Source organism: Limnohabitans planktonicus II-D5, from assembly GCF_001270065.2.
Classification (GTDB): Bacteria; Pseudomonadota; Gammaproteobacteria; order Burkholderiales; family Burkholderiaceae_C; genus Limnohabitans_A; species Limnohabitans_A planktonicus.
The window spans coordinates 1-57,671 of the sequence record NZ_LFYT02000023.1 but is presented as its reverse complement, the minus strand read 5'-3'; the positions used below and the strand labels follow the sequence as shown (position 1 = coordinate 57,671).

Below are 57,671 nucleotides of genomic sequence, written 5' to 3'. Positions count from 1 at the left end.
TTGGGCAACCGAGTGTTGACCCAGTTGCTTGAGCCCTTGACAGCTGCGAATGTTCAAGTCCAAACCCTGTGGCAAGAAATCCAAGCTGTAGCCCAAGGTCCATTGGAGTTTTCTTTGCCTCCGCTGCAAATGGCCCATGAGGTATTGGATCAATATATCCAGCAACAAGCCGGACTTGAAGCCGAGCGTCAACTCAGTGATCAACTTGGCAAAAAATTGGCTGATCTGAACTTAGACAAGCAGCAAGAGGGCGAGGAGCTGCTGGCACAGCTGCATCAAATGCAGATTAAGCTTGAGAACCTTGCACTGGCCAATGTCTCGGGGGAAAAAGAAGTCGAACAGTTGCGCCAGTTCGAAGCCGCTTATGAATCTCGTTTTGTAACCGAAAGCCAAGCCCAGCAAGTTGAAGAAATGGCAAAGGCCCATGCATTTGCTCAATGCGATGCTTTGAACCATGAAAAAGCTCAACTCAGGCAACAACTGATCGATGCACAAGACGAAGGCGACTTGTTGTTGGTTCAGTTGCATGAAGTGCAAGAAGAGCTGGAACATTATTTCCTCAAATATCAGGTCCAGCGTGAACAAGTCAAAACCGTGGTCGACTTTTGGCTGCAACACCCGCCTGCCGAAGTTTGGGTGGACATGCGCCGCACCCCAGACGGCAATGGTTGGTACGAGGCCGAAGCAGACGGACGCTGGAGCGGCCCGGACACCAAATCCACGCTGGAATTTCCTCCACTGGGTGCAGGTCAATATTTGGTTGAACTTGAGATTGCTGACGCCATGGCCCCCGAACTGGTGGCCAGCCTGCAGCTGAGTGCGCAGCTCGATGACGGCCAAGTTTTGCCGATGGATCTGGTGCACGAGTTTGGCCCTGCCGATCAGCTCTACCCCATGTTAAGCACCGGTATTTTGCAGTTGCCTGCCACACAAGACGGTTGGCACTTGCGAATGGCATTGCCCAGCGTCATCTGCCCTGCAGAACACGGCGGAACCGACACCCGTCATCTGGGTGTGCGCCTGCAAGGTGTGCGGCTGAGTCTGCAGCAGGTCGACCAGTCCGAGAACCAGGCTGAGATACAGGCATGAACCCGCAAGCTGCCTCATCTATCAACCTTGCCCAATGGGTTCCTATGGCGCAGCGTTGGCTGGGCCTGGGTCATGCGCTGGTGGTGGGCCACAGCCAGCAAGCACTCAGTCTGCTGAACGGTGTCCCGCAATCGCTCACCTTATTCAAGGCCGGTTCCCCTGCGGCCAGCCCGGACGCTCATGCACCAGCCGCATACGCTGCGGCGCACACCCGGCCCTGGCTGATTTCCGAGCCCACAGGCCCGGTCACCTTCCATCAAGCCAGCCTGCCCTCTGAAAGTGGGCTGCTACCCGCCATTGCGCTCACCGCCTGCTGGCCGGGCATCAACCCCTTGGGCCAGCATCAGGCCAGCGCCCTGAGCTTGGACGATGCCTGCGCTCAGGCCAGCGCAGAGCATGCATGGGCAAGCCCCACCTCAATGTTTGTGGATTGGCTGCCTGCCTGCCAACGCCTTGCTGCAGACTCACGGCTTTGCTCTCTGCGGTGTGGAGCCCGAGCGCAACCCGCATTTGGGCACCGTCCTTTTTGTGCGTGGCTACCCAGCTGCCCACAGCGCTATCCGGCAACAGCACGAAGAACTGAGCTGTGCCCATGCCGAGCTGCAAGCCCGGCTGAGCGCCCAGCAACATGCCAGAGAGGTGGAAGCCGACGCCAAGGCCGAAGCACAAAGACTGCGAAACGAGCTGGCGCAGACCTTTGCCAAGCTGAAAGACCGGCTCAGCGCCTCTTGCCACACGCAAAAGCGCTTGCCTTCGCGCTCCAGTCACCACTGCACCGTGGGGTCTGCGCTCCTTTGGGCGGAGATGGCCTCCACGGGTGTGGTGCGAGGGTTCCACTTGATGATGAAAGCCATCGCGTGCTTGCGTTCATTGGCTTACGCGGTGATGGTTTGCATCAGCTTGAGCGAACAAAAGCCCGAATCGGCGCGCACCAACAAAAGGGTGTCCAACAAGCTCGCTGTCATGGTCAGGACGCACTCGAGGTTGTACTCGCTCTCGTTTGCCGAGTGCTGGATTCCAGGGCGCAAAACCAGCTCCAGACAATAGTCCTCGGTGCCCAGAGCTATTCATCAGCACTTTGAAACGGCGATTGACACCGGCAGCCCAGACGTGGATCGGCTAGTCAGGCAGGCGCGTGTTCCGTACCAGCTGCAACAGTTGACGGATAAAAACCAGCCACTGTCCTAAAAAAATGGTCATGACTATTAATCACCCACTACCGCAAAAAATATCAGATGCCAGTGCATATGAGGCGGCTGGCAGCTTATTTTCACGAGCCAATAGTGCATTCCGCAACGGTAAGTACAGCGCGGCAGCTGCCTTGTATGAAGAAGCGCTCGATCAGTCAACAGGTGTAATGCATCGACAAATCTTCTTCAATTTGCAGCTCGCGCGGAAAAAGCAGGGTTCTGCTGTTAAGTTGAATGCCCTCAAGCTTAAAAAACCTGAAAATGTTGAAGATTTTTATTTTGAGTTGATTCAAGAGGGGAATTTTTTCGATCAAGACTGGTATTTGGCTCAACACAAAGACACGCATCAGATCACAGGTAATCCTCTGGCCCATTACTTGGAGCATGGGGTAGAGCTTTCTCTCAACCCTTCCCCGGACTTTGACACCGCCTACTACCTCAGCAAGTACAAAGACGTAGCCACTTCGGGTAAGCATCCATTTTTGCATTACGTTTGCCAAGGCCATAGGGAAGGTAGACCAGCCAAGCCATTTGACGCACACTCAATCCTCGATGCATACGAAGTGGAAGAGGCTTGTTATGTGCCCCGCCTGGCCGCAGATGCCCCGCCAGTTGCAAAAGCAGCACGGGTCATTGCGTTTTATTTGCCGCAATTCCACCCGATTCCTGAAAACGATGGCTGGTGGGGCAAAGGCTTTACCGAATGGACGAATGTCAAACCTGCCAAGCCGCAGTTTGACGGGCACTATCAGCCCCATGTACCTGACAACTTGCTAGGCTATTACGACCTGAGCGATACCGGCGTCATGCGCAAGCAAATCGAACTGGCCAAACAGTACGGCATCGAAGGCTTTTGCTTTTATACCTATTGGTTTACAGGCCATCGCCTGCTCGAAACGCCGGTTGACAACTACCTGGCCGATCCCTCGCTGGACTTGCCCTTTTGTATCTGCTGGGCCAACGAAAACTGGTCACGCCGTTGGGATGGCCTGGAAAAGGACATTCTCATAGAGCAGCACTACTCATCTGATGACGATGTCAACTTTATCGCGCACATGAGCAAATACTTGCGCGATCCTCGTTACATCCGTATTAACGGCAGGCCGCTGCTGGTCGTCTACAGGCCCAATCTGTTTCCGTCGATGAAGGACACTGCCGTGCGCTGGCGGGATTGGTGCCGGAATAATAACTTGGGTGAAATTTATATCGCTTATGTTCAGTCTTTCGAAAATCGCGACCCTGCCGATTATGGGCTGGATGCTGCCATTGAGTTCCCCCCCAACAACACCTCACCACCTAACATCACACATAGCATCACCCCTGCCAACGACGATTTTGCCGCGAAAGTTTACGACTGGCGTGCGCTTGTCGAAAACAGCAAGGGATACAAGCGTCAGGGATACAAGTTGTTCCGCGGTGTTAACCCCTCATGGGACAACACAGCTAGGCGAAAAAACAAGGGCTCTATCCTGCTGCACAGCTCACCCTGCGGATATCAGGAATGGCTTTACAACGCTATTGCAGACACACAGCAGCGATTTACTGAACCTGATGAGCGTCTGGTATTCATTAATGCGTGGAATGAATGGGCGGAAGGTGCACATTTAGAGCCAGACCAACGTTACGGTTACGCCCATCTTGAGGCGACGCGGATGGCGCAAGTCAGACAACTTACATCAGCACCGATTACCACGAGTGGGCTGGCAATTGTGATACACGCTTTTTATATAGAAATATTTTCCGAAATTATTGAAAAATTACATGAGATCAAGAACTTGTCTTTCAAGTTGTTTGTTACAACCCCCCACGCTCAAAGTGCCGAAGTTGAGATGATCTTGCAGTCAAGCAGCTTTCCCTATTTGCTTTTGACAGTCAACAACCGTGGACGCGATGTGCTGCCGTTCCTGAAAATCGCTGGTAAGGTTGAACAAGAAGGCTACGCTTACATTTTGAAGATTCATACGAAAAAATCTCGTCATAGAGAGGACGGTGACATTTGGCGTCATGATCTCTATAATAAACTTCTTGATGAGAATTCAATCCGCATGGCGCTGAAAAGATTTGATAGCGAAGCAAATCTTGGCGTGCTAGGCCCGTCAGGCCACATCGTACCTATGAACGTTTACTGGGGGTCGAATGCGCCAACTGTGGTATCAATTGGGTATCGGCTGGGGCAAGTTCCTGCAAAAATCAAACGCTTGGACTTTGTAGCTGGTACTATGTTTTTTGCACGAATGCAGGCGTTAAGGCCATTGTTCAACCTTGCGATCAATGAAGAGGATTTTGAGGCGGAGGCAGGTCAGATCGATGGCACATTGGCGCATGCACTGGAACGAATTATCTCTATCAGTTGCTCTTCCCAAGGATTCGAACTAGTTAATTCGGGAATTAATGATAAGAAAAGTAATAATACAAACTATGCGTTCGTCCAATAAGATAATCCGCTTTTTATTTTTATGGTCCAGTTCCTCAAATTGATCATGCTGTGACTGTTTTCAGGGGGCCATCTTGAGTCTGATTGTGGTTTTGGGCATGCACCGCAGTGGAACTTCTGCGTTGACGGGCGTATTTAACAGGCTGGGCTTTGCGGCAGGCAAAAAGTTAATGCCTGCTGACGCGTTCAATCCCAGTGGTTACTTTGAAGACGAGCTCATCAACGCACGTCTTGAATTGTTATTGAATCAGCTCGAGAGAAGCTGGAACGACCCAAGACTGCTCCCCAACGATTGGCATGACAGCGTGGTTGCCCAAGCTGCAGAGAAAGATCTGCAGGACTTGCTCCATGAGGAGTTTGATCCCTTGCAACCCATAGTCTTCAAGGACCCGCGGGCTTGCAGGTTGCTGCCTTTACTACAAGATGTGTGGCAGTCCACGGATTGTGTTCCTCGTTATGTTTTTGCATTGCGCTCGCCCCATGCCGTAGTCCGGTCACTTTCTCAGCGCGATTGGATTTCTGGGCAGCGAGCTGCTTTGCTGTATCTAGCATACATGCTCGAAGCGGAGCAGCATACACGTGGGCTGCCGCGTGCCTTTGTGCACTACGATGCTCTGCTCTCGGATTGGCGCAGTGTGATTCGCCATATCTGGCAGGAGCTTGAGCTGGAAATGCCAGAACTGAATGGCAACATGACGAGCTGTGGGGATTCGATTGATCGTTTCTTGTCGTCAGCGCTGAATCATCACACTGAAGCAAATGACCAGTCAACAGGGCTGGCCATGAACCTGGCACAAGAGGTGTATGCCTTGCTCAGTGGACCCATGGATGACCTATCGCTTGCGGCACTGGACGAGGTGCGTGGTCGCTGGAAGATGTACTTGCAAGACTTGGAGCCATTAATTGTCTATAGCCGTAATGCTCAGCTTATTCAGGCAATCGGGCAGGAGGGTAGGTCGGAGCTTTTTTACGCCAGTACGGGGCAGTCTTTTGAAGAAGACCGCAAACTTTATTCGCTTTGGTCATTTGGTGATATGACACAGCAGCGCTTTGTTTTTCCGGAATTGCAGGGCCCCATAGGTAGTTTGCGTTGGGACATCATCGACAGGCCAGCTCATTGCATGGTGCAAAAGGTTTGGATAGAGGATGACAAAAGACAGGTACGATGGATCTGCCCTTCTGGCGAAGATCTGTTTGCACAAAAGTCGTCAGATATGCACCACTTAAGCAGCGGGGCATCAGCCAGTTTTGAAGTCCTATCCAGTGGCTTTGATCCACATGTGACTTTGAATATTCCTGCGGCTTTACTCCACAAAATAGATAGAGGATGGTCTTTCTGCACTTCTATGAAAGTCGAACTGCCTATGCTGGCCTTGGCACAATTGGGTCAGGGGTGTTCGGCATTGCGGCAGCAGTTGCAAAGCGCAAAGTCAGACTTGACCATTGCAGCCAGCGAAAGGGATTCATTACGCAGATCTGCTGCAACAGATTCGGCCCGCATGCAAGAGCTAGAGGCAGCAGTGGCAAGGCTGCACACGGCGTTCAAGCGGGCAGAGGCGCAACTGGATCTGTACAAGGGTCTACGGCTGGCTGATGGCTTGAATGCAGCCGACCCGGGTGCCTGATGCCTGTTCTCAACTTGTCCTACGGATGACTTATTCGTCGCCTCGAATCCTTGTCTTTGCCAGGTATGGAGTTGGCTGAAGTTGTACACGTCTAGTAGCGAGTAGTCTGACGGTCATTGGCTGCCTCATGGGGCATGATCAAAAAAGGAATACGTCAATTTGACGTTCACACCGTCGTTCAAGAGCAAAGAAACAATAACAGCTCAGGGCAGTGCATCTGAGATTCTGGGAAAAGGCCTTCGCCATGTATCGCAATTCCAGCCAGTCAATGCCTCAAGATTCAGCAGTTCGGATTCAAAAATATCGATCAACAAACAATGATCTTCATCGCTCAACGGTGCCACGTACGGCAAAGCATGCATCTTGGGAATGGATTTTTGGAGAGAGACCGTGATACCTAAAAACCGATGAATTTCGGCGAGTAAACCCTCGGGATCGTGAGCGAGCCTTTCAAACCGAAACACCAGAATTTGATCACGAGGGAAAAGCGAATAAAGACGATGCAATTGCTGTGAGTAATGTCCGCGCGCTGTGTAAGAAAAACGCATTTCCTGAAGAGGCAGTGCATCTCGTGTGCGATCTTTCTCTGCAAAAATTGCCTGTCGAAAAGTCAGATTTTCTTTACCGCGACTGCGCTCCATGTTCCAGTGTGAAAAAGCTCGATCGATGGGGTTGCGCAAAGACACCAGCCATTTCATGCCAGGGTTGTAGGCTTTGATGCGATGTGCAGCTTGTGCGTGAAAAATGTAAGCAGGCGTGGCCTCACCGCATTGTTGTCTTGCCGTGGCCTTTGAAAAGTGGGCATCGTAGAAAGAATAATCTGGCAAGTCGCTGGCGAAAGCTGCGTCATTGTCAAAGAAATGAATTTCCTTAGGTGTGGAAAGATACAGGTCGGGGTGATGTGACAAGGCGCTGTGCAACGTCGTTGTGCCTGCTTTCTGTGCTCCTGCTATGAGGAAATCAACGATCGGTTTGAGTTGTTTTGAAATCATGAAGCTGTATAAATTTATGGTTAATTACCCAATTCCTGTTGGATTAACAGTTCTCCTGTTGCCCACCGTTTGGCTGCGGGCATGATCAGTTTCGTCATCCCGCTGCACAATCACTTGTCAGCCACACAGGCGATGTTGGCTTCTTTACGTGAATTCATGCCCACAGGCATCGATCACGAAATTATTTTTGTCGATGATACTTCCACCGACGGCACTCGAGAATGGCTTGAATCCTTGAAGGATCCATGCATCAGATTTTTGATCAATGATGTTAACCGAGGCTACGCCGCCAGCAATAACGTGGGTGTCAATATGGCCAGGGGCGATGTGCTGGCTTTGCTAAATAATGATGTGTTGCTCACGCCACGCTGGTTGGAGCCCATGCTGGCGGCCTTGCATTCGACCGCACTCAAGGCTGGTCTGGTGGGTAATGTGCAGTACCGTGTGGAAGATGGGGAAGTCGACCATGCGGGTGTCGAGCTCTCTCCATTGGGTCAACTGCAGCATGTAAAGACTATTGATCATGAACCGATTATCAAACCCTTTGCGGTGACAGGTGCATGCATGCTGCTGCGCAAAGCTGACTTTATCAGGGCTGGCGGTTTTGATGAAAGTTATGTCAACGGATGTGAAGACATCGACTTGTGCTTCAAGTTCCAAGCATTGAACAGGAGGGTTTTTCTGGCAAGCAAAAGCCGAATTCACCACCATGTCAGTCTCAGCCGCAAGACCAACACTTTGCAGGACTTCCAAAACAGCCGTCTGCTATTTTCTCGCTGGCGCACCAGGATAAAAAATGAATTGAGTCGGAATTGGCACGATTTGTTGGCAGCAGGGCCGTCTACGTATTCCAATATTTGGCCTGAACCAATAGCACAGGAGTTTTTGTCAACACCTTGGGCACTCTCCTTGTACATGGCAGAAACCCTGCTCAGGCGAGAAGAGGAATATTGGGCGCGCCATCTTGACGTTGACATTAAGTGCAGCTCTTTAGATTTTCCGTAGTAACAGTTTAACTTTAGACATTAAAGCTATAACTGCTTGCTAATTTGGCTAAGAGTTTTTCAGAATTTCATTGCCTGAGAAGAATTTGCTTAACAATTGGGCAACTTTTGGGCGTAAAAATCGTTTAAAAATTCGACCAACTTTTATAAATACAAAAATATCGATTCTGGAACCCCTCTTTTGACAAATCCCGACAGACTCCTAGGTGCTCGACTTACACAGGTACTTCATTTGGTAAAATAATCAATGAAATCTAAAAAAATACTATTTTATCGTGATTATCAAGGATTTACAGGCGGGCATCTTAAGGTCTTTAACTACTTTGAGCATGTTAAGCATTCAAATAATTTTAATTCAAAAATATATTTTTCAAAAAACTCAAATTATATTTTAAATAATTCTACTTCAATAAATTCAGAAGATTTAGAGTTGAATTGGGAGCCTGAATTAGCAGATGTGTTATTTGTTGCTGGTCTGGATTGGTCTGTTGTTCCATTTGATATTGATAAACCTGTAATTAATCTAATTCAGCATGTTAGGCATGCTGATCCGAACGATTTTCGGTATAATTTTTTAAGGCGTCCCGCAATTCGAATTTGCGTTAGTCAGGCTGTAGCTGATGCAATTATTTCGACTGGTATAGTCAATGGCAAAACTTTTGTTATTAAAAATGGAGTTGATCCATTAGATTTTCCAGAAAAAAATGTTTACAAAGATAACCAAGTTCTCATTGCGGGGTATAAAAAACCAGAGTTGGCAGCTCAAATAGCTCAAGAATTAAATAAATTGGGAATAAAAAATCACCTATTAATTAAAATGCATGAGCGATTTGATTATCTTTCGCTTGTGGCGCGTTCTGCCATCACAATATTTCTTCCATGCGAATCTGAAGGTTTTTATCTTCCTGCGCTTGAAGGAATGGGGCTAGGAACATTAGTTATTTGTCCTGATTGTATTGGGAATAATGAATTTTGCTTCCATATGCAAAACTGCATAGTTCCAATATATTCTTTAGAAGGAATTATTTCCTCATGTTGTGAGGCGATGGAAATGCTTTCAACAAATTATAGTGAGAAAATCAGGACAAATGGAGAGCTGCAGTTTAAAGCGCATTCATTGAAAGAAGAGAGAGCTCGTTTCATTGAAATTTTGAATTCTATTGATATTGGGTAAGAAAAAAATATGAATATAATATTAACTGGAATTGCCAGGTCTGGAACAACACTCACATGTTCAATTTTAAATCAACTACCTCAATGTGTAGCTTTGCATGAACCCATGAATCCTGGCGAATTAGTTAAAGAGGATTTTCCAGTGCAGTATATAAATAAAATAAATAATTTTTTTGAAAAACAGCGTCAAAGTCTTCTTCGAGACGGGACTGCCATCAGCAAAGCACGCAATGGTAAAGTACCTGATAATCCCTTCGGTAGTTCCTTATCCTTTAATGAATTGAGGTCTTCGATTGTAAAAAATGAGTTAGTTAGTTTTGAAAAAAAATTGAATTCAAATTTTAGACTTGTAATTAAGCATCCCAATTTCTTTACTGCCACATTAAAAACACTTCTAATCTATTATTCATGTTTTGCAATCGTACGTAACCCATTGTCAGTGTTGCTATCATGGCATACCATTCAAGCACCAGTGAATAATGGATATTTACCTTTTGCTGAGGCTTTTGATTCAGATTTAAAAACCAAACTCACTGAGGAGAAAAATCGTATTACTCGACAATTAATAATATTGAGATGGTATTTTTCAATTTATCGGGAATTATTGCCTAGACATCATGTTGTAACTTATGAAGATATTATCTCAAGTGGTGGACGTGCCATTGCTGTGATTGACCCAGATGCTGCATTCCTTTGTCAATCATTTGAAAGTCGTAATTTAAACCACCTTTATGATCCAAGTCTTGTCAATTATTTGGCAGATCTGTTGATAAGAGATCCCTCGATTTACAATGGGTTTTATCGAGTAGAGGAAATTGAAGATTTGCGCCAAAAATTTGTGATGAAGAAGCGAGGTACATAATTTGAATAACAGACACTCTTTGGTTGGTCCTTCCGATTTGTGGGAGGAAAAGAGAAATTTTCAAATTAAATTTTTGATTAATGCAGGACTTAAATCACACCATAGATTGCTTGATTTTGGCTGTGGGACACTGAGGGGGGGTCTGCCTTTGATCGAATATCTTGATTCGGGAAATTATTTTGGCCTTGATGTTCGGACTGAGACTTTGCGAGAGGCATCCTCTGAACTGATAGAGTCTGGTCTTGATTGGAAGAAACCAACAATCATTCATTGTCATGATCTTTCATCGCTATATTTTCCAAAACGTTTCGATTATATTTGGGCATTTTCTGTCTTGATACACCTTTCTGACAGTGTGTTGGATCAAGTGCTGGAATTTTTAAGTAAAAACATTGCTGTTGATGGTAAGTTTTATGCAAATGTAAATTATGGTGATAATCTAGATGGAGTGTGGCGCAATTTTCCATTCGTTTTTCGTTCGCCGATTTTCTATCAACAAATTTTTTTACGTCATCAGCTGAATGTAAAAGACTTGGGCGCATTGCATGAACATGGGCATGTAGCAAGACCTCGTCCTGAATCTGAGTTGAATTCACAACGCATGCTTGTAGGTAAACTTAATGATGGTCTGAATAACTCATCATCTGTTGTAGATGGCCTGACTGTTTGAAGCAGTTATTTTTAAAATAAAACCGCAGCCACAACGCCGTAATTGACATGATTTCCTGGGCTTTTCTGTCATTTCAGAACCTTAGCCTCGTTTTCAGGCGCACTCAGCCCTGCATTTGCATCAATTTACCGCGCATCATCCACAGGTTTGACAAAGCAAACAAGGTCGTCAGCTGTGACGTGTTTTTCTTCAAGCTTCGGTAGCGAACTTTCGCAAGTGTTTGAGTCTTTAATTGAGAGCGGCTCACTGCACCAACAAACCATGAATCAACTCGAATCCGAATCCATAGAAATCATCCGCGAGGTCGTGGCCACCGCCCGCAACCCGGTGATGATGTACTCCATCGGCAAAGACAGCACGGTCATGCTGCACTTGGCCCGCAAGGCTTTTTATCCGGCTCCGCCGCCGTTTCCGCTGCTGCATGTGGACACACGATGGAAGTTCAAGGACATGTATGCCCACCGCTCCCGCATGGTGGCCGAAAGCGGCATGCGCCTGATCATCCACACCAATCCAGATGGCCTCGCGGCCGGGGTTGGGCCATTCACCCATGGCAGCAGCTACCATACCGATGTGATGAAGACCCAGGGGCTCAAGCAGGCGCTGGATGCACATGGGTTTGATGTGGTGTTTGGCGGTGCTCGACGCGACGAAGAAAAGTCCCGAGCCAAAGAGCGGGTGTTCAGCTTTCGCGCCCCGGGTCACCGCTGGGACCCAAAAGCACAGCGGCCCGAGTTGTGGAACCTCTACAACACGCGCATTGCGCCTGACGAGAGCATTCGCGTGTTCCCCATCAGCAACTGGACCGAGCTGGACATTTGGCATTACATCCACGCAGAAAACATCCCTATCGTGCCGCTGTACCTGGCAGCTGATCGGCCTGTGGTGGAGCGCGGGGGCCAGTTGATCATGGTGGACGATGACCGATTTCCGTTTGCCCCCGGCGAGCAGGCACAAATGCGGCGGGTGCGCTTTCGCACCCTGGGCTGCTGGCCATTGACGGCAGCCATCGAGAGCGACGCCTCCACCCTGGAGGCGGTGATTGCCGAAACCTTCAACGCTCGCAGTTCAGAGCGGCAAGGTCGCCTGATTGATTCAGATGTGCCCGGTTCGATGGAAAAGAAAAAGCAGGAAGGGTATTTCTGATGGCTGATTTGCATGCAAAAAACATTGCCGATTTTTTGGCAAGCCAAAGCAACAAATCCACCCTGAGGTTCATCACGTGCGGCAGTGTGGACGATGGCAAGAGCACACTCATCGGGCGCTTGCTGTTTGAAAGCAAGGCCATTTTTGACGACCAGTTGGTCTGCTTGGAGACGGAGTCACGACAGTACGGTACGCAAGGTGAAAAAATAGATCTGGCGCTGCTGCTGGATGGTCTGCAGTCGGAGAGGGAGCAGGGCATCACCATTGATGTGGCGTACCGATTTTTTGCCACCGACAAGCGTCGCTTCATCGTGGCGGACACACCCGGGCATGAGCAGTACACCCGCAACATGGCCACAGGTGCATCAACTGCCGATGTGGCGGTGATTCTGATCGATGCGCGTAAGGGTGTGCTCACGCAAACACGCAGGCACAGCCGCATTGTTGCCATGATGGGCATTCGGCATGTGGTGCTGGCCGTCAACAAAATGGACTTGGTGGGTTTCAGTCAGGACACATTTACTACCATCGTGGCCGACTATCAGGCCTTTGCGCGTGACTTGGGCTTTGAGTCTGTACGGGCCATGCCGTTGTCGGGTCTTGGGGGGGAGAACGTGCTTCAACTCAGCCCGCAGATGCCTTGGTATGCAGGCCCAAGTCTGATGGCTTATCTGGACACGGTGGATGTGTCGCGCTCGTCGCAGCGGCAGGCGTTTCGCATGCCTGTGCAGTGGGTCAACCGTCCGAATTTGGACTTCAGGGGCTTTTGTGGCACTTTGGCCGAGGGCCGCATTCAAGCTGGGGATGCCATACGGGTATTGCCTTCGGGTGTTCAGACCCGCGTCAAGCAGGTGTGGTGTGGTTTTGATGAGGCAACGCAAGCCGAAGCGGGTGATGCGGTCACGCTGACGCTGGTGGACGAGGTCGACGCAAGCCGTGGCGATCTGCTGGTGGCGGTTGACCAACCCGTCGAGGTGGCCGAGCAGTTTGAAGCGCGCCTGTTGTGGATGCATGAACATGCGATGACACTTGGCCGGCAATATTGGCTGAAACTGGCCAGCAAAGAGGTGACCGCCACAGTGACCGACATCAAGTATCGGGTTGACGTGAACACGGGTGCCCAATTGGCGGCCAAGTCTCTGGGGCTCAATGAAATCGCTTGCGTGAACTTGTCGACCAGTGCGCCCCTGGTGTTCGAACCCTATGGGATCAACCGCGTCTTGGGCAGCTTCATCCTGATTGACAAACTCAGCTTTGAGACCGTTGGGGCGGGCATCTTGGACTTTGCCTTGCGCAGAGCCAGCAACATCCACTGGCAGGCATTGGAGGTCAACAAGCAAGCCCGAGCAGCACAAAAGATGCAGCGCCCGCAGTGCATCTGGATGACGGGTCTGTCGGGTTCAGGTAAGTCGACGATTGCCAACTTGCTTGAAAAACGCTTGCACGCACAGGGTATGCACACCTATTTGCTGGATGGAGACAACGTACGACACGGCCTGAACAGGGACTTGGGCTTTACTGAGGCAGACCGTGTGGAAAACATCCGACGTGTGGCCGAGGTGGCGCGTTTGATGGTGGATGCGGGCCTGGTGGTGCTGGTGAGCTTTATTTCTCCGTTCAAGTCAGAACGCGCTATGGCCCGCAGTTTGTTTGAGCCTGAAGAATTCACCGAGGTTTTTGTAGACACGCCGCTGGCGGAGTGCGAAATGCGCGACGTGAAAGGCCTGTATGCCAAGGCCCGCCGGGGCGAGCTGAAAAACTTCACGGGTATCGACAGCCCCTATGAAGCACCCGACACCCCCGAAGTGCACTTGCTCACCCAGGATCGCACGGCAGAAGCTTGTGTGGATGAGTTGATGCGGGGGATTAAGGTCGCCGTGGAACGATAGTTTTTTGTAGGAGCCCACCCCTGTGGGCGAATTACGCTTACGTCTATGGCGTGCCATCTCCAACCGTTGAGCTCTTGCTGTAACAAAAAATGATCATGAAGCTCAAAAATATCTCACAGTGGCTCGTTGCATTGTTGCTGGGGCCCATTTTTTCGGTGAAGGCCGCCCAACCGGGCGATGCCAGACTTTTTGATGCTGTAACGGTCTATGGCGGCCAAGGTGTGGACCACAATCTGCGTCAGATTCCTGAAGCGATCCTCAGCAACAACTTAGACGGGGACAAAAGCTATTTTGTAGGGGTCGGGCTGGCCAAGACTGGCCCGAAGCTGGGGGGCAGTGTTGACAGGCTCCAGGGCACGTCCATGGCCGAGCTCATTCAGGGCTTCGAGTTGCTGATGCTCAAGCACCATGGGCTGCAGAACAACGCCGAGCTAGGGGCCGCCTATCTGCTCAGGACACCCGATCTTCAGATGGGGCCTTTGGGCGTGAACTTGGCGGCGGGCACAGGTCTGTCCTACGCGTTAGGAAATCCGACTTATGAAGACGGCCCCAGGGACGATTTGGAGCGACGTTACCGGTTGCAGCTTTTGCTTTTGTTCGAGTTGGAGTGGAAGTTGCGCAACGTGGATAGGCTGACCCTGGCAACCCGGATTCATCACCGAAGTGGTGTCTTTGGCCTGATTGCGCCGCCTCATGTGGGCTCCAATTTTTTGACCGTCGGCTTGAGGTATCGATTTTGAGTCTGGCGCTTGCCTCTTTGGCTGGGTCACAAACCGTCTGATGAAAATATTTGCAGTAGTTTGTCTGCGCTTTGAACTGGGCCTGGAAATTCTCGGTGAGTCGCCTTTGTTTGCAACTGCCGGGGTCTGATGCTGCCTTGAGAAAAAATATGTTTTTATTTGAACGAACAGTCACTACAGATGATGTCATCTGGTGTTATCGACACCTGCTCGGGCGAGAGCCGGAGAGCTCGAAGGTTATCCAAGAAACTGTGCGGCTGCGAAGTTTTCGGGCGGTCGTCAAGCAGATTGTTTTCTCGGCTGAGTTCCAGGAGCTGGTGGCGAGCGAGCCGAGCTTGACACAAGACGACGTGGATTGGTGTTATCGCAATCTGTTGCTGCGTTCGCCCGAGGGCGCGTCGGTCGTTGCCGACAAGATGCGTCACCAAAATTTTCGGAATCTTGTGGCGGATATCGCTGCTTCAGAAGAATTTCTTACCGGCCGTAAACTATCCGATGAATTGGATAAGTTGGCTTTTCAGCTTGTCAATGGTCGAGGTCCGGAAGCGGGTGAGTTTTTAGGGGGCTACTCGGCTATCCGTATTCTCAGGGTCTTGCGCAAGCGACTGGACAATGGGGCCCTGATGACGGATCAGCCGAACTTGCATGCCGAGATTGGCTCTACCAAGTTAGAGTTGGCCGAGACACAGCATAAGCTCCTGATCTTTCAGACCTGCGATCACGAGCGGTATGTCCCTATCCTTCAGGCGACTTCGCAGACAGTACTTGAGTATGTTCGCCGCTGGCATTGCGATTACGAGACCTTCATCGGAATCAAAAAAGGCGCGCACCCTTGGCATGCGAGCTTTAACCGCATACACAAGTTTGGTGAACTGATGCGTTCAGGTTTTCGCGGTTGGGTTGTCTATCTGGATGCCGATGCCTATTTCGCCTCTTTTGATTTTGATTTGGCAGGATGGCTTGATCGAAAGCGAAATTTCGCGTTGATTGCAGCTCGCGCAGATGTAAAGTCGGGGCATTACTGGAACATCAATAATGGTGTGTTCTTTTTGAACCTTGGCCATCCTGTCGGTCGGGAAATCATCAGTCAGTGGGCCGACTATTACCACGCCTTATACGACGAACAAGACTATGTAAATGCACCGCGATGGGATATGGTCGTCAATGATCAGACATCACTGCACTCGATACTTAAAAATCCGATATACGAACCGTATGTGTTGACTGAAGGCATCCATGAGATCATCAACTCGGGGGGGGCAAAGGTCATTCGGCAGATACTGAGAGAGGATCACACCAGCAATGATGACCTTAATTTTGATCGACGTGTTGAGAGAATCCGCGCTTCGGTTCAAGAAGTTTTGAGTGTTGTTGGTAATCCGTATGACGAGAGCATTCGACAGAAAACTTTATGAAAGCATTTTGGGCTCAGTGGCTTGCCCGCTCGGGGCGCAGCAGCTTGGATGTTGAAAGATTAGGCGGCGCGCTCACTGCCGGTCGGTCTTCGTTTGGGCTGCAGTCACTCGTTGAACCGCAGGCATGCATTGCTGGGGGCTCGCGTATCGTGTTTGTCGGCAATTGCCAAGTCAGCATGTTGGCGTCTTTGTGCAATGCCATGCAAAAAGAGGTTGAAGCCATCTGTTGGGAGCTGACACCGAAGTTTTTTGCGTTGCTTGAGAAGTCCCGCTTTGACGATGCTAACTGGGCGGGCGTGCGGCGCATTTGGGCTCATCCCAATGAGCGCTGGACGGCCTGGTTGCAAAAGCAACCTGAGCACTTTCAGGCCAGGGTGCGTCCGCTGCCGACCATCGACACTCTGGGCTTTCACCCTGACTGTGCCTATGTTCATGTGCAGGGCAAGGCGGTGGACAGCCCGATTGGGGCGTACCACTCGGCACTGGTGCTTTGGGGGTTCTTGCAGGGGCTGTCGAAGAAGGCCACGCGCGAGCTGTTCAATGCGCAGGTGTTCAGGCATTTGGGCTATTTTGAGCTACAGGCCGTGGGTATCGACCACCTTGTTCATAAAGGCCGCCAGTGCGGCATGCCCATGCACCGATGGCTGGCGCAATGGCAGGAGTCAGGGGTTTGGATGCACACCATCAACCATCCCAAGCCCCATGTGTTGGCGGATGTGGCCTTGCATTGCCTGCATCAGCTGGGTCTGCAGGGTGCACCCGAGGCGCGGGATGTGGTGTTGGACGAGCTGGCCTTGTCGCCATGCTGGCCGGTGTACCCCGCCGTGGCTCAGGCGCTGGGCTTGCGTACAGAGGGAGGTTATGGGTTCAAAGGACGGCATTCCTTGCGCCTGCATGCTAAACCTGCGCATTTCGTAGGGCTTGATGTTTTCATCGACGCCTCCTACGCGCTGTATGCCCGGTATGCCCCTGGCGATTTGCGCTGCGATCGCCTGGATGCACAAGCTTTTGCGCAATTGCCAGCCTTGCTGGCTCGGGTTCCCGAGCCTGTCAGCCGTTCCGCACCGGCCAGAGGCAACCCCTACAACGGTTTGCCCGATCACCAGTTTTGGCGGCGCTCGGTCGGGCAGGTGGCCGCCTGCGATCTGGACCCGGTGTTGGGTGCACCTTTCAGAATTTCGCCCGCGGACAAAGTAGCCACGGCCGGCAGTTGTTTTGCGCAACACATCGCTCGCACCTTGGTAGCGCATGGCTTTCATTACCTGGTGACCGAGCGGGCGGATGATTTGCCGCCCGAAACGCAGCAGGCTCGCCAGTTTGGGGTGTTTTCAGCACGCTTTGGCAATGTGTACACGGCCCGTCAACTCAGGCAGTTGCTTGAAATGGCTTTGGGCGAAGCGCCCAGTCCCCCAGGCTTGGTGTGGCCGCGTGAAGATGGGCGCTGGGTGGATGGTTTGCGCCCCTACATCGAGCCCGATGGTTTTGACGACGAGGCCCAGGCGCTGGCTTCGCGCCAGCAGATGTTGGCTTGCACCAGCGACATGTTTCAGGGCTGTGATGTGTTGGTGTTCACGCTGGGACTGACCGAGGCCTGGCACCGGACGGCCGATGGCGTGGTGTTGCCGTTGGCTCCTGGCGTTGCGTCATGGTTTGCTCCGATGGATGAGTTTGCATTTGTCAATTTCAGCCATGAGCAGGTGCTGGCCGACATGCGTGCGTTTTTGTGGCTGCTCAAGTCAGTCAACCCCAAGGTGCGGGTGGTGCTGACCGTGTCGCCCGTGCCGCTGGTGGCAACTTACGAGCAGCGCAGTGTGATGGCTTCTACCGCCTATAGCAAGGCCGTGTTGCGCACGGTGGCGCAAGAGCTTGTGAATGAGTTTGCGTGTGTGGCTTACTTTGCTTCTTACGAGGTGATCACCGCGGCCCCCAACGCGGGCAAGTACTTTGCGGCCGATTGGCGCAATGTGACCCCTGAGGGGGTGGCCCATGTGATGGGCTTGTTCATGAAGCACTTTGCCAGCGGTGGTGGCGACAGTCACCATACGCAGGATGTGCAAGCCTTTGGACTGCACCAAACCGATCTGGACATGGCGACGCGGTCTGTGGGTGCAGTGATCTGCGATGAACAGAGATTAGATGCCGATCTGGCTTGAGGCCTGTGTTTGCCCAAGGTAGGGCTTAGCAGGGCCTTGGCGATTTGAAATAGGAAGGATGCAGGGATATGAATCAAATAAATCAACCCATGGATGTATTGCAGGCCATGGAGCCCGGTATGTTGGCACTCGATGATGAGGCTTTTGTGCGGCAGGCGTACTTGCGCCTGCTGGGGAGAGGGGCTGATGTCGAGGGCCTGAACGGTTATGTGCAGCAGTTGCACCAAGGTGTAAGCCGTTTTGAGGCTTACCAGGCGTTGGCTTCCAGCGATGAAGCTCGGCGTTACGAATCGCGCAGACAGCAGATACGGCGCAGTGTGGTCGTGTCAATGCCCTCGCTGCGCAGCCGCACCGAACTGATGCCTTCGCCAACTTGGTGGCCTGCTCCTACGGTTGTGTCTTGGGATGGCCCGGCACCGCAAGTCACGAACGTCAATGACTTGCTTGGTTTGGATGGTGTGGACTTTATCAAGGCGGCTTATGTGAGCTTGTTGGGCAGGGCGGTGGATGCAGAGGGCGGGGCCAATTATTTGAAACGTCTACGCGATGGCTGGTCGCGCATGAGCATTGTGAAGGGTCTGTTTACGTCGGATGAGGGCAAGGCCCATGGCAATGCATTGCCCGGTTTGGCCAAGGCGCTGCAGCGTTACAACAAGGCCCAACGCCGTTCGTGGGGTGGCTGGTACCACCGCAGTGTGTTGGGGGTGGAGTCAGACTTGCCGATGGAGCGTCATTTGCGTGCAACGCATTTGGCTCTGCGCCAAGTTTAAGAGAGCGTCAGATGAATCTCTCTCAATCCAATTGCCTGCGAACGCTGAATGTAAATGACCCCATGAGATTCTTGCGCCGCTATGTGGGGTGGCTGTTGTTGCCTTTGGCCGGCTGCGGCACATACCCCGATTCATTGCCTTCAGCAGGCCCGAGTTTGGAGCTCATTCAAAAGAATGCCCAAGAGTCCCAAATTCCAGGGATTCAGCTGCTCGAGGTGACCGCGCCACTGGCGCGGAGTTTGGCCAGTGACGCACGCCTTGCCCCATCGTTTGCACAGCATTGGGGCCAAGCCAAGCAGCCTAGCTTTGTGTTGGGCCCAGGTGATGTGCTGGAAGTGTCGATTTGGGAGGCCCCACCGGCCAGCTTGTTTGGCGCTTCGGCCATGGACCTGCGCAGCGGTGCGGCAACGGCCAGGGTAAGTGTGTTGCCCGGGCAGATGGTGGCAGCCGATGGCACCATCGACGTGCCTTTTGCAGGCACCATCAATGCGGCAGGTCAGTCAACAAGCGATGTGCAAAACGCCATTGCCCAGCGCCTGAAGGGCAAGGCCAATCAGCCCCAGGTGGTGGTGCGCATGCTGCAAAACGCCACCAGCAATGTGACGGTGGTAGGCGAGGTCAGCAACAGTGTGCGCATGCCACTAACGGCCAAAGGCGAGAGGTTGCTTGATGCATTGGCCGCTGCAGGTGGCGTGCGCCAGCCGGTAGGCAAAATGAGTTTGCAGATCACCCGGGGAGAGCAGGTGCGCAGCTTGCCACTGGAGCGGGTGATTGCCAGCCCGGCAGAGAACGTGTTTTTGCAGCCGGGCGATGTGGTGACGGCGTTTCACCAGCCTTTTAATTTAACGGTGTTAGGGGCTACTGGCGTCAACCGCGAGTTGGATTTTGAGGTGCAGGGCATTTCCTTGGCGCAGGCCTTGGGCCGGGCCGGGGGGCTGCAAGACCAGCGGGCCGATGCACGAGGGATTTTTATTTTCAGGTTTGAGGACCCTGCGCTCTTGCCCGATGTGAAGCCCGATACGCCCCGCACGGCACAAGGCAAGGTGCCTGTGGTGTTTCGGCTTGATTTGAAGGATCCCGCGAGTTTTTTTGCTGCGCAAGACTTTCCCATGCGCCACAAAGATGTGGTGTACGTGTCCAATGCGCCAGCGGCCGAGTTGCAGAAGTTCCTGAACATTGTGGGTTCGGTGGCCGGGCCGGTGTTGACCTTGCGGGCGGTGGTCAATCCTTGATGGGCCGAGCGAGTGCTGATTGACATCAGTCGCCTACTGGGCCGCGCCGGGCAAGGTCGTCTGCCCACAGGGGTGGACCGGGTGATTCTGGCTTATGTGGCGCGTTGGGGCAGCCAGGCGCAGGCGGTGCTGCAAAAGGGCACTTGGCGGCGGCTGGTGCCGCAGGCCGAGTCACAGGCTTTATTCGCTTTGGTGCAGAACCCACCCGCTGATTTTTCGTGGCAACTCGGGAGCTTGATTGCGCGTGCCTGTGTGCCGCCTTGGCCTTCGCAAGATGCAACAGGCAAGGTGGCTTTTTATTTGGGTCATTCAGATTGGGATCGCCCAGGTTTGGCGTCATGGCTGCACAGAACGCATCAGAAGCCCGTGTTTTTTGTGCATGACTTAATCCCAATTACGCACCCTGAGTATTGCCGCCCGGGCGAGACGGCGGCTCATGTGCAGCGTATGAGCTTAGCGCTGCAATGCGGAGCAGGGGTGTTGGCCAACTCGCAAGCCACGCTGGACAGCTTGATGGCCTTTTCACGGCATCAGGGTTTGCCCATGCCGCCTGCCACTGTGGCGCTGTTGGCCCCAGCCGCTTTGCCTGGCGCTGAGGCCACGACACGGCCTTTGGAACGGCCTTATTTTGTGGTGCTGGGCACGATTGAGCCCCGCAAAAACCATGTATTGCTGTTGACGCTGTGGCGCGAGTTGGTGACCCGTTGGGGGCCAAATGCCCCCCATCTGGTGGTGATTGGTCAGCGCGGTTGGGAGTGCGAAAACGTGGTCGATCTGCTGGAGCGCTGTGAGGCCTTGCGCGGGTTTGTGCACGAGGTGCCTGATTGCCCGGATGCTGAGTTGTCGCGCTATGTGCGACACGCGCAGGCGCTGCTGTTTCCATCGTTCACCGAAGGCTATGGCTTGCCTTTGTCCGAAGCTTTGCAAGTTGGCACGCCGGTGCTGGCCAGCGCGTTGCCAGTGTTTCGTGAAATTGCAGGCGATGTGCCCGAGTACCTGAGCCCCCTAGACGGCTTGGGTTGGCTGCAGGCCATTGAGGCTTATGCATTGGCCAACAGCCCACGCAGACAAGCACAGTTGCAGCGCATGTCTAGCCTGCAGTTGCCCACATGGGATCAGCACTTTGAGCAGGTGCAACGTTTGTTGGACATTTTGGTCATGGATTCGGACGGATGATGTTGGGCATCCCCCTGTAGGAGCGACGCCCTCGTCGCGAAAAGCCTAGCAGACCACCACCCATCGCCCCGAGGGCGGGGCTCTTTCAAATAAGTTTTTCAATTGCTTGATTCACGCGATATCGACTTGGCCCATGGCCCGGTGATGCCACATGGCACGATTTTCGCCCATGGTTTTTCATGGCGCAAACGGGCTTTGTTGCGGCAATTCACGCAGCGTCCGGACATTGTCTTTGTGCGCCATGCTGCACAGGTGCCTGAGGGGGCGACCTTGTTGCTGTGGGGGGCAGCAGCTGGGCCAGCAGGGCTGGGGGCCGGTGTGAAGGTGGTGCGCCTGGAAGATGGCTTTTTGCGTTCGGTGGGTTTGGGGGCTGATTTGACCCGCCCGTTGTCGTGGGTGATTGATCCTTTGGGCATTTACTTTGATGCACGCCAGCCCAGCGCTTTGGAGGACATGCTGCAAAGCGTGGTTTTCAGTCCGGCCTTGCTGGAGCGGGCAGCGCATTTCAGGCGGCAGGTGGTGGCCTCTGGGCTGAGCAAGTACAACCTGTCCGCTGCACCTTGGTCAAGACCGGATACCCCCAAACCCTTGGTGTTGGTGCTGGGGCAGGTCGAGACCGATGCGTCGATTGCCACGGGCACGCTGGGTATCAAAACCAATATGGCGTTGTTGCAGGCGGTGCGCCAGGCTCGGCCCGATGCCTGGGTGGTGTACAAGCCGCATCCGGATGTGGTTGCCGGCCTGCGCCAAGCGGGGGCACAAGAGGCGCAGGCCATGCTGTGGTGCAACGAAGTGGTGTTGCAGGCGTCGATGTCACAGATGCTGGATGCACTGAACCCGCAAGACGAGGTGCATGTGATGACGTCTTTGACAGGTTTTGAAGCTTTGCTGCGTGGCATCCAGGTGGTGTGCTACGGCCAGCCTTTTTATGCGGGTTGGGGCCTGACGCTTGACCGGCAGCCTCATCCGCGCCGCACCCGTCGGCTTTCGCTCGATGAGTTGGTGGCTGCGGCATTGTTGTTGTACCCGGTGTATGTGAGCCGGGTGTCTGGTCAACGCTGTTTGCCCGAGCAGGCTTTGCAAGAGCTGCTGGCTTGGCGTGGGCAAAGCCCGGGTGGCGTGGTGTGGTGGCGTCGTTGGCTGCGGCCTTTGCTGGCGCGGGCATGAGCTTGGTGATGGGCGTGAAATGGTGAGCACGGTGTGTTTGGTGAGCTTGGGGAGTGCGGGTGATGTGCACCCGATGCTGGCGCTGGGCCAGGCCCTTGGCGAGCGCGGCTACCGCGCTGTCGTGATGACGAATCCTGTCTTTGAGGGCATGGTGCGTGGTGCGGGTTTGGAGTTTGACGCCATTGGCCGCGCGGATGAACACGCCAGCACCGTGGCACACCCCAAGCTGTGGCATCCGGTGGATGGTTTGGGGGTGATGTGGCGCTATTTGCTGCGCCCGGCGCTGGAGCCGACCTTTGACCGGCTGTCTTTGTGGTCTGCCCAAGGGCCTTGTGTGGTGCTGGCCAACCCGCTTGCCATGGGCGCACGGGTGGCCCAAGAAAAGCTGGGCTTGCCGTTGATGAGTGTGTACACCGCTCCCACCTTGCTGCGCTCTGTGCATCCGCCATTGACTCTCGCGCAGTGGTCGGTGCCGCGCTGGATGCCGCACTGGGCCTTACAGGGCGCTTGGCATGCCTTGGACCGATGGAAGTTGCAACCCTTGGTCAAGCCAGCCTTGGAGCGTTTGCGTCAAGCGCAAGGCTTGGCACCCATCAAGGGGTCTGTGTTCGGGCAATGGATGCATTCACCTCAGGTGGGGGTGGCTTTGTTTCCAAAGTGGTTTGCAGCTGCTCCCCCTGATTGGCCGAGGCAGGTGGTGCAGGCCGACTTTGTGCGATACAACGATGGCTACGCACCGCTGCCAGAGAGTTTGCAATTGTTTTTGGCACAGGGTGAGGCGCCTGTCGTTTTCATGCCCGGCACGGCCCGACACCACACCGATGAATTTTTTGCAGAAGCCATGCAAGCTTGTGCGGCCATGGGGTGGCGTGGTGTTTTTCTGGGCCATTTGAGCCAGGCACTGCAGGCGCGTGTGGCTGCGCTTCCAGCCCAGATTTGGGCGGGCGCTTATGTGCCCTTTGCCGATGTGTTGCCGCATGCACGCGCTTTGGTGCACCACGGCGGCATTGGCACCAGTGCGCAGGCCTTGCATGCAGGGGTGCCGCAGTTGGTGGTGCCCTGTGCCTATGACCAATTTGACAATGCTTTGCGTTTGCAAAGCTTGGGTGTGGCCCAGGTCTTGCAAAACCCTGTGCCAGGGATGCTTCAATGGCATTTGCAGTCTTTGCTTGCAGACCCCGGTGTGGTGGATGCGTGTTGGCGCTGGGCCGGGCAGGGAGGTGCCAAGGAGGCGTGCCGTCAGGTCTGTGATGCGGTGGGGCTGTTGGCATGAACACGGTTCAGGTCAAGCGTCGGCATGTGTTTTTTGTGAGTGGTTTTGACCCCAAGGGCGCTGCGCATTACCACCGCCTGTACCGCACGCAGGCGGCGTTGCAAGGCACCGTGACCAACACGGTTTATGAGGTCAGTGATCGTAAGTATGTCGACAACGGCAATGCGGTGTGGACGGTTTGCTCGGGTGACACCGAAACGGTTTACGAGTATGTGCGTTGGGACGACATTGTCCGGGCGCATTGGCCACGGGGTGCTTGGCAGGTACTGATGCGATCCGTGCGTGTTTATGGCCTGTTGCTGGCCATGCCCAAGCTGTTGCGCAAGGTGGGGAGCGTGGCTGGCAGGACCTTGGTGTCGCTGTTTTATCCGGCTGTTTATTGGCTGGGCGTTGCGCTGATGGCCATGGCTGCAGCCGCTTGTTTGGCTTGGTTGGTGGGTCTTTGGATGCCCTCTTTTTCGGGCAGCGCCTGGCTGGCCGCCGGGCTGGCGGTGAGCGCTGTGTTGGCTGCAGGTTGGCAGTTGGAAAAAAGCTTGCACACCTCGTGGCTGTTGCGCATTTTTGGGTTTGCGGATCTGCACGCAAGGGGCCAAGTGCCTGAGCTGTCGCAGCGTTGGGATCGTTTGGCCGAGGGCATCGAACAAGCTCTGCTGAGGCCCGACACAGATGAAGTGCTGCTGGTGGGTTTCAGTGTAGGCAGCATGGGGGCGTTGTCTGCTGCGGCGCGTACAGCGAAGCGCTGCGCCGATGTGCCAAAGGCTTTGTCCAAGTTGTCAGTGCTGACGTTGGGGCATTGCATTCCACTGTTTGCACTCATGCCCAAAGCTCATGTGCTTCGCGACGAGCTGGGGTGTGTTGGGGCCAACCCGCACTTGTTTTGGGTGGATTGCTCTTCGCCGTCTGACTGGGGCAGTTTTGCTTTGGTCGATCCGGTGGCCTTGTGTGTCAAGGGTCAAGCCGTCAACCCCCGCGCCATGACATCGCCCCGTTTTCACACCTTGTTTGATGCTGCCACTTATGCCGTTTTGAAGAAAGACAAGCGCCGCATGCATTTGCAGTATTTGATGGCTGGGCAGTTGCCCGGCAACTATGATTTTTTTTCTTGGACAGCCGGTGCACTGAGCTTGCGCCAGCGCGGTTTGTACCTGGTGGTTTCATGACTCATTTTTGCCCTGTGTACCCCAAACCGCGCAAAACGCGCACGGGCATTTGGAAGTTTTTTTTCAGCGCCAGGCGCTCGTGGCTGGACAGCCTTTATGAGCGCAGTTACCACATGCAGATGGGTGAGGTGCATTTGCCGGGCGTGGATTTGTACATGGTCAATGACCCGGCGGTGGTCAAGCGGGTGTTGCAAGAAGAGTCGGCCGATTTTCCCAAGAGCGCCTTGCTGGGTGACGCTTTGCGCCCTTTGCTGGGCGACAGCGTGTTCACCACCAATGGCGCAACATGGCAACGCCAACGGGACATGATGGGGCCGGCTTTTGCCCAAGCGCGTTTGCAGGTGGCTTTTCCGGTCATGAAGGAAGCCACCGATGCCATGCTCGCGCGATTGGACGGTTTGCCAGATGGGGCCGAGCACGACATCGAGGTGGAGATGACCTTTGTCACCGCCGACATCATTTTCAGGACCATTTTTTCCAAACCGCTAGAGGGCGTGGATGCGCACCGCGTGTTTGATGCGTTTGCACGTTTTCAGGCCTTGGCCCCCAAAATGATGTTGCCCGCCATGTATGGCGTGCGTTGGCTGGTGTGGCCTTGGGACGTGTGGCGCAGCCGCCGAGCTGCCCGCGAAATCCGGGGGCTGCTGGAGGCGCTGATTCGGCCACGTTACGAGGCTCATGTGCGCGATGGCGTGGACCAAGGCGTATCGACCCCGTCCGACATTTTGGCGGCCTTCATGGCTGCGCGTGACCCTGAATCGGGCCAGCCTTTCAGCTTTGACGAGTTGGTGGACCAAGTGGCCATGTTGTTTTTGGCAGGCCATGAAACCTCGGCCAGTGCATTGACTTGGGCCTGTTATTTGTTGGCCGAGGCTACTGAGGTGCAATCGCGTGTGCAGTCTGAAGTCGCTTCCCAACTGCAGGGCCGCTCGGTCGAGCAAAGCGATTTGAAGCCCATGGCCCTGACTTGGAATGTGTTCAGGGAAACCTTGCGGCTGTTTCCGCCGGTGGGTTTCATGGTGCGCGAGTCGGCTCAAACTTGTCCCATGCGGGACAAAACGGTGCCCCAAGGGGCATCGATCTTGATTTCACCTTGGTTGATTCAAAGGCATCGGCAGTGGTGGCAAGAGCCGGATGCATTCAACCCCGATCGATACGACGACGAGGCCACGCGGGCCTCATTGCGTCAGGCCTACCTGCCATTTGGGGCCGGTCCCCGGGTGTGCATTGGTGCAGCCTTTGCGCTGCAAGAGGCTGTGCTGATTTTGTCGAGCCTGGTGGGCCGTTATCGGCTGGCTGCAGTGCCTGGTCATGTGCCACAGCCCGTGGGACGCCTGACCATACGATCGGCGAATGGCGTGCGATTGACACTTCACAGAAGGGCTGTGGCATGAAAGAACGCTTGATGGGGTTTGTGTTGATGTCGGCGGTGGTGCCGATGGCTGTGCTGGGCTATTTGATTTTGGTGGTGGTGGGTTTTTCGGGACCGAACAGCCGCGCACGCGCTGGGGTAAGGGCGCTCGACCATTTTGTCAACGCCTCGGTTTTCAACGGTTATGCGTGGGAGAGTGTGTCTTCGCACGCCTGGCGCGAACGTCACCGGCTGTGGGCGCGGGGTGTGATTTGGATCACGGACCGGTTTCAACAGGACCATTGTCAACGTGCTAACAAGCGTGAGCAACCGGTGGTGGATTTGGTGCTGCAAAAAGGGCTGGAGAGGCCTACCATTTTTTGAAAGTCAAAGCGTGTCTGTTGTCCGTCGGCGCTGCGTTTTTTTTGTGAGTGGGTTTGATCCCAAAGGGGCTTCTTTCTACCATGCTTTGTACAAGCAAGAGTCGGCCAAGCAAAGTCTGATCAATGATTGGTACTTTGAGGTAGGTGCTCGCAAGAGACTCGAAGGGGGTAACTCGTTTTGGTCTATCCGCGGCAGTCAAAGCGACTGCGATCCGGTCAACACCCACTATGAGTTCATGCGCTGGGACGATGTTGTGCGACAAAATTGGCCACAGCATACTTGGACGCTGTGGCGCGATGTAGTGGCGACGACATTTTTCAATCTGCGCCATGGCAGTTTGTGGCAGATGTTTAAGTTGTCATGGCCTCCCGCTGTGGCCTTGTTCGCGCCTTTTGTGTTGTTGCTGATGATGCTTTTGGGTGCACCAATTCTGTCCATGGCGCTCGGTAGTTGGGCTGTATTGGGTTTGCAGTGGCCAGTTTGGATAGGCTTGGTCATAACCGCAATCAGTCTGCTGTGTGTTGTGATGGTTGGGCGGCATCTGGAGTCTCGCTACAACATGTATTGGCTGACGCGCAGTTATGCGTTCACCGCACGGCAGGCTCTGGGGCTGGTGCCTGAACTGGAGGCGCGATTGGATGCGCAGGCTAGACGATTGGTTGAACGTATCCATGAACAACAGGATGACGAAATTTTGCTGGTAGCACACAGTTCGGGTGCTATCATGGCAGTGTGTATCCTTGCCCGCGCTGTGGGCTTGCTCAAGCTCCAGGAGCAAAATGGCAAAGCTGCGCACGCCAAGGTTTCGTTTATGAGTCTGGGGCAGTGCATTCCCTTGCTGGCGAACTTGCCGCAAGCGCAGCAGTTCAGGGCTGAGCTGTCTTTGCTGGGTCAGACACAATGGATTGATTGGATTGATTTTTCTGCGCCGCCAGATGGCTGTTGTTTTGCCTTGAGCGATCCATTGGCCTTAAATGAATTAAGGCCGTATAAGGCGCCTAAGTTGTTATCGCCTCGGTTTGCCGAAATGTTTGAGTCCGCCCAATACCGGGCGCTTCGTAAAGATAAATTCCGGATGCACTTTCAGTACCTGATGGCCAGCGATCGTGCCGTGGATTACGACTTTTTTTTGATCACAGCAGCCGACCGGTCCCTGGCAACACGTTATGCAGATGCCGCCAGCGTGGTCGACTTTTCAGGCTTGCGCCCTTTTCAATCTGCAAATCTCTGAGGCGCGATTTTTTTCGACCACTCTCTGATCAAGAAATATTTTTCGTTGCCAATTTTGCTTGGCATCAAGTTACAACTGTCGGTTCGATACAGTCCAAGCATACTTGTAAAGCTTGCCAGCTTATGTCCGCAGGTTTCTATCCGCATGTCGTATCACTGTTTTTGCTGCCTAAAGATTCAACACGATGAAATCAGAGCCGTGTGTTGCCAGTTGGGAGGATTTTGTGGGAGCTTGCCAGCCAAGCGAAAAGCCTGTGGTCCACATGCGTCTGATCGCCAGCAGGGCTAGCTCCCACAAGGTGCAAGATTGAGGTCAACCTGCAGACTTCAAAGTGCCGGATCAATAATGACAATTGACTTTCTGTTGTTTGTCCTCGGTTCGGGGTTCACGGTTCTGCAGTGCAGCTCCAGGTATCGTTCCAACACAATATTTTGAAAGTAAGGGTTGTCATCATGCAGATCGCGGGCTTAGAACAACTGGTGGCCAGCTACGACATCTTGACGTTGGTGGCCAAGAAGGGCTGACATGTGCTCAAAAACCGTCCGCTAAACTGCGCCTACTTGTGTAAAGAGAGGGCATGATGCGGATGAGCTTTGGGCTATGTGTGTTTTTGCTTGCGTTGTCTGGGCTGTGCTCTTCGACATATGCAATTGAAAAATTGCAGGACTCTGATTGCATGGATGGTGCTCAGACAACGCTCGAAATGGATCACTGCGGAGAATTTAAATTAGGTAAGCTCAATTTACAGATGGATGCTGTGTTCAAGAAATTGACCAGCACTCTTGCAAACTCCGAGTGTTGTTTTTCTGAGGACCATTTGATGGCAAGGGAACTAGCGATGAAGGCTCAAACGCATTGGCTAAGTTTCAGAGAGGCAGAATGCGATGGGCAGCGTGAGACAGCTTCTGCCGGATCTCTTCGTGGTAGTTTTTTCCTCTCATGCGCCATTTCCCTAACGACAGATCGCATCAAGCAGCTATCAAACTGGGGTGTGGTGGACTTGAAAAGTCCAAAGTCCAACTCTGCAAAAGTTACAAGATGAACTGGTATGACCGCGTGGTGCTCCCTTACCTGATTGACTTCGCCTGCGGCCTGCCCATGGTGCAGGCGCAGCGTCGCCAGCTGGTGCCCCAGGCGCAGGGCCGGGTGCTGGAGATCGGCATGGGAACCGGGCGCAATCTGGCTTTTTATGACCGCAGTCGCGTGACGCGCTTGGTGGGTGTGGACCCGGCCATGCAGATGCACCGCCTGGCCCAAAAGCGCAGCCAAAAGGCGGGTATCTCCGTCGAGCTGATGGGCCTGTCGGCCGAGCAGTTGCCCACAGCCGATGCCAGCTTTGACACGGTGGTATGCACCTACACCTTGTGCAGCATTCCGGATGCGGCGCAGGCCATGCGCGAGATGCGCCGGGTGCTGGTGCCGGGCGGAACACTGCTTTTTTGCGAGCACGGTCGCGCACCGGATTCGGATGTGCGCCGTTGGCAAGAGCGCTTGCAGCCCCTCTGGGGGCCGCTGGCCGGAGGTTGTCAGCTGGGGCGCGACATTCCCGCCTTGCTGCAAGAAGCGGGCTTTGCCGCCCAAACGCAATCGGCTTATCTGGCCGGGCCGCGCCCCATGACTTTTCATTACTGGGGTCAGGCGCAAGCGACTTGAAAACGATTGCAGAAAGCCGTGAAGCAGTCGCGTGGACTCGCCCTCATTCATTGCGTGGTGCGCAACATGCTAAAGTCCAGCCATGATCAAGTCGTTTCGTCACAAAGGCTTGCGCAGTCTGTTTGAGTCAGGCAAGGGGGCCGGAGTTCAAGCCAGCCATCTCAAGCGCTTGCGCATGTAATTGGCAGCGCTGGACACCGCGCAAGTCATCGACGACATGGACATTCCGGGATTTCGTTTGCACTCGCTCAAAGGCGAGATGCGCGGGCGGTGGTCCATCACCGTCAACGGCAATTGGCGCTTGACCTTTGAGTTTGAAGATGGCAACGCCTACATATTGGATGACGAGGACTACCACTGATGGCCATGCACACACCCCCTCATCCTGGTGAATTCATCCAGGAAATCTACCTTGATCCGCACGGCATTTCCGGCAGGGAATTGGCTGAAAAACTCGATGTGGCTCCGTCTACCTTAAGCCGCATACTCAAGGGCGGCAGCCGGGTCACGCCCGAGATGGCGCTACGTCTGTCCAAGGCTTTGGGCCGCACGCCCGAAAGCTGGTTGAGCCTGCAAGATGCCCATGATCTTTGGATCGCTCGTCAAAACGTGGACATGAACCGCGTGGTGCCTTTGCAGTTTTCTGCGGTCTGAGCATGCCATGAGATCCCCCATTGCCGTCGTTGACGTTGACCGCTGCGAAACTTGGACCCGTTACAAAAACGGTTTGTGCGACACCTGTGCGGCCAACTGCTGCACCATGCCGGTGGAGGTCAAGTTGGCCGATCTGGTGCGGTTGGAATTGGTGGACCCGTTTGAGGCCGAGCACGAAGACCCCAAACAGATTGCCAAGCGCCTGTCCAAAGCCGGACTGATCGAGCACTTCAACTTCAAGAACAGCATCTTCAGCTTGGCCCGTCGGGCCAGCGGGGATTGCCAGTTTCTGGATGCCAAGACGCGCCGCTGCACGGTGTACGACAAACGGCCCAACACTTGCCGCCTGCATCCTCAAGTGGGGCCTCGTCCCAACCATTGCCCTTACGGAAACAAAGCCCAGTCGCGCTGATCCATCCAAGAAAAAAGCCTCCCGACTTTGCAGTCGGGAGGCTTTGTGCTTTGCAGGACGGTGCAGGCTTACATCGTGTCGATGAAGCTGCGCAGTTTGTCGCTGCGGCTGGGGTGCTTGAGCTTGCGCAGCGCCTTGGCTTCGATCTGGCGGATGCGTTCGCGCGTCACGTCGAACTGCTTGCCCACTTCTTCCAGCGTGTGGTCGGTGGACATTTCGATGCCAAAACGCATGCGCAGCACTTTGGCTTCGCGTGGGGTCAGGCTGTCGAGGATGTCCTTGACCACGTCGCGCAGACCGGCTTGCAGGGCTGCGTCCATGGGAGCCGTGTGGATGCTGTCTTCGATGAAGTCACCCAGGTGGCTGTCGTCGTCGTCACCGATTGGCGTTTCCATGGAGATCGGCTCTTTGGCGATCTTCATGATCTTGCGGATCTTGTCTTCGGGAATTTCCATCTTCTCGGCCAGGATGGAGGCGTCGGGCTCGAAGCCAAACTCCTGCAAGTGCTGGCGCGAGATCCGGTTCATCTTGTTGATGGTCTCGATCATGTGCACCGGGATGCGGATCGTGCGTGCCTGGTCCGCAATCGAGCGGGTGATGGCCTGGCGGATCCACCAGGTGGCGTAGGTCGAGAACTTGTAGCCTCGGCGGTATTCGAACTTGTCCACGGCCTTCATCAAACCGATGTTGCCTTCCTGAATCAAGTCGAGGAACTGCAGGCCACGGTTGGTGTACTTTTTGGCGATCGAGATCACGAGGCGCAAGTTGGCTTCGATCATCTCTTTCTTGGCGTCACGGCTGGCACGTTCACCGGCGTTCATGCGCTTGTTGATGTCCTTGAGCTCATCCAGCGGCACGACCACCTTCGATTGCAAGTCCATCAGCTTTTGCTGGATGTCTTGCACCGGCGGGATGTTGCGGCCCATGACGGCGCTCCAGCTCTTGCCTGCGGCGGCTTGCTTTTCAATCCACTTGAGGTTGAGCAATTGCGATTCCACGCGCTTGCCATTTTTGTCGCGGCCACTGAAGTCGGCGATGAAGTTGTCCTGCGGGTAGCCGCATTTGTCCACAATGATGCGGCGCAGTTCACGCTCTTTCTTGCGCACGTCGTCCACCTGACCGCGCACCATATCGCACAGCTTTTCAATGGTCTTGGCCGTGAAGCGGATGGTCATCAGCTCTTCCGACAGCGCGCTTTGCACCTTGACGTAGGCGGGGGTGCCCCAGCCTTCCTTGTCGTACACCTTGTGTACTTTTTCAAAATATTCCGTGATGCGGTCAAAGCGTTCCAGAGCCTGATTTTTCAGCTCTTCGAGCTTTTTGGTCAGCGCTTTGGAGCCCCCTTTGCCATCGTCATCGTCGGCTTCGTCGAACTCGTCGAAGTCTTCTTCAGCCACGTAGTCATCGGCTTCGTTCAAGTTGGCGAAGCCGTCCACCACGGTGGAGATCACCACTTTGCCTTCGCGGATTTCGGCGGCCATGCGCAGGATTTCGGCGATGGTGGCGGGCGATGCACTGATGGCGGCCATCATGTCCATCAAACCGCCTTCGATGCGTTTGGCAATCTCGATTTCGCCTTCGCGGGTCAACAGTTCCACGGTACCCATCTCGCGCATGTACATGCGCACGGGGTCGGTGGTGCGACCGAATTCGCTGTCCACGGTAGACAAGGCGGCTTCGGCGGCTTCTTCGGCTTCTTCTTCGGTCGAGCCCGTGGGCGCGTTGTCGGTGATGATCAGGCTCTCGGCGTCGGGCGTTTGCTCGTACACCGCCACGCCCAGGTCGTTCAGGGTCGCGACCACCACTTCCAGGGTTTCGGCATCGACCAGTTTGTCGGGCAGGTGGTCGCTGATTTCGCCGTTGGTGAGGTAGCCACGGGTTTTGCCCAGTTTGATCAGGGCCTTCAGGCGCTCGCGACGCTGCTTCATCTCGGCTTCGGTCAGGACGGTTTCGTCCAGGCCGAATTCCTTCATCAAGGCGCGTTCTTTCGCCTTGCTGATCTTCATGCGCAGGGGCTTGACCTTTTCAGCTGTGCCCGAGGCATCCGTGACGGGTTCGGGTTCGAGGTCTTCCTCGATGTCCATCAAGTCTTCGTCGCCCGTGGGTTCGGCGATGCTGCCCTTTTTCTTGGGGCCGCGCTTGGCACCGGTCACGGCTTTTTTGGCGGCAGGCGCTGCTTCTGTGGCTTTGGCGGTTTTGGTTTTTTTGGTGACCACTTCGGCTTCAGCAGCTTTGGCAGTGGTTTTTTTGTCGGTGACTTCGGTTTTCTTGGCGGGCACGGAGGCAGCTTTCTTCTCGGACTTGGCTGGAGTTGCCGGGGCTTTTGTCGTCTTGGCCGCTGGGGCGACAGCTTTGGCGGCCGACTGGGTCGGTGCTTTGGCGGTCACTTTGCTGCTTGGGGCTTTGGCGCTGGGCGCAGAAGCTTTTTTGGCAGCAGCGGTTTGGGTGACGGTTTTAGATGGGGCGGGGGCCTGGGCAGGCTTCTTCGGCTTTTGAGCGGGCATGACAACCTCAAGACATCAAATCAGACAAGGAAACAGACACAGTCAGCGCCACATACATCCCGGCGCGGGCTTGTTTGGACACAGGGTCAACACCCCATATGGGTGTCAAAACTGCAATGGCAAGATGTTGGGGCGATCATTTGGAGTGCAGTCCTTGCGGAAACGGTGACCGGCCCACATGGGGGCTTCGCGCTGATGGCGGGGGTCTAGCCGGAGGTGCTGCTGTCGCTCTTGCCGAAAAACGCGGATTATACCGCATCGGAACGTGCGTCAATGCGGTTGAGGGGCTGTATGGGTTGGCATGCACTTGTCGGGGTCTTCAACCACCGACCAAAAAAACCAACTCGTTGGTCGGTACTCGAAGAGTCCGACGTTGCGCTTGTTGCCGTCGGCGGTCAGCGGGCTGGTCGGATCGCGGTTTTGGGGCGAAACGCCTTGCAGACCTCGTCCTTTGTTTCCATGTAGGGCCCGCCAATCAAATCTACGCAGTAGGGCACGGCCGCAAAAATGCCGTGCACCACGGCTTTGCCCTCGGCGTCTTTCAGGCCTTCTAGGGTCTCGGCAATCGATTTGGGCTGGCCGGGCAGGTTGATGATCAGGCTTTGGCTCCTGATCACGGCCACTTGGCGCGACAAGATGGCGGTGGGTACAAATTTCAGGCTGATCTGGCGCATTTGTTCGCCAAAGCCGGGCATTTCCTTGTCAGCTACGGCCAGTGTGGCTTCGGGGGTCACGTCGCGCAGAGCAGGGCCGGTGCCGCCCGTGGTCAGAACCAGGCTGCAACCAGCGTCCACCAGTTCGATCAGGGTGGCGCTGATGCGGTCTTTTTCGTCAGGAATCAGGCGCGGCTCGAAAGTGATGGGGTTGTGCAGCGCACGGGTCAACCAGTCTTGCAGCGCGGGCAGACCTTTGTCTTCGTACACGCCGGTGCTGGCGCGGTCGCTGATGGACACGATGCCGATCTTGACCGGGTCAAAAGGGATCGTGGCGTTGAATTCACTCATCTTCAGCTTCCTCGTCGGGGGTGTTGTCACTCTCGCCGCCCGTGAGCACGCTGCGCACCAGCTTGAACAGCTCGCGGTAAGCGCGGCCTTGGCGAGGGGCCAGGCCTTGCGAGACAGCGGCATTGGTCACCGGCACGGCGTCCTTGCGGGCTTGACGCACCAGGGCACGCAGCTGCTGGATGTCGGTTTGTGGGTGGTGTTCGATCCATTCGCCCACGGCGGCATCGTCGGCGATCAGGCGATCGCGCCAAGCCTCGGCCAGGTGCAGGGCTTGGGTGTCTTTGGCGCTGCCCAGGCGCTGAATGTCGAGGGCTTCGCGCACGGCTTGCAGGGTTTCGGGGCTGAGCAGGCGCATTTGCTTGCCGATGAACTGCATTTGGCGGCGCTTGCCTTCGAAGTTGGTGATGCGCTTGGCTTCGGCCAGGCCATCGACCAATTTGTCGGGCAGTGCCAGGCGCTCCATCAGGTCGCGGCGCAGGGTGAGCAAGGCCGTGCCAAGTTCTTGCAGTTCGGTGCTTTCGCGCTTGAGTTCGGTGCGGCTGGGGCCGTCGAGGCCGCCTTTGAGCTCGCGCTTGAATTCCAGGTCAAGCTCGCTGCCTTCGGCAACAAACTGACCGCGCACGAAATAGCCTTTTTTGGGTTTACGGGACATGACTGGGGGAACTCGTTTTCAGATGCAGCGCTGAGGCTGGGTGGCAAGTATCATAGCGGCCAGTGCGGGCCTGGTGCCCGCCATTTTTTTCGAGACCCACTTTGTGAATATTTCTGTGAAAAGCTCCGTGAAAAAAAACGCCCCCGCCACCGCCTCTCATGCGAATGCCCACGACGGCTTCAGCTACTCGCGTGACCATTTTGAAGAGCTTGTCGACATCGCCTTGCACCACGCCAAAAAACTCGGTGCCACCAACGCGGGTGCCGAAGCGTCTGAAGGCTGCGGCCTGTCGGTCAGCGTGCGCAAAGGTGAGCTGGAAAACGTGGAGCGTAACCGCGACAAGTCACTGGGCGTGACCGTGTACGTGGACCACCGCCGGGGCAACGCCAGCACTTCTGACTTTTCCAAAGCAGCGATCGAGCGCACGGTGCAAGCGGCTTACGACATCGCCCGCTTCACCGCCGAAGACCCCACAGCCGGGCTGCCCGACGAAGCCGACATCGAAACGAACCACCGCGATCTGGATTTGTTCCACCCCTGGGCCATCCACAGCGAAGAAGCGGCCAAGCTGGCTTTGCAGTGCGAAGCTGCCGCGCTCAAAACCAGCCGCCGCATCACCAACAGCGACGGCGCGGCCGTGTCGGCGCAGCAAAGCCATTTTTTCAGCGCCCACACGCACGGTTTTCGCGGTGGTTATGCCAGCTCGCGCCACAGCATTTCGGTGGCCCCGATTGCCAAGCTACCCGGTCGTAACGCCGAGATGCAGCGCGACGCCTGGTACACCTCCATGCGCGCGGCCGATGAGATGGCCTCGCCCGAGGCAGTGGGGCGTTATGCCGCCGAACGCGCCTTGTCGCGCCTGGGGGCCCGCAAAATCGCCACGACCGAGTGCCCGGTGCTGTTTGAGTCGCCTGTGGCGGCAGGCCTGCTGGGCGGTTTTGTGCAGGCCGTGAGCGGCGGGGCGCTGTACCGCAAGAGCAGTTTTTTGCTGGACTCTCTGGGTAAAAAGGTGTTTCCCAAGCACATTGACATCGAAGAAGACCCGCACTTGCTGCGGGGCAAGGGCAGCTCGCCTTTTGACGACGAAGGCGTGCGCTCGGTGCGCCGCAAGGTGGTCAAGGGCGGCCGTGTGGAGGGCTATTTCCTGAGCAGTTATTCGGCCCGCAAGTTGGGCATGAAGACCACCGGCAATTCGGGCGGTTCGCACAACCTGGCACTGACGTCGCGCCTGACCCAAGCCGGTGATGACCTCGATGCCATGATTCAAAAGTTGGGCACCGGCCTGTTTGTGACGGAGTTGATGGGGCAGGGGGTGAACTACGTCACCGGCGATTACTCCCGAGGTGCCAGTGGCTTTTGGGTGGAAAACGGCCAGATCGCTTTCCCGGTGCACGAGATCACCATCGCGGGCAACCTCAAAGACATGCTGATGGGCATCGAGGCTGTGGGCGCGGACGCCTACAACATGGGGGCCAAATCCACCGGCTCCATCTTGGTCAACCGCATGAAAGTGGCGGGCAGCTGAGGCTTGGGCTGCAGACGGGCGCGGCCGCTTGGCGACAGTTGAACGTCCGCTCAAGCCCAGTGTTTTTGCCGGATGTCCTCAAAATACCCGGCCAGTGACTGCACCAGGCGGGCCTGTTCGGTTTGCAGTTTCTGGGCGGGCATCTGGTCGTGTTGCCCGGTGAAGGGGCAGACCACCTCGGTTTTCAAACCGCTCATTTGTTCCAGCACCGACATGCCCCAAAACGGCACCGAGACCGGGCAGTAGCCGCCTTCGTGCGTCATGACCACGCGGCCTTGGGCGTGCTTGCGGGCCATGTCCAGCACCGCATCGGTCATCCAGCGAAAGGCCACGCCGTCGAGCATCATGCGGCCCAGAGGGTCAAAACGCCCCGCGTCGTAGCCGCAAGCCACGATGATCAGCTGGGGCTTGTAGGCGTCCAGGGCGGGCAGGATGACTTTCTCAAACGACTCGCGGTAAGCCCCAAAGCCGCAGCCGGGCGGCAAGGGCACGTTGAGGTTGTAACCCGCACCCGCGCCTTGGCCCAGTTCGTCGGCCTCGCCCTTGACAAACAGATAGCCCGCTTGCTGGTGCACCGAAATCGTCAGCACATCGCTGCGGTCTTCAAAACACTTTTGCGTGCCGTTGCCAAAATGCACGTCCCAGTCCACGATGGCCACGCGCTCCAGCCCATGCGCCTCGATGGCGTGTGCGGCGGCCAGTGCGGCATTGGCGAACACGCAAAAGCCCATGCCCTGCTCGGGTTCGGCATGGTGGCCAGGCGGGCGGGTCAGGGCGTAGGCTGTTTGGGCTTGGCCTTGCATGACGGCGTCCACGGCGGTGAGGGCGCAACCGGCCGAGCGGCGGGCGGCGGCCCAGCCGTTGGATGAGATGGGCGCGCCAATGCCAGTGTCGCCGCCACCGGCCAGGGCAATTTGCTCGACCTTGGCCACATAGCTGGCGCTGTGCAGGCGGGTGAGTTCGTGCACTTGTGCGTCGCGTGCCGGGATCACCTGCAGGCTGTGCATCAGGCCCGATTGCTGGATCAGGTTGTGCAGACGCCGCTTGGGGTCGGCGTTTTCGATGTGGCGGTTGTAGGGCTCGACAAAGCCACCGGGCTTGAGCATCAGGGCGTAGTTGCCAGGGTCATGCCAAAAACAGATTTCGTCGGTGATGTAGGCGGTGGGTGAGGACATGAGGGGTCAGGCTTTGCGGGAAGAGACGATTCGGGACAACCAGGGCCAGATCAGCATCAAGACCATGACGGCCAGGATGCTCGCCGAGATCGGGCGTTCGATGAAGGGCATCAAGGAGCCGTCGCTGCGGCCCAGCGCCTGGCGCAAAGTCGACTCCAGCGTGTCGCCCATGACCATGCCCAAAATGAGTGGAATGGTCGGGATATTGGCCCGTGCACACACCAGCCCGAAGACGCCAAACACCGTGGCAATCAGCACGAAATACATGGAGTTGGCTGCCGAATAGGCCCCCACAAAGCACAGCGCCAAAATGGCCAGGCCCAAGATGCGCGGGTTCACATAAGCCAGGCGGGCCAGCGGTTTGACGCACAGCACCAGCAAAATCAGGATGACCACGTTGATGACCAGCAAGGCCGACAGCACGCCGTTGATGATTTCAGGGCGGTCCATGAACAGCGATGGGCCGGGCACGATGCCGTGCACCACAAACACGCCCATGATGATGGCGGTGATGGCGTCGCCCGGAATGCCCAGTGTCAGCACCGTGATCATGGCGCCGCCCGAGTTGGAGTTGTTGGCACTCTCGGCGGCCACAATGCCCTCAGGGTTGCCTTCGCCAAAGGGCGTCGGGTCTTTGGCACCGCGTTGCGCCCAAAAGTAAGCCAGCGAGGTGGACAGGGCCGCACCCACAGCGGGCAAGACACCAATGGCCGAGCCCAGAAACAAGCCTTTGCCCAAAGTTTTGGGGTATTTGAAGGGCTCTAAAAAGGCCCGCCAAGACACGCCAGCACGGCCAATCAGGGACGAGTCAAACTTGGGCACGGGCGAGCTGACCATGACCAAAGCCTGCGCCATGCCGAACATGCCCACCGCCACCGGCACCAGCGGGATGCCGCTGAGCAAGGCGGGGATTCCCAGGGTGTAGCGCTGTTCGTTGGAGTTGGGGTCAATGCCCACGGTGGCCAGGAAAAAGCCCAAGCACATCATCATCATGGCCGAGGCAAACTGGCGGTGATAGGCTTTGCCCACACACAGGCTGGCCAGCAAGATGGCCATCACGGTTTCTGGTGCACCAAATTTGGCCGCAAAACCCGCCAGAGGTCGAGCCGCCAGGCCGAGCAGCAAGGCGCTCACGATGCCGCCAATGAAAGCCGACATGAAGGCCAATGACAAAGCCCTTTGCGCCTGACCCTTCTGGGCCATGGGGTAGCCGTCGAACATGGTCATGATGGACGAGGCTTCGCCCGGCGTGCGGATCAGGATGGATGTGACCGCGCCGCCGTAAAAGGCCCCGCAGTACACCCCCAGAAGCAAGGAAATGCCCGCCAGCGGGGCCATGCCATACGTGAAGGGCAGCAGAACGGCAATCGTCACCCCCGGCCCCACACCGGGCAGCACGCCCACCACAATGCCCAGGGCCGAGCCCATCAACAGGGACAGCACGATTGGCCAAGTGCCCAGCGCCGCAAAACCCTGCGACAAGCTTTCAAAAAATTCCATGCTCAGATCAACCAGCCGTGTCCGAAGTGGACTTTGAGAAGTTTTAAAAATACCCACCACATGGCCAGCGCCAAGGGCAGGCTCAGCGCCCAGGTGGTGCGCCAGGAAAAGCCCAGCACCCGACTGCTGGCCACCAGGAAAAGCAGGGTGCTGCTCAGATATCCCAGCCAGGGCACGGCCAGCATGTACAGGCCAAACAGACCCAGCATGGCCCAGGCCAGGCCCATGCGGGCCTGGCTGGAGTCGAGTTCTTCAGAGTCCTTGAGTTCGATGGCGTGGCGGCGTTTGAAGACCTCCGCCACACCCGCCAGGGCCATCAAGCCCAGGGCCAGCAATGGAAAAAATGCCGCCGATTCGAACCAAGCCGCCGCTTGGGGGTAGGGCACGATGAGTGATCGGCTGGTCAGCGCAAGGCCCCCCGCCAGCAAGGCCAGCACCAGCAAAAACACACGGTCCCAGGACCGTCCGCGAAGGCTTGACTCGGGCTTCATCGTCACTTCTTGGCCATGCCCAGTTCGGTCATCAGCTCGCCAATCCATTTGGCGTCATCAGCGACGCGCTTGTTCATTTGGTCAGCGGTCATGTTGAAGGTCGGGCTACCGGCTTTCTTGAAATGGTCCTGCACCGCTTTGTCATTGATGGCTTCCATCATCACGCTGGAGAGCTTGTTGATGATGTCCTTGGGCACGCCCACGGGTGCGGCCATGCCGCCCCAGGTGTACAAGTCGCCGTAACCTTCTTCGGCAGGTGTTGCGGTGTTCGGGAACGCGGGGTTGCGCTGAGGGCGCCAGGTCGACAGGATCTTGACCTGCCCGGCCTTGGCGAAAGAGATGGCGCCATCAGCACCTGAAGTGGTCAGGTCGGCATCGCCCGCGATCAGTTCCTTGGCGCTGGGGTTGGGAAAGGACACGACCTTGTAGGCCCAGCCGTCTTTCTTTGCAATCCTGGCGGCGATCAGCGCTGGCACGGCGGCGGGGGCATAGCTGCCAATCACCACGGGCTTGCCGCTTTTCTTGGCCCAGGCGGCGAATTCCTTGAGGTTGGTGGCCGGAATGTCGCCACGCGCAGCCAGCACGAAGTCGTTGATCAGCATGCCGCCGACCGACTGGTAGTCGCTGAGTTTGTAGGGCGTATTGCCGGCGATGATTTGCGAAATGCCAGGGCCAGGCGTCCAGGTGCCGATGGTGTAGCCATCGGGTTTGGCGCGGAGCATCTCGGCAAAGCCCACCACGCCGCCGCCGCCGGGCTTGTTGATGACTTGCACCGGCACGCCCAAGCGCTTGCTCATGCCCTCTGCGACCAGGCGGGTCACCACGTCCATGTCGTTGCCCGGTGGGTAGGGGTAAATGATTTCGATGGGCTTGCTGGGCCACTTGTCTTGTGCCATGGCGGGCAGGGCGGCTGCAGCGGCCAGGGCGGCGAGGGTGATCAGTCGGATGCGAGGGGTCATGGTTGTCTCCAGGTCAGTGAGGGTAATGGGTTGGGGGGATTAAACTTTTTCGGCCGCTGAGAACGCAAGGTGTAAAACCCTGAGGGCTTCGTCCACATTCTCACGGGTAAAGACCAGAGGCGGCGACAGGATCAGCCGGTTGCCTTGCACGCGGATGATGGCACCTTCGCTGCGCGCCGTGCCGACCAGGGTCTGGATATAGGCCGAAGGCGGCAGCAACATGGCTTTGCTGGCTTTGTCGGTCACCAGTTCAACGGCGGCCATCATGCCTTTGCCGCGCACTTCACCCACATGGGCGTAAGCCATCAGCTCTTGCAACTTGTCTTGCATGTAAGCCCCTACGCGGCTGGCGTTGCCGGGCAGGTCTTCGCTGGCCACGATGTCCAGGTTGGCGTTGGCCGCAGCGCAGGCCAGGGCATGGCCTGAATAGGTGTAGCCGTGCATCAGCGCAGCGGGCACGCCGGGCTGGTCCCAGGCACTGGCCACGCGTTCGTTGATGAGGGTGGCACCCAGTGGCACATAACCCGAATTGATGCCCTTGGCCATGGCCATGATGTCGGGGGCCACGCCCCAGGCGCCGGCGCCGCACATGGCACCGATGCGGCCAAAGCCGGTCACGATCTCGTCGCTGATGAGCAAGATGCCGTGCTGGTCAAGCAGTTGGCGCAGGCCTGGCCAGTAGCTGTCGTGCGGCACGATCACGCCGCCTGCGCCTTGCACCGGCTCGGCCACCAGGGCGGCGATGTTGTGCGGTCCGACTTGCTCGATCAGCTGGGCCAACTGGTCCAGGCACAGCTGGGCCAGCTTGGCCGGGTCGGTTTCGTTCCAGGGGTTACGGTAGGTGTAGGGCGTTTCGGCCAGGTGGCAGCCGGGCAGCAGGGGCTCGTAGGCGCTGCGGAACATCGGGTTGCCGTTGATGGACGCGCCGCCAAAATGCACCCCGTGGTAGCCCCATTTGAGCGAGATGAACTGGTGACGATCGGGTTGGCCGTTCAGCTTCCAGTATTGGCGCGCCAATTTGAGCGCTGTCTCGACCGCGTCCGAGCCACCGGAAGAAAAGAACACCTTGTTCATTTTCTCTGGCGCAAACATGCGCATGAGGCGCGCCGACAGCTCGATGGCCGGCGGGTTGGAGGTGTTTTGAAAGGTGGAGTAGTAAGCCAGCTTGTCCAGCTGCGCCTTGATGGCGTTGATGACCTCGGGTCTGTTGTGACCCACGTTCACGTTCCACAGCGAGGCCACGGTGTCCAGATAACGCTTGCCGTCGATGTCATAGACGTGTACGCCTTCGCCCCGGTCAATGATCAAGGGGGGCGCAGCCTGCACCGCCTTGGGGTCGATCATGGGGTGGTACATGTGCTGCGCGTTGGCGCTGCGGATGTCGATGGGGGAATCAAAGGACGTGGTGCTCATGCCTCCAAGCATAGGCAGCAAGCAGGTGATGGAAAAAATCCATTATCCTCAGGTCTTTCCCTTAGATCAGCCGCATCCACCATGGGTTTTCCCAAAGCATCACTGGCCGCACAAAGCCAACTGCCCGAGTTTGAAGATCCGAAATCGATTTTCGATCTGCTCAATTTCCAGTTGTCCGAGCTTCTGGGCATCAGCGGTTCTCTGGTCACCCGCATCTGCGAAAACGAATACGGCATCACCCGCGAAGAGTGGCAGTTTCTGGCCATGCTGGCTGAGCTTAACGCCATGTCGCCTTCGGACTTGGCGGCGCGCACCACGGTAGATCGCTCACAGGCCTCAAAGACATTGCGTGGCCTGATGAGCAAAGGGCTGGTGGAGCGTCAGCGTGTGCCCGGCGATGGCCGCCGAGCCTTGGTGTTGTTGTCGCAGGCCGGATCGAACTTGTTTGCGCAGTTGTTTCCGCGTGTCGTGCAGGTGCACCATGAGGTGTTGCAGGATTTGGCACCTGCCCAGCGGCAGGACTTGGCACGCAGTTTGAGTGCCATACAGGCACGGGCCTTGGCTGTGGCGCAAGAGCACAAGCCTGAAGGGGCAGCGGGACGCAGGCAAGGCGGCAGCCGCGCCCGATGGAACCACGCATCCAGGCCCGATTGAGCCTGGGTGGAAGGATTTCAGCCTGCCAAAGCGGCCTTGACCGCAGCTGACACCTGGCCCATGTCGGCCTTGCCTGCCAGGCGAGTTTTCACTGCGGCCATGACTTTGCCCATGTCGCCGGGGCCTTTGGCACCCAACTCGGTCACGATGGCCTGCACGGCAGCCGTCACTTCTTCGGCCGACATGCGCTCGGGCAAATAGGCCAGCAACACCGCCATTTCGGCCTTTTCCTTGTCGGCCAGGTCCTGGCGGGCGGCTTGTTCAAACGCGGCAATCGAATCTTTGCGCTGCTTGATCAGCTTGTCCACGATGGCCACCACGGCCACATCGTCGAGCACCACACGCTCGTCGACTTCTTTTTGTTTCATGGCTGCCAGCAGCAAGCGGATGGTGCCCAGGCGCTCGCTGTCTTTGGCGCGCATCGCGGTTTTCATGTCTTCGGTGATCTGGTCTTTCAGGCTCATGGTGGGGCTCCTGTGGGGTGAAAAGTGGGGGGCAGAAACAACAAAGCCCGCCTGAGCGTCCTCCAGCGGGCTTGTGCGCAGGCCTGTTGCAGGCCGTCAAGAAGTGATCAGTACAGCTTCTTGGGCAGTTGCATGCTGCGAACGCGCTTGTAATGGCGCTTCACGGCTGCAGCTTTTTTGCGCTTGCGCTCGGTGGTAGGCTTTTCGTAGAACTCGCGGGCACGCAAGTCTGTCAGCAGACCGAGTTTTTCGATGGTGCGCTTGAAGCGACGCAGGGCGACGTCAAACGGCTCGTTTTCTTTCACGCGGATGGTGGTCATTGAATCAAATTTCCAAAATGTGTGCCGGTCGCTGCAGCAAGGAAGATCGAGCCTTGCTACCCGATACCAGCGGTTCCCCGTCACGAACTAGTATTTGGCAGACGGGGGGTTTGCCAGCAAAGCCTGCGATTATAGCCCCATCCGGAGTACATACAGGCTATTGCGTCAGCTTGTGATCAGGTCTTGCTGAAGTCGGCGCACAGCTTGTCACGATTGAATTGGGGTGTTCTTGGTTTTTATCTATGAAAATCAATAAAATGAGTTCTAAATGTATAAATTTAACCCTGTGGGTTTTACGCAATGATCTTTCATAAATGGTTGTTAACAGGGCTGTTGTGCCTGGCGAGTGGTTTGAGCTGGGGGCAAGGGGCGGTGCCCGCCCTTGCTTCTGGCAAGCCGCCGTCCGTGGTGGTAGTGCTGGCCGGTGGCGGTGCCAAAGGCTTTGCACACTTGGCCGTGCTGCGCCAGTTGGAGCAGGACCACATTCCGATTGCCCGCATCGTGGGCACCAGCATGGGGGCTGTCATTGGTGGTTTGTACGCCAGCGGTTTGTCGACAGAGGACATCGAGCGAGTGATCGGGGGGCTGGACCCGGCCAAGGTGGCGCTGGATCAACTCAACCGGCTGGAGTTGCCTTCGCGCTCCCGTGCTTACCAGCAAAAGTACCCTGTGGAGATGGAATTCGGGGTCAAGGGCGGGGCCTTGAGTTTTGCGCGGGGTGTCAGTGACGGGCAGCGTTTTTTGGCTTTGCTGCAGGAATTGACCGCGCATGTGCCGCCGCAGGTGAATTTCAACGATTTAAAAATTCCTTTTCGAGCCGTGGCCACCCGATACAGGGATGGCGAGATGAAGGTCTTTGACCGGGGGGCCTTGCACCTGGCCATTCGGGCCAGCATGGCGGCACCGGCGGTGTTTGCCCCGGTAGAGGTGGACGGCGAGACCTATGTGGACGGTGGCCTGGTGGCCAATTTGCCCATTGAAGTGGCTTTGCAAGAGGGGGCCGATGTGATCGTGGCCTCGTTCCTGGCTGGGGGGGCAGATGACGGCCAGACTGCGCAAGCCAGTCATGCGCTGGTGGTGGCCAATCGGATGATTGACATCCTGATTCGTCAGAACGAAAAACGCAATCTGTCTCTGTTGCGTGCCCAGGACGTGCTGGTCAAACCGCAATTGCAGGACGTCGGTTTTGCCGATTTCAACCGGGCGGCCGAGATCGTGCAGCGGGGCCAGGTGGCTTTGTCCGATGTGGCCGCTCGCTGGGCGGCCATGAAGGTGCAATTCGCAGAAACATCCGCCAAACCTGCGGCGAACAAACTCTCATTCAACCAGCGGGAAAAACGCATTGTGGCCATTGAGGCCAAGGGCCAAAAGGATGTGCCCGAGTCCTACATCCACTCGGTCTTGTCTCCCATGCTGGAGCAGGAGTTTTCCTCAGTCGAGACCGAACGTTACATTGACGAGCTGTACACCAGCGGCTACTTTGATCTGGTCAGCTACAGCTTGCAGCAGCAACAGGGCGATCAGTACAAGCTGATCGTGCAAGTGCGCGAGAAACCCTACAGTCCGCACTTCATGAAATCCACCTTGGGTTTTTCCACCGAGGCCAGTGGGGTCACCCAGTTTTCAACCGGCATTGGTTATCGCCGTCCCTGGCTGACCGAGTCCGGTCTTGAGTTTGCGCTGGACGCGCGACTGGGTACGCAGATCGAATTGGCTGCGCGTTTGTACCAGCCCTTGACCAAACGCTGGAGCGTGGAGACCGGCGTGTCCTGGGACCGCAACCAACTGCCGGTTTACCGCACTGCCCTGAACCGTGAAGATCTGAGGTCGCAAAAACTGGCCTATCTCAACCAGACGGTGGAAACTTGGGATGCACAGCTGGTGTATGACCTGGAGCGCAAAGCCAATATCAAACTGGGCCTGACCTCTGGCCGCATACGACGCAGCCTGGACACCTACAACGAGTTGTTGTCGTCTACAGTGGGCTCCAACAGTGATTTCAGTTACAGCGGCCTCAAGACCCAACTGCAAATTGACCAGTTGGATTCCTTGAGTTTTCCGACCCGAGGCTACTATTTGAATGCCACTGTGGAACAGGGCTTGAATGGCACTGCTTATGGCACAGGCCGTTTGAGCGCCAAAGTGGCCCACAGTTTTGGGCCACACATTTTTAATCTCGGTGTGAATGTGGCGCAGGAAAAGCTGAACCAAGGCTGTGAGTCTTGCCAATCTCCCACGCTCTTGTTTTTGGGCGGCTTTCAGCTCATGGGGGCCTACCGCATGGGGCAGCTGGCAGGCAATCAACTGGCTCATGTGCAGGGCACCTACATGTACCGCTTGAACGAAGGCGGCCTGTTTAATCAAAGAACTTATATGGGCACCGTGCTGGAGGCTGGAGACGCTTGGTCTCAGGGCGATGCGTTTCGCACCCGCTACAGCGCAACCGCTTTTGTGGCGGTGGACAGCAAGATTGGAGACATTTATCTGGGCGCCGCCAGAGGCTCAGGCAATGTCTACAACATGTTTGTTCAGCTGGGCAGGCGCTTCAGTTTTTGATGCACGGGGAGTCTGCGCATGGACATGAATTTCATGAAGATTGACCAGGTGGTGATGAGCGGGGACGGGTTTTTCCAATCCATGGCCTATCACGCTTACCAAAGTTTGCCCTTGGACAGTTTTGCGCTGCAATGTTTGCTGTGCGTGCTCAGCATTGCGACTGGTTATGCCGTGCGACGTTGGGTGCTGGCCCGGTTGACGGTGCGTGGCCCTTGGTCTGCTTATGGGTACCACGCGGTGCAAGTCATGGGACCTGCGGTGGTGGCCGTGTGGTGCCTGTCCAGCTTTTTTGGAGCTGCCTGGCTGTATGGCTTGAATGCCCATGAGCTGATGGTTTTGTGGAAAGTCCTGTCGTTGACTTTGTGGGTGCTGGTCATCCGCACTGCGGGCTGGTTTTTTCGCTACGTTTTGCACCCACACGAAGTCTTGCGCATCTTTTTGCACCTGATCGAGTGGGCCGCAGTGGTCGTGGCTGTCTTGACTTTTTTCGGCCTTTTCCAGCCTTTGACAAGCCATATTCAGGCCATTGAGTTTTCCATTGGCCATCAGGTGTTCAAAGGTGCCAACATCGTCACCGGCGTGCTCATGGGGGTGGTGGCGCTCACGGTGGCAGGGCAAATTGCAGACGTGGTTGACCGCTTGCTGCAGCGCTATGCGCGCCAGGAAACCATTCAGGCCAACGACGCCCTGATCCTGACGCGCCTGTTCAGCATGGGCATCTTTGTGTTCACTTTGGTGGGCGTGCTGGTCAGCTCGGGCATTGATCTGACCACCTTGGCCGCTTTTGCCGGTGCCATGGGCATTGGCCTGGGCTTTGGATTGCAGGAGTTCGTGGTCAACTATTTCAGCGGGCTGTATGTGCTGCTGGAGCGGGCACTCAAGGTGGGCGATTACGTGACCATCGACAAGATCACTGGGCGTGTGGTGCAAATGAGCAGCCGCGCCCTGGTGGTACGCGATGCGGTAGGCACCGAAAGCCTGATCCCCAACAGCAGCGTGATCAAGGGCGTGTTGCAAAACCACACCCTGAGCAACGACGATTTTCGGGTGTCTTTTTTGTTGAAAATCGCCGATGTGGCCGACTATCCCCGGGCGCGTGAATTGATTTTGCAATCGCTCAAAAACGCGCCACGCGTGCTGCCCGATCCCGCTGGGGACGTGCTCATCGCTTCAGTGGCTGCTGGCGAGGTCACGCTGGAGACCAGCTTCTGGATCAACGACCTGCACAACGGCCACAAGGGCCTGATTTCTGATTTGATGTTTGACATTTGCATGCGCTTTCGCAGCGAAGGCGTGTTGCTGGCTACGGAAGGGGCCGAGCCGCTTATAGCCACCAAACCGCTGACCCACAAGTCAGCTGTCGTGCTGAGCTGAGCGGTGGTTTGTCAGGCCAAGAGCTTTTCTGCCAAAGCCTGCGCACAAGCGTGGGCGCTGGCCCAGGCCCACTGGAAGTTGTAGCCGCCCAGCCAGCCGGTCACGTCGATCACCTCGCCAATGAAGTACAGCCCGGGCTGTTTGGACTCCATGGTTTGCGAAGATACATCGCGCGTGTCCACCCCGCCCAGCGTGACCTCGGCTTTTTTGTAACCCTCGCTGCCGGTGGGTGTGAGTGACCATCTCGACAGGGCTTCAGCAAGTTGAGTGAGCGCCTTGTCCGGCACATCCGGGCAGGGGCGCTGCAGGGCCGGGTTCTGACCCACCCAGGCCTCGGCCAAGCGGCTGGGTACCAGCGTGGCCAGCTCGTTAGCCAGCAGTTTTTTCGAGCGCAGCTTGGCCTCTTGCAGGCGCTCGGGCAGGTTCACCTCGGGGGCCAGGTTCAGGCGAATGGGTGTGCCTTCTTGCCAGTAGCTTGAAATTTGCAGCACGCCCGGCCCCGACAAGCCCCGGTGCGTGAACAGCAGGTCTTCGTCAAAGTGCATGCGGCCTTTTTTCTCGCCCGTCTCGATGCCCACGGGCAAAGCGAGCCCGGCCAGCTGCGCATAAGGTGCCCAGCCTACGCCGTCAAAGGTCAGGGGCACCAGGCCAGGGCGGCGCTCGACCAGACGCAAACCAAACTGGCTGGCAATGCGGTAGCCCCAGTCGCTGGCCCCGATTTTGGGGATGGACAGGCCGCCCGTGGCCACCACCAGTGTGGTGGTTTGCACGGGGCCATCGCTCGTGCCCAGGGTGTAGTGGGTGTTGTCTTCGGTGGGCGCTTGGACAGACTTCACACTGCACCCGGTGCGGATTTCTACGCCGCCTGCCTGGCATTCAGCCAACAGCATGCGGATGATGTCTTCGGCCGAGTGGTCGCAAAACAGCTGGCCCTTGTGCTTTTCATGAAACGCGATGCCGTGCTTTTGCACCAAATCGATGAAGTCTTGTGGGCTGTAACGCGACAGGGCCGAGCGGCAAAAGTGCGGGTTTTGGCTGATGAAGTGCTTTTGCGGGGCCGAGGCGTCGAGCAGCCGGTTGGTGAAGTTGCAGCGCCCACCGCCGGAGATGCGGATTTTTTCGGCGATTTTGTCGCTGTGGTCGATGACCAGCACCTTCAAGCCGCACTGGCCCGCCACGCCTGCGCAAAACAAACCGGCAGCCCCGGCACCCACGATCACCACATCCCATTGATTCATGGCAGGGAGTTTAAGGGGTGGGTGAGGCTGCCGTTGGTTCGCTTGCACGGCAAGACCCCAGCCATACGGACCGCGCTACGTGCTCCAAAGCTGTGCAGGGTTGGAGTCTGCTCAGCTGGCAATTGAGGTGCACTTTCATGCGCATAGAATGCGCATGAAAGGAGTGACTGCCATGCCAGATCGCGAAACCTCAGCCAAGAAGCCCGTCAATCTTTCACTCAGTGAAGCCCTGGTGCAAGAGTCTCGTGCCTACTGTGGCAACTTGTCGGCCAAGGTCGAAGAGATGCTGCAAGACTATGTGATCACGCAGCGGCAAGCCCGCCAAACCCACCGCCAGCAAGCGCAGCAGGCCGTGGCCGACTGGAATTCGCTTCACGACGCGTCGGGCTCTTACGCCGACGGCCATTCCACGCTGTGACGCGCACGGCCAAGGCACATGCCGCAATTTGACATCCATCTGAACCCCGGCCCGATGCGGGCCACCGTGCCCATGGTGGTGGTGGTTCAGTCTTCATTGTTTGAGGGTTACCGCCGCCGTGTCGTCGTCCCGCTGGTCCTGCGTTCGGCATTGCCTGCGGGTGCCAAATTGGCCGGCACGCGCATGAACCCGGTGTTCAAGATCAAGGGCCAGGCCTTGGTCTTGCACCCGCTGGACATGGTGTCTGTCGCCAGCGATCAGCTGGGGCCATGCGTGGGCAATCTGGCCGATCAGGGCCAGGCGATTGCCGATGCACTGGATGAGCTGCTCACGCGCAGCTGGGGCTGAATTCAGGCCAGTTTTTGTGCGGCATGTGGCTGCGCGGCCCATGCCCGCGCACCTTGGACCACGTCGCCCACCACGATGATGCTGGGGCTTTGCAGGCCTTCGCGGGCCATGGTGTCAGCCAACTCGTCCAGCGTGGTCAGTGCTTCACGCTGCTCGGGCAGGCTGGCGTGCTGCACGATGGCCACGGGTGTGTGTGCGGGCAGGCCCTTCAGCAAGCCGCTGCGGATCTGCGCCAGGCTGCTCACGCCCATGTAGATCACCAGCGTCAATTTGGCCTGGTGCGCAGTGTTGGCCAGCAGTGCCCAGTCGGGGCCGGCGTCGCCGGGTTTGGCGTGGCCCGTCGCAAACACCACCCCGTGTGCATGTTCGCGGTGGGTCAGCGGGGCGCCCAGGCTGCTCATGCCCGCCAACCCGGAGGTGATGCCGTTGACCACCTGCACATCAATGCCCGCTTCGCGCAGATGTTCGACCTCTTCGCCGCCCCTGCCAAATATGAACGGGTCGCCGCCCTTGAGGCGCACCACATGTTCGCCTTCGTGCACGGCAGTGATCATCAGCTTGTCAATGAAGGCCTGCGGCGTGCTCTTGCAGCCGCCGCGCTTGCCCACATGCACGATGCGGGCACTGGGCGAGGCATGCGCCAGCACCGCGTCATTGACCAGATCGTCCACCAGCAGCACCGTGGCGCTGGCAATGGCTTTGACGGCTTTGAGGGTCAGCAACTCAGGGTCACCGGGGCCAGCGCCGACCAGGGTGCAGCTTCCTGCGGCTTGAGTCTTGTCATCGCGTGTGAAGCGTGGCGATCCAGTGTCGGAGGCACCCGCTGTGCTTGCCAAGTCGGAAAACGGTGTGGGGGCGCTCATGCTTGGACCTCACGGAGTATGTGTTGAATTTGCCGCGCAATGGGCTCGGGCACTGGCAGCAGGTTTTGCATAACGTGTTCGATGTAAAGCGCCGTAGCTGCCGCATCAGTGCTGGGTAACTCTGGCAGTTGGGACAGGGGGCCTTCTTGCGGGGCCTGCACGCGCCGTGTCTGGCCGTCTTTGAAAACGTCCATCGCCGGTGTGCGCCGGGCATCGGCCACGCTTTCGCCTTCAGTGCCGCGCAGCAGCAAAGCGTGCTGGGCGGTCAACGCAAAGGTGGCTGACATGGACTGCAAATATTCGGGGTGGGTGTAGCTGCTCACCACCAGGGCGGGACCCTCACAAGGGTTCATGTGCTTGACCAGGCTGTGCCCAGGGTTGCGCAGGCCCACCACCCGGCGCACGGCCAGCAGACGTTCCAGCCCGGCGTGCAGCACGCCCGTGGGCACGAACGCTACTTCACCGGCTTTGACCTGAGGCGATGCGCCGGACGCTGAAATACCCAGTTCAGCCAACACCGCCTGGCTGCTCACCCGCTTGTCTTCGGTGGCTGTGCCGTGCATGACCACCGCCACGCCTTCGCGGGCCAGCAAAAGGGCCAGCAAGGGCGTGAGCACGGGCAGTTTGCGGGCACCGTTGTAGCTGGGCAGCACCACGGTGGGCGCTTGCCCTGTAACGACCTTGTTCAAACGGGCATGCGTGGCGTCCAGGAAACCCGCCATCTCTTCAGGCGTTTCGCCCTTGATGCGCATGGCGATGCAAAAAGCGCCTAATTCCAGATCACTCACTTGCTGGTCAAGAATCTGGCCCAACAAGTCAGCAGCTTGTGCGCGGCCGAGCGCACGCGCGCCGTCTTTGCCGCGTCCGATGTCCTTGATGTAGTGGCTGATGCTCATGGTGAAAAGATGAGGTCCAGTGTTGTGTAAAGCTATTGCTGTGTCTCAGGCCATTTATTTGAGAGGGTGTGCACTTGCCCTGCAAGCGATGGCTTGTCGTCCACTGGCGCTCCATCGCCAGCAATAACCATTCGTTTGCTCAGATGGTCAAACCCTTCAGCACACGGTTGTAGATTGTGAAGGATTTGAGATAACTTTTGGTTATATAGGTATGACCGCAAGGGGTTTAACGACCCCTTCAAACTCACCTCTGAACTGCCGCCAACTCCACGAAAGGCGTCCCCAAACTCCGCAACACATCCCGCACCATCTGCGCCCTTGCCTTGGGGTCGGGCAGTTCGCGTTCGATGCGGATTTTGTCGTTGCCTGCCAGCGGTAGCGACGGGTCAAGTTCAATCGCCCACACGATCGGTCCAATAAACGGGTCGCCTGCGGTGATGAGCGATGGCCAGAACCAAAACTTGGTCGGCGTGGAGTATGTAGATCACATGAAACGGAAAGCGCCGCATTCCTGTTTTGCGAAGTGCGGTTGCGTCGATGGCCGGAAAGGTTTGCGGGTTGCGGCAAATCCGCAGCATGGTTGATTCAAATTCAGCCAAATAGTCAGCGCCCAAGCCTGGTAGCTGGGTTTCGTAAAAAGCGACCTGGTCGAGGTGCTCGGTCAGGGCCGCACGGTGAAATCGATAGATCACCGCAACAGAGCGCGTGCAGCAGCGCTTGCCTCTTCTGAAGACACGCTGGAACTTTGCCCCTGTGTGATCTGTAGGGCACGGCGTTGGGCTTCTGCGTGCCAGGCTTTTTCGATGTCTGCCGTGCTCTGGTATTCCAGCGATATCAACAATTTATGTGCCAAAGCTGCCCGCTCGTGCACGGGCAGATGCAGTGCTGAATGCTCAAGTGTTTGGTGGTTCATGGGGATTCCTTTGTATTGGCAGCATTTTGAACTTTCAAGGCAGGCTGCGCCAGTGTTTGCGGCATCAGGCAGCCACCGCCTCCACCCTCGGCTGCCCCAAACTCCGCAGCACATCCCGCACCATCTGTGCCCGCGCCTTGGGGTCGGGCAGTTCGCGCTCGATGCGAATTTTGTCGTTGCCCGCCAGCTTGATGTGTTTGTTCTTCTGGATGAGGCCAATGATGGCCATGGGGTCCACGGGTGGGTTGGGTTTGAAGGTGATCTGGATCACGCCCGGGGCGGCGTCGACCTTGATGACGCCATAGGGCTGGGTCAGCACACGCAAGCGGTGCACATCGACCAGGGTTTGGGCTTGCGGGGGCAGTTTGCCAAAGCGGTCCACCAGTTCTTCGAGCAGGGCGTCGATCTGGTCGCTGGTTTTGGCGGTGGCCAGCTTTTTGTAGAACGACAGGCGCAGGTGCACGTCGCCACAGTAGTCGTTGGGCAGCAGGGCGGGGGCGTGCAGGTTGATGTCGGTGGTGGCGGTGAGGGGGTTGAGCAAGTCCGGTTCTTTGCCCGCTTTCAGGCTGCGCACCGCTTCGGACAGCATTTCGTTGTAGAGCTGAAAACCCACTTCGAGCATGTTGCCGCTTTGGTTTTCGCCCAGCACCTCGCCCGCGCCGCGAATCTCCAGGTCGTGCATGGCCAAATAAAAACCGCTGCCCAGTTCTTCCATTTGCTGGATGGCGTCGAGTCGCTGTGCGGCTTGTTTTGTCAGGCCTTCGATCTCGGGCACCATCAAATAAGCATAGGCTTGGTGGTGCGAGCGGCCCACGCGCCCGCGCAGCTGGTGCAGCTGGGCCAGGCCGAATTTGTCGGCGCGAGAGATCACGATGGTGTTGGCCGTGGGCACGTCGATGCCGGTCTCGATGATGGTCGAGCACAGCAAGATGTTGTAGCGCTGGGCCACAAAGTCGCGCATCACGCGCTCCAGCTCGCGCTCGGGCATCTGGCCGTGGGCCACGGCGATGCGGGCTTCGGGCAGGATTTCTTCGAGCTTTTGCTTGCGGTTCTCGATGGTCTCGACCTCGTTGTGCAAAAAGTAGCACTGGCCGCCGCGCTTGAGTTCGCGCAGCACCGCCTCGCGGATCACGCCCGTGCCTTCGTTGCGCACAAAGGTCTTGATGGCCAGGCGACGTTGCGGCGCGGTGGCAATCACGCTCAAATCGCGCAGACCTTCCAACGCCATGCCCATGGTGCGGGGAATGGGGGTGGCGGTGAGCGTGAGCACATCGACCTCGGCCCGCAGTGCTTTCATGGCCTCTTTGTGGCGCACGCCAAAGCGGTGTTCTTCGTCGATGATGAGCAGGCCCAGGTCGTGGAACTTGGTGGATTCGCTCAGCAGCTTGTGCGTGCCGACCACGATGTCCACCGTGCCATCGGCAATGCCTTTGAGGGCGGCGGTGACTTCTTTGCCCGACCTGAAGCGCGAGACTTCGGCCACCTTGACGGGCCATTTGGCAAAGCGGTCTTTGAGCGTTTGGTAGTGCTGCTCGGCCAGCAGGGTGGTGGGGGCCAGCAGCGCGACTTGTTTGCCGCCGGTCACAGCCACAAAGGCGGCCCGCAGCGCCACCTCGGTCTTGCCAAAGCCCACATCGCCACAGACCAGGCGGTCCATGGGGCGGGGGCTGATCATGTCTTGAATGACGCAGTGGATGGCGGCCTTTTGGTCGGCGGTTTCTTCAAAACCGAAGTCGTTGGCAAAGGTTTCGTAGTCTTGCGGGCTGTAGCGGAAAGGGTGACCTTCGCGGGCTGCGCGGCGGGCGTAGATGTTGAGCAACTCGGCGGCGGCGTCGCGCACCTGCTCGGCGGCGCGGCGTTTGGCCTTTTCCCACTGGCCGGAGCCCAGTTTGTGCAGCGGCGCTTCGTCGGCGCTCACGCCCGTGTAGCGGCCAATCAGCTGCAGCTGGCTCACGGGCACATAAAGCGTGGCGTCGCCTGCGTATTCCAGGTGCAAAAACTCTTGCAGGGCGGGCGTGCCGTCCTCGTTTTTCTGACCCATGTCCATGTTGACCAGGCCCCGGTAGCGGCCAATGCCGTGCTGGCTGTGCACCACCGGGTCGCCCACGTTCAGCTCGCTCAGGTCTTTGATCAGCGCTTCAACGTCGCTGACCTGTTCCTGCTTTTTGCGGCGGCGGGTGGTGGGGCCTGCGGCAAAGAGTTCGGTCTCGGTCACCAGGTCGATGTTGTGCTCGAACCAATGGAAACCGCTGACCAACGCGGCCGTGGCCATGCCGATTTTTTCGTCGCTGGTCAAAAAGTCTTCGAGGCTGTCAAACACGGGTGGCGTGAGGCCGCTGGAGCGCACGAAGTCGAGCAGGCTTTCACGTCGGCCATCGCTCTCGGCCAGGATCAGCACCCGGCTGGCGCTGCTGCGGATGTGCGCTTGCAAGCGCGAGAGCGGATCTTCGGCGCCGCGAACCACCGTCAACTCGGGCAAGGGCTGGGCGAGGGTGTTGTCAGCCACATCGCTGGTGCCTGCGCGCAGGGCCAATTGGGCATGGCTTTGGGTCAGGGTGTAGAACTGCTCTGCGCTCAAAAACAGCGCATCAGGCGGCAGCACGGGCCGCTCGGGGTCGCCTTGCACCAAGCGGTAGCGGTCGCGGGTGTCTTGCCAAAAGCGCTGGAAGGCGGGCTCCAGATCGCCGTGCAGCACCACGGTGGCGGCATCGGCCTGGCCAGCTCCCAGGTAATCAAACACTGTGGCGGTTTCTTCAAAAAACAGCGGCAGGTAGTACTCAATGCCCGCCGTGGCCACGCCGTTGCCCATGTCTTTGTAAATGCGGCTTTTGGTCGGATCGCCTTCGAGCAGTTCGCGCCAGCGGCTCCTGAACCGCGTACGGGCCGCCTCGTCCATAGGGAACTCGCGCCCCGGTAACAAGCGCACTTCGGGAACGGGGTAAAGGCTGCGCTGGCTGTCGGGGTCGAAAGTGCGGATGGAGTCGATTTCGTCGTCGAACAGGTCCACCCGGTAAGGCACCAACGAGCCCATGGGGAACAAGTCAATCAGGCCGCCGCGCACCGCGTATTCACCGGGGCTGACCACCTGGCTGACGTGTGAGTAACCCGCCAGCGTGAGCTGGGCCTTGAGTTGGGCTTCGTCGAGCTTTTGTTTGACCTTGAACTCGAAGGTGTAGCCCGCCAAAAAGGACGGCGGGGCTAGGCGATAGAGCGCGGTGGTGGCGGGCACCAGCACCACGTCGGCGCTTTCGGGGTGGTTGCGCTGTTTGATGCGCCAGAGGGTGGCCAAGCGCTCGCTGATCAAGTCTTGGTGGGGCGAAAACGTGTCGTAGGGCAGGGTTTCCCAGTCGGGAAACAGGACGCAGCGCAGATCGGGCGCAAAAAACACCAGCTCATCCATCAGGCGCTGGGCGTCGGCCGCGTCACTGGTGACGATGGCGGTGAGCTTGCCGGCCTTTTTTTCGCGCTGGGCCAGTTGGGCCAGCAGCACGGCATCAGCCGATCCGGCGGGGCGGGGAAGGGTAAATCGTTTGCCGGAAATCAGGCTGGGCAGTTGCATGGTGTGTGCGCTGGGCAATGGCGAAGAAAAAAGCAAAACACCCCCCGCCGAAATGGAGGGGGGTGTGAACATGTGAGTTGGACGTGATTTTAGAGTCTTTGTGACCTTGGGCAGGCCGATGGTGGTCGTTAAGCACAGTCTTCGGTAGGTCGGCTTGGGTCGCGTCACCGGGCCTGTGGCGCACCGGGTAATGTCGGAGCTGAAGCTGCCGACCTACGGGGGCCGTGTATTGGTAGGTCGGTGGTCGAAGACCCCGACATGGGCCTGTGCCGAAGCAGAAAAACGTCGGACCTGACGGTACCGACCTACGGGGGCCGTGTATTGGTAGGTCGGTGGTCGAAGACCCCGACATGGGCCTATGCCGAAGCAGAAAACCTCGGACCTGGCGGTACCGACCTACGGGGGGCCGTGTATTGGTGGGTCGGTGGTCGAAGACCCCGACATGGGCCTGTGCCGAAGCAGAAAAACGTCGGACCTGGCGGTACCGACCTACGGGGGCCGTGTATTGGTAGGTCGGTGGCTTCAGCCCCGACAAATGTTTGCGTCACTTCAGACCCTGTCGTGGCCGAAGCCACCGATCTGCAAAACTACAATGCCAAGCTATGACCGACCGCAGCATCTCGACTTGTTTTCACGCCCTCATCCCCTGTGCGGGCACGGGCAGCCGTGCGGGCACGGTGCAACCCAAGCAATACCAACAGGTGGCCGGGCAGCCCATGGTCATGCTCACGCTGCAGGCTTTGGCGCAGGTGCCTCAGCTGGCCAGTGGTTGGGTGATTTTGTCGCCCGGTGATGACCATGTCTGGGTCGAGCAGGCTTGGCCCCAGCGTTTCAAGCGCCTGGCCTGTGGCGGTGCCAGCCGCGCCGAGAGCGTTTTCAACGGCCTGCAAGCCATGCTGGCCGCAGGCCTTGACCCGCAAGACTGGGTGCTGGTGCACGATGCGGCGCGTTGTTTGGTGTCGCACGAGTCGGTGACTCGCTTGATCGAAACTTGCCAGCACGATGCCGTGGGCGGCCTGCTGGCCCTGCCTTTGCCCGATACGCTCAAAACCGAAGAGAGTGGGCGCGTGGCGGCCACCGTACCGCGTGAACACAAATGGCTCGCTCAAACCCCGCAAATGTTCCGTTTGCAGATGCTGCACGATGCGCTGGCCGATGTGGCGGGCAGTGGTTTTGCAGGCATCACCGACGAGGCCAGTGCCATCGAACGGCTGGGTATGAAGCCCCGTCTTGTCGAAGGCTCAGCACAGAATTTCAAAGTCACTTACCCGGCCGACTTCGCGTTGGCCGAGGCGATCATCAGGAGCAGAACATGAGTTTCAGAATCGGTGAAGGCTGGGACGTCCATGCCCTGGTGCCGGGGCGCAAGCTGATTTTGGGCGGGGTGGAGATTCCCCACACCACAGGGTTGCTCGGTCACTCGGATGCCGATGTGCTCCTGCACGCCATCACCGATGCGGTGCTGGGCGCGGCGGGTTTGGGCGACATCGGACGGCATTTTCCGGACACGGACGCGAAGTTCAAAGGCGCTGATTCATCCGTGCTGCTGACCGAGGCCATGCGCCGGGTGCGTGAGCGTGGTTGGGAGTTGGTGAATGTGGACAGCACCATCGTGGCCCAGGCCCCCAAGCTGGCGCCGTACATGGCGGCGATCAACGCTTCAGTGGCACAAGCCCTGGGCGTTGCCCCTGATCAGGTCAATGTGAAAGCCAAGACCGCTGAAAAGCTCGGCCCCGTGGGCATGGGCCAGAGCATGGAAGCCCGCGCCGTTGCTTTGTTGACCAAACCTTGACCCGACATGGGGCCTGTGCCTTCAGCTGAAAACGTCGGACTCTTCGAGTGCCGACCTACAGGGCGTTGACATCTTGCAGGTCGGCGGTCGAAGACTCCGACATGGCTTGTAGGTCGGCGGTCGAAGACTCCGACATGGGGCGTAGGTCGGCGGTCGAAGACTCCGACATGGCTTGTAGGTCGGCGGTCGAAGACTCCGACATGGGGCC

52 protein-coding genes and 1 pseudogene (1 of these 53 running past the window's edge) are annotated in these 57,671 nt (G+C 57.0%); 35 read left to right on the top strand and 18 right to left on the bottom strand.

Features of this window, described 5'->3' with window-relative positions; all coding sequences use genetic code 11:
• From H663_RS35700 to H663_RS35685, 4 genes are all read left to right on the top strand, one after another.
• Positions 1-1,089 carry the 3' portion of a hypothetical protein gene (locus tag H663_RS35700; protein WP_133240047.1) on the top strand. 585 nt of this gene lie to the left of the window's left edge, so the window shows 1,089 of its 1,674 coding nt (coding positions 586-1,674); the start codon falls outside the window, past its left edge; it ends in the stop codon at positions 1,087-1,089.
• 396 nt (positions 1,090-1,485) lie between these two features.
• Positions 1,486-2,136: a hypothetical protein gene (locus H663_RS35695; protein ID WP_053175572.1), complete on the top strand. Its 651-nt coding sequence runs from the start codon at positions 1,486-1,488 to the stop codon at positions 2,134-2,136.
• A 151-nt stretch (positions 2,137-2,287) separates the two neighbouring features.
• Complete coding sequence (locus tag H663_RS35690) at positions 2,288-4,714, top strand: glycoside hydrolase family 99-like domain-containing protein (protein WP_165803934.1); 2,427 nt, start codon at positions 2,288-2,290, stop codon at positions 4,712-4,714.
• A 73-nt stretch (positions 4,715-4,787) separates the two neighbouring features.
• The gene (locus H663_RS35685) at positions 4,788-6,338 is read left to right on the top strand and encodes a sulfotransferase family protein (protein WP_133240046.1); all 1,551 of its coding nucleotides are present in this window, start codon (positions 4,788-4,790) and stop codon (positions 6,336-6,338) included.
• Between the two features lie 203 nt (positions 6,339-6,541).
• Here the strand turns inward: H663_RS35685 and H663_RS35680 are convergent, their stop codons facing one another.
• Entirely contained in the window at positions 6,542-7,330 is a 789-nt protein-coding gene (locus tag H663_RS35680) for a sulfotransferase family protein (RefSeq protein ID WP_083451302.1), read from the bottom strand.
• An 81-nt stretch (positions 7,331-7,411) separates the two neighbouring features.
• On the opposite strand from H663_RS35680, the gene H663_RS35675 reads away from it, so the two are divergent.
• From H663_RS35675 to H663_RS35670, 4 genes are all read left to right on the top strand, one after another.
• Positions 7,412-8,335, top strand: a complete 924-nt coding sequence (locus tag H663_RS35675) for a glycosyltransferase family 2 protein (RefSeq protein WP_053175583.1) — start codon at positions 7,412-7,414, stop codon at positions 8,333-8,335.
• 246 nt (positions 8,336-8,581) lie between these two features.
• Positions 8,582-9,508, top strand: coding sequence for a glycosyltransferase family protein (locus H663_RS41380; RefSeq protein WP_133240045.1), 927 nt, complete (start codon positions 8,582-8,584; stop codon positions 9,506-9,508).
• Positions 9,509-9,517: 9 nt separating this feature from the next.
• Entirely contained in the window at positions 9,518-10,369 is an 852-nt protein-coding gene (locus tag H663_RS41375) for a hypothetical protein (RefSeq protein WP_133240044.1), read from the top strand.
• 1 nt (position 10,370) lies between these two features.
• Complete coding sequence (locus H663_RS35670) at positions 10,371-11,039, top strand: class I SAM-dependent methyltransferase (protein ID WP_083451303.1); 669 nt, start codon at positions 10,371-10,373, stop codon at positions 11,037-11,039.
• Positions 11,040-11,142: 103 nt separating this feature from the next.
• On the opposite strand, the pseudogene H663_RS35665 reads toward H663_RS35670, so the two are convergent.
• Positions 11,143-11,250, bottom strand: a pseudogene (locus tag H663_RS35665) (IS5/IS1182 family transposase); the annotation flags it as partial.
• Positions 11,251-11,300: 50 nt separating this feature from the next.
• On the opposite strand from H663_RS35665, the gene cysD reads away from it, so the two are divergent.
• From cysD to H663_RS35570, 19 genes are all read left to right on the top strand, one after another.
• A complete protein-coding gene (cysD, locus tag H663_RS35660) occupies positions 11,301-12,185 on the top strand; it encodes a sulfate adenylyltransferase subunit CysD (protein ID WP_053176906.1) in 885 nt (294 codons plus the stop codon).
• Positions 12,185-14,074, top strand: a complete 1,890-nt coding sequence (cysN, locus tag H663_RS35655) for a sulfate adenylyltransferase subunit CysN (protein ID WP_053175586.1) — start codon at positions 12,185-12,187, stop codon at positions 14,072-14,074. The genes cysD and cysN overlap by 1 nt, the downstream gene beginning before the upstream one ends.
• Before the next feature lie 89 nt (positions 14,075-14,163).
• Positions 14,164-14,814 (top strand): hypothetical protein, encoded by a 651-nt coding sequence (locus tag H663_RS35650; RefSeq protein ID WP_053175589.1) that lies wholly within the window; start codon positions 14,164-14,166, stop codon positions 14,812-14,814.
• Between the two features lie 149 nt (positions 14,815-14,963).
• Positions 14,964-16,229 carry a hypothetical protein gene (locus tag H663_RS35645; RefSeq protein WP_053175594.1) on the top strand — a complete coding sequence of 422 codons (1,266 nt, stop codon included), beginning with the start codon at positions 14,964-14,966 and terminating at the stop codon, positions 16,227-16,229.
• Complete coding sequence (locus H663_RS35640) at positions 16,226-18,382, top strand: GSCFA domain-containing protein (protein ID WP_053175596.1); 2,157 nt, start codon at positions 16,226-16,228, stop codon at positions 18,380-18,382. Before H663_RS35645 ends, H663_RS35640 begins: the two co-directional genes overlap by 4 nt.
• Positions 18,383-18,471: 89 nt before the next feature.
• Positions 18,472-19,152, top strand: a complete 681-nt coding sequence (locus tag H663_RS35635; protein ID WP_165803933.1) for a DUF4214 domain-containing protein — start codon at positions 18,472-18,474, stop codon at positions 19,150-19,152.
• Between the two features lie 62 nt (positions 19,153-19,214).
• Positions 19,215-20,384, top strand: coding sequence for a polysaccharide biosynthesis/export family protein (locus H663_RS35630; protein ID WP_053175602.1), 1,170 nt, complete (start codon positions 19,215-19,217; stop codon positions 20,382-20,384).
• Positions 20,385-20,396: 12 nt separating this feature from the next.
• Positions 20,397-21,560, top strand: a complete 1,164-nt coding sequence (locus H663_RS35625; protein WP_053175605.1) for a glycosyltransferase family 4 protein — start codon at positions 20,397-20,399, stop codon at positions 21,558-21,560.
• 102 nt (positions 21,561-21,662) lie between these two features.
• On the top strand, positions 21,663-22,727 hold the full coding sequence (locus H663_RS35620) for a capsular polysaccharide export protein, LipB/KpsS family (RefSeq protein ID WP_240620546.1): 1,065 nt from the start codon (positions 21,663-21,665) through the stop codon (positions 22,725-22,727).
• A gap of 19 nt (positions 22,728-22,746) precedes the next feature.
• Positions 22,747-24,000 (top strand): glycosyltransferase, encoded by a 1,254-nt coding sequence (locus H663_RS35615; RefSeq protein ID WP_053175608.1) that lies wholly within the window; start codon positions 22,747-22,749, stop codon positions 23,998-24,000.
• Entirely contained in the window at positions 23,997-25,160 is a 1,164-nt protein-coding gene (locus H663_RS35610) for a hypothetical protein (RefSeq protein WP_053175611.1), read from the top strand. Before H663_RS35615 ends, H663_RS35610 begins: the two co-directional genes overlap by 4 nt.
• Positions 25,157-26,554 (top strand): cytochrome P450, encoded by a 1,398-nt coding sequence (locus H663_RS35605; RefSeq protein WP_053175614.1) that lies wholly within the window; start codon positions 25,157-25,159, stop codon positions 26,552-26,554. The genes H663_RS35610 and H663_RS35605 overlap by 4 nt, the downstream gene beginning before the upstream one ends.
• Complete coding sequence (locus H663_RS35600) at positions 26,551-26,895, top strand: hypothetical protein (RefSeq protein WP_053175617.1); 345 nt, start codon at positions 26,551-26,553, stop codon at positions 26,893-26,895. Before H663_RS35605 ends, H663_RS35600 begins: the two co-directional genes overlap by 4 nt.
• Positions 26,896-26,905: 10 nt before the next feature.
• Entirely contained in the window at positions 26,906-28,126 is a 1,221-nt protein-coding gene (locus tag H663_RS35595; RefSeq protein WP_083451304.1) for a hypothetical protein, read from the top strand.
• Positions 28,127-28,703: 577 nt separating this feature from the next.
• A complete protein-coding gene (locus H663_RS35590) occupies positions 28,704-29,168 on the top strand; it encodes a lysozyme inhibitor LprI family protein (protein ID WP_083451305.1) in 465 nt (154 codons plus the stop codon).
• Positions 29,165-29,779, top strand: coding sequence for a class I SAM-dependent methyltransferase (locus tag H663_RS35585; protein WP_053175626.1), 615 nt, complete (start codon positions 29,165-29,167; stop codon positions 29,777-29,779). Before H663_RS35590 ends, H663_RS35585 begins: the two co-directional genes overlap by 4 nt.
• A gap of 181 nt (positions 29,780-29,960) precedes the next feature.
• A complete protein-coding gene (locus tag H663_RS42580) occupies positions 29,961-30,140 on the top strand; it encodes a type II toxin-antitoxin system RelE/ParE family toxin (protein ID WP_338067177.1) in 180 nt (59 codons plus the stop codon).
• A 5-nt stretch (positions 30,141-30,145) separates the two neighbouring features.
• Positions 30,146-30,433, top strand: a complete 288-nt coding sequence (locus H663_RS35575) for a HigA family addiction module antitoxin (protein ID WP_240620545.1) — start codon at positions 30,146-30,148, stop codon at positions 30,431-30,433.
• Between the two features lie 7 nt (positions 30,434-30,440).
• On the top strand, positions 30,441-30,845 hold the full coding sequence (locus H663_RS35570; RefSeq protein WP_019430691.1) for a YkgJ family cysteine cluster protein: 405 nt from the start codon (positions 30,441-30,443) through the stop codon (positions 30,843-30,845).
• Between the two features lie 68 nt (positions 30,846-30,913).
• Here the strand turns inward: H663_RS35570 and rpoD are convergent, their stop codons facing one another.
• The 3 genes from rpoD to yjgA form a co-directional block, all read right to left on the bottom strand.
• Positions 30,914-33,349 carry an RNA polymerase sigma factor RpoD gene (rpoD, locus tag H663_RS35565; RefSeq protein ID WP_205872739.1) on the bottom strand — a complete coding sequence of 812 codons (2,436 nt, stop codon included), beginning with the start codon at positions 33,347-33,349 and terminating at the stop codon, positions 30,914-30,916.
• 395 nt (positions 33,350-33,744) lie between these two features.
• Positions 33,745-34,353: a molybdopterin adenylyltransferase gene (gene mog / locus H663_RS35560; RefSeq protein ID WP_053175632.1), complete on the bottom strand. Its 609-nt coding sequence runs from the start codon at positions 34,351-34,353 to the stop codon at positions 33,745-33,747.
• Positions 34,346-35,005, bottom strand: a complete 660-nt coding sequence (gene yjgA, locus H663_RS35555) for a ribosome biogenesis factor YjgA (protein ID WP_053175635.1) — start codon at positions 35,003-35,005, stop codon at positions 34,346-34,348. The genes mog and yjgA overlap by 8 nt, the downstream gene beginning before the upstream one ends.
• Positions 35,006-35,132: 127 nt before the next feature.
• Between yjgA and pmbA the strand changes: the two genes are divergently transcribed.
• Positions 35,133-36,530 (top strand): metalloprotease PmbA, encoded by a 1,398-nt coding sequence (gene pmbA, locus H663_RS35550; RefSeq protein WP_240620544.1) that lies wholly within the window; start codon positions 35,133-35,135, stop codon positions 36,528-36,530.
• 50 nt (positions 36,531-36,580) lie between these two features.
• Here pmbA and H663_RS35545 read toward each other — a convergent pair whose 3' ends face one another.
• Genes H663_RS35545 through H663_RS35525 form a run of 5 tightly spaced genes read right to left on the bottom strand, consistent with a single transcriptional unit; the run spans position 36,581 to position 42,068 of the window.
• Positions 36,581-37,705 carry a class II histone deacetylase gene (locus H663_RS35545; protein ID WP_053175638.1) on the bottom strand — a complete coding sequence of 375 codons (1,125 nt, stop codon included), beginning with the start codon at positions 37,703-37,705 and terminating at the stop codon, positions 36,581-36,583.
• A gap of 6 nt (positions 37,706-37,711) precedes the next feature.
• On the bottom strand, positions 37,712-39,205 hold the full coding sequence (locus H663_RS35540; protein ID WP_053175641.1) for a tripartite tricarboxylate transporter permease: 1,494 nt from the start codon (positions 39,203-39,205) through the stop codon (positions 37,712-37,714).
• 2 nt (positions 39,206-39,207) lie between these two features.
• Positions 39,208-39,696 (bottom strand): tripartite tricarboxylate transporter TctB family protein, encoded by a 489-nt coding sequence (locus H663_RS35535; protein WP_165803932.1) that lies wholly within the window; start codon positions 39,694-39,696, stop codon positions 39,208-39,210.
• A gap of 2 nt (positions 39,697-39,698) precedes the next feature.
• Entirely contained in the window at positions 39,699-40,655 is a 957-nt protein-coding gene (locus H663_RS35530) for a Bug family tripartite tricarboxylate transporter substrate binding protein (RefSeq protein WP_053175645.1), read from the bottom strand.
• 39 nt (positions 40,656-40,694) lie between these two features.
• Positions 40,695-42,068: an aminotransferase class III-fold pyridoxal phosphate-dependent enzyme gene (locus tag H663_RS35525; RefSeq protein WP_083451307.1), complete on the bottom strand. Its 1,374-nt coding sequence runs from the start codon at positions 42,066-42,068 to the stop codon at positions 40,695-40,697.
• A gap of 81 nt (positions 42,069-42,149) precedes the next feature.
• Between H663_RS35525 and H663_RS35520 the strand changes: the two genes are divergently transcribed.
• The gene (locus H663_RS35520; protein ID WP_053175648.1) at positions 42,150-42,722 is read left to right on the top strand and encodes a MarR family winged helix-turn-helix transcriptional regulator; all 573 of its coding nucleotides are present in this window, start codon (positions 42,150-42,152) and stop codon (positions 42,720-42,722) included.
• A gap of 17 nt (positions 42,723-42,739) precedes the next feature.
• Here H663_RS35520 and H663_RS35515 read toward each other — a convergent pair whose 3' ends face one another.
• Together H663_RS35515 and rpsU are read right to left on the bottom strand one after the other, a co-directional pair.
• Positions 42,740-43,186 carry a GatB/YqeY domain-containing protein gene (locus H663_RS35515; protein WP_053175651.1) on the bottom strand — a complete coding sequence of 149 codons (447 nt, stop codon included), beginning with the start codon at positions 43,184-43,186 and terminating at the stop codon, positions 42,740-42,742.
• A 107-nt stretch (positions 43,187-43,293) separates the two neighbouring features.
• On the bottom strand, positions 43,294-43,506 hold the full coding sequence (rpsU, locus tag H663_RS35510; protein WP_053175654.1) for a 30S ribosomal protein S21: 213 nt from the start codon (positions 43,504-43,506) through the stop codon (positions 43,294-43,296).
• 300 nt (positions 43,507-43,806) lie between these two features.
• Here rpsU and H663_RS35505 point away from each other — a divergent pair, with 300 nt between their 5' ends.
• Positions 43,807-46,062, top strand: coding sequence for a patatin-like phospholipase family protein (locus tag H663_RS35505; RefSeq protein WP_083451308.1), 2,256 nt, complete (start codon positions 43,807-43,809; stop codon positions 46,060-46,062).
• Between the two features lie 18 nt (positions 46,063-46,080).
• Positions 46,081-47,436: a mechanosensitive ion channel family protein gene (locus tag H663_RS35500; protein WP_053175659.1), complete on the top strand. Its 1,356-nt coding sequence runs from the start codon at positions 46,081-46,083 to the stop codon at positions 47,434-47,436.
• Between the two features lie 11 nt (positions 47,437-47,447).
• On the opposite strand, the gene H663_RS35495 is transcribed toward H663_RS35500, so the two are convergent.
• On the bottom strand, positions 47,448-48,674 hold the full coding sequence (locus H663_RS35495; protein ID WP_053175662.1) for a BaiN/RdsA family NAD(P)/FAD-dependent oxidoreductase: 1,227 nt from the start codon (positions 48,672-48,674) through the stop codon (positions 47,448-47,450).
• A 172-nt stretch (positions 48,675-48,846) separates the two neighbouring features.
• Here H663_RS35495 and H663_RS35490 point away from each other — a divergent pair, with 172 nt between their 5' ends.
• Entirely contained in the window at positions 48,847-49,092 is a 246-nt protein-coding gene (locus H663_RS35490; protein ID WP_165803931.1) for a type II toxin-antitoxin system CcdA family antitoxin, read from the top strand.
• An 18-nt stretch (positions 49,093-49,110) separates the two neighbouring features.
• The gene (locus H663_RS35485; RefSeq protein ID WP_053175670.1) at positions 49,111-49,440 is read left to right on the top strand and encodes a CcdB family protein; all 330 of its coding nucleotides are present in this window, start codon (positions 49,111-49,113) and stop codon (positions 49,438-49,440) included.
• A gap of 2 nt (positions 49,441-49,442) precedes the next feature.
• Here H663_RS35485 and cobA read toward each other — a convergent pair whose 3' ends face one another.
• The 5 genes from cobA to mfd form a co-directional block, all read right to left on the bottom strand.
• Positions 49,443-50,303, bottom strand: coding sequence for a uroporphyrinogen-III C-methyltransferase (gene cobA, locus H663_RS35480; protein WP_083451309.1), 861 nt, complete (start codon positions 50,301-50,303; stop codon positions 49,443-49,445).
• Positions 50,300-51,199 carry a DNA-binding protein YbiB gene (gene ybiB / locus H663_RS35475; RefSeq protein WP_053175673.1) on the bottom strand — a complete coding sequence of 300 codons (900 nt, stop codon included), beginning with the start codon at positions 51,197-51,199 and terminating at the stop codon, positions 50,300-50,302. The genes cobA and ybiB overlap by 4 nt, the downstream gene beginning before the upstream one ends.
• Before the next feature lie 392 nt (positions 51,200-51,591).
• The gene (locus tag H663_RS35470) at positions 51,592-51,891 is read right to left on the bottom strand and encodes a type II toxin-antitoxin system RelE/ParE family toxin (protein ID WP_053175676.1); all 300 of its coding nucleotides are present in this window, start codon (positions 51,889-51,891) and stop codon (positions 51,592-51,594) included.
• On the bottom strand, positions 51,888-52,112 hold the full coding sequence (locus tag H663_RS35465) for an addiction module protein (RefSeq protein ID WP_053175679.1): 225 nt from the start codon (positions 52,110-52,112) through the stop codon (positions 51,888-51,890). Before H663_RS35465 ends, H663_RS35470 begins: the two co-directional genes overlap by 4 nt.
• Positions 52,113-52,176: 64 nt before the next feature.
• Positions 52,177-55,671 carry a transcription-repair coupling factor gene (gene mfd, locus H663_RS35460; RefSeq protein WP_053176919.1) on the bottom strand — a complete coding sequence of 1,165 codons (3,495 nt, stop codon included), beginning with the start codon at positions 55,669-55,671 and terminating at the stop codon, positions 52,177-52,179.
• A gap of 602 nt (positions 55,672-56,273) precedes the next feature.
• On the opposite strand from mfd, the gene ispD reads away from it, so the two are divergent.
• Entirely contained in the window at positions 56,274-56,987 is a 714-nt protein-coding gene (gene ispD / locus H663_RS35455) for a 2-C-methyl-D-erythritol 4-phosphate cytidylyltransferase (RefSeq protein ID WP_053175683.1), read from the top strand.
• On the top strand, positions 56,984-57,463 hold the full coding sequence (gene ispF, locus H663_RS35450; RefSeq protein WP_053175686.1) for a 2-C-methyl-D-erythritol 2,4-cyclodiphosphate synthase: 480 nt from the start codon (positions 56,984-56,986) through the stop codon (positions 57,461-57,463). Before ispD ends, ispF begins: the two co-directional genes overlap by 4 nt.
• The last annotated feature ends 208 nt before the right edge of the window (positions 57,464-57,671 follow it).

Bases quoted from the DNA above. Each gene is read 5' to 3' on its own strand.
- H663_RS35695 (WP_053175572.1), top strand. From the start codon at position 1,486: ATGCATGGGCAAGCCCCACCTCAATGTTTGTGGATTGGCTGCCTGCCT.
- H663_RS35690 (WP_165803934.1), top strand. From the start codon at position 2,288: ATGACTATTAATCACCCACTACCGCAAAAAATATCAGATGCCAGTGCA.
- H663_RS35680 (WP_083451302.1), bottom strand. From the start codon at position 7,330: ATGATTTCAAAACAACTCAAACCGATCGTTGATTTCCTCATAGCAGGA.
- H663_RS35675 (WP_053175583.1), top strand. From the start codon at position 7,412: ATGATCAGTTTCGTCATCCCGCTGCACAATCACTTGTCAGCCACACAG.
- H663_RS41380 (WP_133240045.1), top strand. From the start codon at position 8,582: ATGAAATCTAAAAAAATACTATTTTATCGTGATTATCAAGGATTTACA.
- H663_RS41375 (WP_133240044.1), top strand. From the start codon at position 9,518: ATGAATATAATATTAACTGGAATTGCCAGGTCTGGAACAACACTCACA.
- cysD (WP_053176906.1), top strand. From the start codon at position 11,301: ATGAATCAACTCGAATCCGAATCCATAGAAATCATCCGCGAGGTCGTG.
- cysN (WP_053175586.1), top strand. From the start codon at position 12,185: ATGGCTGATTTGCATGCAAAAAACATTGCCGATTTTTTGGCAAGCCAA.
- H663_RS35650 (WP_053175589.1), top strand. From the start codon at position 14,164: ATGATCATGAAGCTCAAAAATATCTCACAGTGGCTCGTTGCATTGTTG.
- H663_RS35645 (WP_053175594.1), top strand. From the start codon at position 14,964: ATGTTTTTATTTGAACGAACAGTCACTACAGATGATGTCATCTGGTGT.
- H663_RS35640 (WP_053175596.1), top strand. From the start codon at position 16,226: ATGAAAGCATTTTGGGCTCAGTGGCTTGCCCGCTCGGGGCGCAGCAGC.
- H663_RS35635 (WP_165803933.1), top strand. From the start codon at position 18,472: ATGGATGTATTGCAGGCCATGGAGCCCGGTATGTTGGCACTCGATGAT.
- H663_RS35630 (WP_053175602.1), top strand. From the start codon at position 19,215: ATGAGATTCTTGCGCCGCTATGTGGGGTGGCTGTTGTTGCCTTTGGCC.
- H663_RS35615 (WP_053175608.1), top strand. From the start codon at position 22,747: ATGGTGAGCACGGTGTGTTTGGTGAGCTTGGGGAGTGCGGGTGATGTG.
- H663_RS35610 (WP_053175611.1), top strand. From the start codon at position 23,997: ATGAACACGGTTCAGGTCAAGCGTCGGCATGTGTTTTTTGTGAGTGGT.
- H663_RS35605 (WP_053175614.1), top strand. From the start codon at position 25,157: ATGACTCATTTTTGCCCTGTGTACCCCAAACCGCGCAAAACGCGCACG.
- H663_RS35600 (WP_053175617.1), top strand. From the start codon at position 26,551: ATGAAAGAACGCTTGATGGGGTTTGTGTTGATGTCGGCGGTGGTGCCG.
- H663_RS35590 (WP_083451305.1), top strand. From the start codon at position 28,704: ATGATGCGGATGAGCTTTGGGCTATGTGTGTTTTTGCTTGCGTTGTCT.
- H663_RS35585 (WP_053175626.1), top strand. From the start codon at position 29,165: ATGAACTGGTATGACCGCGTGGTGCTCCCTTACCTGATTGACTTCGCC.
- H663_RS35575 (WP_240620545.1), top strand. From the start codon at position 30,146: ATGCACACACCCCCTCATCCTGGTGAATTCATCCAGGAAATCTACCTT.
- H663_RS35570 (WP_019430691.1), top strand. From the start codon at position 30,441: ATGAGATCCCCCATTGCCGTCGTTGACGTTGACCGCTGCGAAACTTGG.
- rpoD (WP_205872739.1), bottom strand. From the start codon at position 33,349: ATGCCCGCTCAAAAGCCGAAGAAGCCTGCCCAGGCCCCCGCCCCATCT.
- mog (WP_053175632.1), bottom strand. From the start codon at position 34,353: ATGAGTGAATTCAACGCCACGATCCCTTTTGACCCGGTCAAGATCGGC.
- yjgA (WP_053175635.1), bottom strand. From the start codon at position 35,005: ATGTCCCGTAAACCCAAAAAAGGCTATTTCGTGCGCGGTCAGTTTGTT.
- H663_RS35545 (WP_053175638.1), bottom strand. From the start codon at position 37,705: ATGTCCTCACCCACCGCCTACATCACCGACGAAATCTGTTTTTGGCAT.
- H663_RS35540 (WP_053175641.1), bottom strand. From the start codon at position 39,205: ATGGAATTTTTTGAAAGCTTGTCGCAGGGTTTTGCGGCGCTGGGCACT.
- H663_RS35535 (WP_165803932.1), bottom strand. From the start codon at position 39,696: ATGAAGCCCGAGTCAAGCCTTCGCGGACGGTCCTGGGACCGTGTGTTT.
- H663_RS35530 (WP_053175645.1), bottom strand. From the start codon at position 40,655: ATGACCCCTCGCATCCGACTGATCACCCTCGCCGCCCTGGCCGCTGCA.
- H663_RS35525 (WP_083451307.1), bottom strand. From the start codon at position 42,068: ATGAGCACCACGTCCTTTGATTCCCCCATCGACATCCGCAGCGCCAAC.
- H663_RS35520 (WP_053175648.1), top strand. From the start codon at position 42,150: ATGGGTTTTCCCAAAGCATCACTGGCCGCACAAAGCCAACTGCCCGAG.
- H663_RS35515 (WP_053175651.1), bottom strand. From the start codon at position 43,186: ATGAGCCTGAAAGACCAGATCACCGAAGACATGAAAACCGCGATGCGC.
- rpsU (WP_053175654.1), bottom strand. From the start codon at position 43,506: ATGACCACCATCCGCGTGAAAGAAAACGAGCCGTTTGACGTCGCCCTG.
- H663_RS35505 (WP_083451308.1), top strand. From the start codon at position 43,807: ATGATCTTTCATAAATGGTTGTTAACAGGGCTGTTGTGCCTGGCGAGT.
- H663_RS35500 (WP_053175659.1), top strand. From the start codon at position 46,081: ATGGACATGAATTTCATGAAGATTGACCAGGTGGTGATGAGCGGGGAC.
- H663_RS35495 (WP_053175662.1), bottom strand. From the start codon at position 48,674: ATGAATCAATGGGATGTGGTGATCGTGGGTGCCGGGGCTGCCGGTTTG.
- H663_RS35490 (WP_165803931.1), top strand. From the start codon at position 48,847: ATGCCAGATCGCGAAACCTCAGCCAAGAAGCCCGTCAATCTTTCACTC.
- H663_RS35485 (WP_053175670.1), top strand. From the start codon at position 49,111: ATGCCGCAATTTGACATCCATCTGAACCCCGGCCCGATGCGGGCCACC.
- cobA (WP_083451309.1), bottom strand. From the start codon at position 50,303: ATGAGCGCCCCCACACCGTTTTCCGACTTGGCAAGCACAGCGGGTGCC.
- ybiB (WP_053175673.1), bottom strand. From the start codon at position 51,199: ATGAGCATCAGCCACTACATCAAGGACATCGGACGCGGCAAAGACGGC.
- H663_RS35465 (WP_053175679.1), bottom strand. From the start codon at position 52,112: ATGAACCACCAAACACTTGAGCATTCAGCACTGCATCTGCCCGTGCAC.
- mfd (WP_053176919.1), bottom strand. From the start codon at position 55,671: ATGCAACTGCCCAGCCTGATTTCCGGCAAACGATTTACCCTTCCCCGC.
- ispD (WP_053175683.1), top strand. From the start codon at position 56,274: ATGACCGACCGCAGCATCTCGACTTGTTTTCACGCCCTCATCCCCTGT.
- ispF (WP_053175686.1), top strand. From the start codon at position 56,984: ATGAGTTTCAGAATCGGTGAAGGCTGGGACGTCCATGCCCTGGTGCCG.